This window comes from Actinoplanes siamensis (genome assembly GCF_016862395.1).
Taxonomy (GTDB): Bacteria; Actinomycetota; Actinomycetes; order Mycobacteriales; family Micromonosporaceae; genus Actinoplanes; species Actinoplanes siamensis.
The window spans coordinates 57672-114000 of record NZ_BOMW01000043.1; the positions used below are offsets into that span (position 1 = coordinate 57672).

General features: G+C 69.9%; 56 protein-coding genes (1 of these 56 running past the window's edge). 26 read left to right on the forward strand and 30 right to left on the reverse strand.

Annotation, left to right across the window (positions count from 1 at the left end):
* Positions 1–87 carry the 3' portion of a PAS domain-containing sensor histidine kinase gene (locus Asi03nite_RS22270; protein WP_203682365.1) on the forward strand. The gene continues 1836 nt to the left of window position 1, outside the view, so the window shows 87 of its 1923 coding nt (coding positions 1837–1923); its start codon lies beyond the left edge, outside the window; it ends in the stop codon at positions 85–87.
* Positions 88–145: 58 nt separating this feature from the next.
* Here Asi03nite_RS22270 and Asi03nite_RS22275 read toward each other — a convergent pair whose 3' ends face one another.
* Positions 146–565, reverse strand: coding sequence for a peptidase inhibitor family I36 protein (locus Asi03nite_RS22275; RefSeq protein WP_203682366.1), 420 nt, complete (start codon positions 563–565; stop codon positions 146–148).
* A 653-nt stretch (positions 566–1218) separates the two neighbouring features.
* Between Asi03nite_RS22275 and Asi03nite_RS22280 the strand changes: the two genes are divergently transcribed.
* Together Asi03nite_RS22280 and Asi03nite_RS38585 are read left to right on the forward strand one after the other, a co-directional pair.
* Positions 1219–2679, forward strand: a complete 1461-nt coding sequence (locus tag Asi03nite_RS22280) for an Ig-like domain-containing protein (RefSeq protein ID WP_203682367.1) — start codon at positions 1219–1221, stop codon at positions 2677–2679.
* 27 nt (positions 2680–2706) lie between these two features.
* Entirely contained in the window at positions 2707–2841 is a 135-nt protein-coding gene (locus Asi03nite_RS38585; RefSeq protein ID WP_275409492.1) for a hypothetical protein, read from the forward strand.
* 332 nt (positions 2842–3173) lie between these two features.
* Here Asi03nite_RS38585 and Asi03nite_RS22290 read toward each other — a convergent pair whose 3' ends face one another.
* The gene (locus Asi03nite_RS22290) at positions 3174–3641 is read right to left on the reverse strand and encodes a DUF4440 domain-containing protein (protein ID WP_203682368.1); all 468 of its coding nucleotides are present in this window, start codon (positions 3639–3641) and stop codon (positions 3174–3176) included.
* 150 nt (positions 3642–3791) lie between these two features.
* Complete coding sequence (locus tag Asi03nite_RS22295) at positions 3792–4256, reverse strand: DUF4262 domain-containing protein (RefSeq protein ID WP_203682369.1); 465 nt, start codon at positions 4254–4256, stop codon at positions 3792–3794.
* Positions 4257–4485: 229 nt separating this feature from the next.
* On the opposite strand from Asi03nite_RS22295, the gene Asi03nite_RS22300 reads away from it, so the two are divergent.
* The 6 genes from Asi03nite_RS22300 to Asi03nite_RS22325 all read left to right on the forward strand — a co-directional run bounded on the left by Asi03nite_RS22300 (position 4486) and on the right by Asi03nite_RS22325 (position 10303).
* On the forward strand, positions 4486–4926 hold the full coding sequence (locus Asi03nite_RS22300) for a DUF6153 family protein (RefSeq protein ID WP_203682370.1): 441 nt from the start codon (positions 4486–4488) through the stop codon (positions 4924–4926).
* An 85-nt stretch (positions 4927–5011) separates the two neighbouring features.
* Positions 5012–5686 carry a DUF305 domain-containing protein gene (locus Asi03nite_RS22305; RefSeq protein WP_203682371.1) on the forward strand — a complete coding sequence of 225 codons (675 nt, stop codon included), beginning with the start codon at positions 5012–5014 and terminating at the stop codon, positions 5684–5686.
* 209 nt (positions 5687–5895) lie between these two features.
* Positions 5896–6324, forward strand: coding sequence for a hypothetical protein (locus Asi03nite_RS22310; RefSeq protein ID WP_203682372.1), 429 nt, complete (start codon positions 5896–5898; stop codon positions 6322–6324).
* 318 nt (positions 6325–6642) lie between these two features.
* On the forward strand, positions 6643–7359 hold the full coding sequence (locus tag Asi03nite_RS22315; protein ID WP_203682373.1) for an alpha/beta fold hydrolase: 717 nt from the start codon (positions 6643–6645) through the stop codon (positions 7357–7359).
* Positions 7360–7680: 321 nt separating this feature from the next.
* Positions 7681–7887 carry a heavy-metal-associated domain-containing protein gene (locus Asi03nite_RS22320; protein WP_203682374.1) on the forward strand — a complete coding sequence of 69 codons (207 nt, stop codon included), beginning with the start codon at positions 7681–7683 and terminating at the stop codon, positions 7885–7887.
* 154 nt (positions 7888–8041) lie between these two features.
* A complete protein-coding gene (locus tag Asi03nite_RS22325; protein WP_203682375.1) occupies positions 8042–10303 on the forward strand; it encodes a heavy metal translocating P-type ATPase in 2262 nt (753 codons plus the stop codon).
* 60 nt (positions 10304–10363) lie between these two features.
* On the opposite strand, the gene Asi03nite_RS22330 is transcribed toward Asi03nite_RS22325, so the two are convergent.
* The 3 genes from Asi03nite_RS22330 to Asi03nite_RS22340 all read right to left on the reverse strand — a co-directional run bounded on the left by Asi03nite_RS22330 (position 10364) and on the right by Asi03nite_RS22340 (position 14091).
* Entirely contained in the window at positions 10364–10663 is a 300-nt protein-coding gene (locus Asi03nite_RS22330) for a metal-sensitive transcriptional regulator (protein ID WP_203682376.1), read from the reverse strand.
* Positions 10664–10798: 135 nt separating this feature from the next.
* Positions 10799–13336 carry an ABC transporter permease gene (locus Asi03nite_RS22335; RefSeq protein WP_203682377.1) on the reverse strand — a complete coding sequence of 846 codons (2538 nt, stop codon included), beginning with the start codon at positions 13334–13336 and terminating at the stop codon, positions 10799–10801.
* A complete protein-coding gene (locus Asi03nite_RS22340; protein ID WP_203682378.1) occupies positions 13336–14091 on the reverse strand; it encodes an ABC transporter ATP-binding protein in 756 nt (251 codons plus the stop codon). The genes Asi03nite_RS22335 and Asi03nite_RS22340 overlap by 1 nt, the downstream gene beginning before the upstream one ends.
* 125 nt (positions 14092–14216) lie before the next feature.
* Here Asi03nite_RS22340 and Asi03nite_RS22345 point away from each other — a divergent pair, with 125 nt between their 5' ends.
* From Asi03nite_RS22345 to Asi03nite_RS22355, 3 genes are all read left to right on the forward strand, one after another.
* The gene (locus Asi03nite_RS22345) at positions 14217–14840 is read left to right on the forward strand and encodes a TetR/AcrR family transcriptional regulator (RefSeq protein ID WP_203682379.1); all 624 of its coding nucleotides are present in this window, start codon (positions 14217–14219) and stop codon (positions 14838–14840) included.
* A gap of 867 nt (positions 14841–15707) precedes the next feature.
* Positions 15708–20390: an RHS repeat domain-containing protein gene (locus tag Asi03nite_RS22350; protein ID WP_203682380.1), complete on the forward strand. Its 4683-nt coding sequence runs from the start codon at positions 15708–15710 to the stop codon at positions 20388–20390.
* A gap of 74 nt (positions 20391–20464) precedes the next feature.
* Positions 20465–20755: a hypothetical protein gene (locus Asi03nite_RS22355; protein ID WP_203682381.1), complete on the forward strand. Its 291-nt coding sequence runs from the start codon at positions 20465–20467 to the stop codon at positions 20753–20755.
* A gap of 298 nt (positions 20756–21053) precedes the next feature.
* Here Asi03nite_RS22355 and Asi03nite_RS22360 read toward each other — a convergent pair whose 3' ends face one another.
* Positions 21054–22556, reverse strand: a complete 1503-nt coding sequence (locus Asi03nite_RS22360; RefSeq protein ID WP_203682382.1) for a GGDEF domain-containing protein — start codon at positions 22554–22556, stop codon at positions 21054–21056.
* A gap of 367 nt (positions 22557–22923) precedes the next feature.
* Here Asi03nite_RS22360 and Asi03nite_RS22365 point away from each other — a divergent pair, with 367 nt between their 5' ends.
* Complete coding sequence (locus tag Asi03nite_RS22365; protein ID WP_203682383.1) at positions 22924–23496, forward strand: DinB family protein; 573 nt, start codon at positions 22924–22926, stop codon at positions 23494–23496.
* Between the two features lie 69 nt (positions 23497–23565).
* Here Asi03nite_RS22365 and Asi03nite_RS22370 read toward each other — a convergent pair whose 3' ends face one another.
* On the reverse strand, positions 23566–24012 hold the full coding sequence (locus Asi03nite_RS22370; protein WP_239102852.1) for a DNA cytosine methyltransferase: 447 nt from the start codon (positions 24010–24012) through the stop codon (positions 23566–23568).
* Positions 23937–24464, reverse strand: a complete 528-nt coding sequence (locus Asi03nite_RS22375) for a GNAT family N-acetyltransferase (RefSeq protein ID WP_203682384.1) — start codon at positions 24462–24464, stop codon at positions 23937–23939. The genes Asi03nite_RS22370 and Asi03nite_RS22375 overlap by 76 nt, the downstream gene beginning before the upstream one ends.
* A gap of 248 nt (positions 24465–24712) precedes the next feature.
* Between Asi03nite_RS22375 and Asi03nite_RS22380 the strand changes: the two genes are divergently transcribed.
* Both Asi03nite_RS22380 and Asi03nite_RS22385 read left to right on the forward strand, forming a co-directional pair.
* On the forward strand, positions 24713–25156 hold the full coding sequence (locus Asi03nite_RS22380) for a hypothetical protein (protein WP_203682385.1): 444 nt from the start codon (positions 24713–24715) through the stop codon (positions 25154–25156).
* A 184-nt stretch (positions 25157–25340) separates the two neighbouring features.
* A complete protein-coding gene (locus Asi03nite_RS22385) occupies positions 25341–25652 on the forward strand; it encodes a hypothetical protein (protein ID WP_203682386.1) in 312 nt (103 codons plus the stop codon).
* 86 nt (positions 25653–25738) lie between these two features.
* On the opposite strand, the gene Asi03nite_RS22390 is transcribed toward Asi03nite_RS22385, so the two are convergent.
* Positions 25739–26152 carry a hypothetical protein gene (locus Asi03nite_RS22390; RefSeq protein ID WP_203682387.1) on the reverse strand — a complete coding sequence of 138 codons (414 nt, stop codon included), beginning with the start codon at positions 26150–26152 and terminating at the stop codon, positions 25739–25741.
* Between the two features lie 30 nt (positions 26153–26182).
* Here Asi03nite_RS22390 and Asi03nite_RS22395 point away from each other — a divergent pair, with 30 nt between their 5' ends.
* Both Asi03nite_RS22395 and Asi03nite_RS22400 read left to right on the forward strand, forming a co-directional pair.
* Positions 26183–26560: a transposase gene (locus Asi03nite_RS22395; RefSeq protein ID WP_203682388.1), complete on the forward strand. Its 378-nt coding sequence runs from the start codon at positions 26183–26185 to the stop codon at positions 26558–26560.
* Between the two features lie 12 nt (positions 26561–26572).
* Complete coding sequence (locus Asi03nite_RS22400) at positions 26573–27121, forward strand: SMI1/KNR4 family protein (protein WP_203682389.1); 549 nt, start codon at positions 26573–26575, stop codon at positions 27119–27121.
* A 36-nt stretch (positions 27122–27157) separates the two neighbouring features.
* On the opposite strand, the gene Asi03nite_RS22405 is transcribed toward Asi03nite_RS22400, so the two are convergent.
* The 11 genes from Asi03nite_RS22405 to Asi03nite_RS22455 form a co-directional block, all read right to left on the reverse strand.
* Positions 27158–29143, reverse strand: a complete 1986-nt coding sequence (locus tag Asi03nite_RS22405; RefSeq protein ID WP_203682390.1) for an ABC transporter ATP-binding protein — start codon at positions 29141–29143, stop codon at positions 27158–27160.
* Positions 29144–29422: 279 nt separating this feature from the next.
* Positions 29423–30061: a LysE family translocator gene (locus tag Asi03nite_RS22410; protein WP_203682391.1), complete on the reverse strand. Its 639-nt coding sequence runs from the start codon at positions 30059–30061 to the stop codon at positions 29423–29425.
* 240 nt (positions 30062–30301) lie between these two features.
* Positions 30302–31957 (reverse strand): ATP-binding protein, encoded by a 1656-nt coding sequence (locus tag Asi03nite_RS22415; protein WP_239102853.1) that lies wholly within the window; start codon positions 31955–31957, stop codon positions 30302–30304.
* A gap of 437 nt (positions 31958–32394) precedes the next feature.
* On the reverse strand, positions 32395–33366 hold the full coding sequence (locus tag Asi03nite_RS22420; RefSeq protein ID WP_203682392.1) for a zinc-dependent alcohol dehydrogenase family protein: 972 nt from the start codon (positions 33364–33366) through the stop codon (positions 32395–32397).
* A 60-nt stretch (positions 33367–33426) separates the two neighbouring features.
* The gene (locus Asi03nite_RS22425; RefSeq protein WP_203682393.1) at positions 33427–34614 is read right to left on the reverse strand and encodes a thiolase family protein; all 1188 of its coding nucleotides are present in this window, start codon (positions 34612–34614) and stop codon (positions 33427–33429) included.
* On the reverse strand, positions 34605–36131 hold the full coding sequence (locus Asi03nite_RS22430) for a class I adenylate-forming enzyme family protein (RefSeq protein WP_203682394.1): 1527 nt from the start codon (positions 36129–36131) through the stop codon (positions 34605–34607). Before Asi03nite_RS22430 ends, Asi03nite_RS22425 begins: the two co-directional genes overlap by 10 nt.
* An 8-nt stretch (positions 36132–36139) precedes the next feature.
* Positions 36140–36718 carry a biotin transporter BioY gene (locus tag Asi03nite_RS22435; RefSeq protein ID WP_203682395.1) on the reverse strand — a complete coding sequence of 193 codons (579 nt, stop codon included), beginning with the start codon at positions 36716–36718 and terminating at the stop codon, positions 36140–36142.
* Positions 36719–36740: 22 nt separating this feature from the next.
* Positions 36741–37391 (reverse strand): energy-coupling factor transporter transmembrane component T family protein, encoded by a 651-nt coding sequence (locus Asi03nite_RS22440; protein WP_203682396.1) that lies wholly within the window; start codon positions 37389–37391, stop codon positions 36741–36743.
* Positions 37388–38089, reverse strand: a complete 702-nt coding sequence (locus tag Asi03nite_RS22445; RefSeq protein ID WP_239102854.1) for an energy-coupling factor ABC transporter ATP-binding protein — start codon at positions 38087–38089, stop codon at positions 37388–37390. The genes Asi03nite_RS22440 and Asi03nite_RS22445 overlap by 4 nt, the downstream gene beginning before the upstream one ends.
* The gene (locus tag Asi03nite_RS22450) at positions 38070–38471 is read right to left on the reverse strand and encodes an acyl-CoA thioesterase (protein WP_203682397.1); all 402 of its coding nucleotides are present in this window, start codon (positions 38469–38471) and stop codon (positions 38070–38072) included. Before Asi03nite_RS22450 ends, Asi03nite_RS22445 begins: the two co-directional genes overlap by 20 nt.
* Before the next feature lie 47 nt (positions 38472–38518).
* Positions 38519–38836: a CHY zinc finger protein gene (locus tag Asi03nite_RS22455; protein WP_203682398.1), complete on the reverse strand. Its 318-nt coding sequence runs from the start codon at positions 38834–38836 to the stop codon at positions 38519–38521.
* Between the two features lie 433 nt (positions 38837–39269).
* Between Asi03nite_RS22455 and Asi03nite_RS22460 the strand changes: the two genes are divergently transcribed.
* Positions 39270–40094 carry a hypothetical protein gene (locus Asi03nite_RS22460; RefSeq protein ID WP_203682399.1) on the forward strand — a complete coding sequence of 275 codons (825 nt, stop codon included), beginning with the start codon at positions 39270–39272 and terminating at the stop codon, positions 40092–40094.
* 204 nt (positions 40095–40298) lie between these two features.
* Here Asi03nite_RS22460 and Asi03nite_RS22465 read toward each other — a convergent pair whose 3' ends face one another.
* Positions 40299–41135, reverse strand: coding sequence for an oxidoreductase (locus tag Asi03nite_RS22465; RefSeq protein WP_203682429.1), 837 nt, complete (start codon positions 41133–41135; stop codon positions 40299–40301).
* 107 nt (positions 41136–41242) lie between these two features.
* Here Asi03nite_RS22465 and Asi03nite_RS22470 point away from each other — a divergent pair, with 107 nt between their 5' ends.
* Positions 41243–42145 carry a LysR family transcriptional regulator gene (locus Asi03nite_RS22470; protein ID WP_203682400.1) on the forward strand — a complete coding sequence of 301 codons (903 nt, stop codon included), beginning with the start codon at positions 41243–41245 and terminating at the stop codon, positions 42143–42145.
* A 141-nt stretch (positions 42146–42286) separates the two neighbouring features.
* Here Asi03nite_RS22470 and Asi03nite_RS38010 read toward each other — a convergent pair whose 3' ends face one another.
* The gene (locus Asi03nite_RS38010; RefSeq protein ID WP_239102855.1) at positions 42287–42466 is read right to left on the reverse strand and encodes a hypothetical protein; all 180 of its coding nucleotides are present in this window, start codon (positions 42464–42466) and stop codon (positions 42287–42289) included.
* Between the two features lie 264 nt (positions 42467–42730).
* A complete protein-coding gene (locus Asi03nite_RS22480) occupies positions 42731–43987 on the reverse strand; it encodes a cellulose binding domain-containing protein (RefSeq protein WP_239102856.1) in 1257 nt (418 codons plus the stop codon).
* A 239-nt stretch (positions 43988–44226) separates the two neighbouring features.
* On the opposite strand from Asi03nite_RS22480, the gene Asi03nite_RS22485 reads away from it, so the two are divergent.
* From Asi03nite_RS22485 to Asi03nite_RS22505, 5 genes are all read left to right on the forward strand, one after another.
* Positions 44227–45249, forward strand: coding sequence for an SMP-30/gluconolactonase/LRE family protein (locus tag Asi03nite_RS22485; RefSeq protein WP_239102857.1), 1023 nt, complete (start codon positions 44227–44229; stop codon positions 45247–45249).
* Between the two features lie 37 nt (positions 45250–45286).
* Positions 45287–46942, forward strand: a complete 1656-nt coding sequence (locus tag Asi03nite_RS22490; protein ID WP_203682402.1) for a PQQ-dependent sugar dehydrogenase — start codon at positions 45287–45289, stop codon at positions 46940–46942.
* A gap of 128 nt (positions 46943–47070) precedes the next feature.
* Positions 47071–48903 (forward strand): GGDEF domain-containing protein, encoded by a 1833-nt coding sequence (locus tag Asi03nite_RS22495; RefSeq protein WP_203682403.1) that lies wholly within the window; start codon positions 47071–47073, stop codon positions 48901–48903.
* Positions 48904–49247: 344 nt separating this feature from the next.
* Positions 49248–49652 carry a hypothetical protein gene (locus Asi03nite_RS22500; RefSeq protein ID WP_203682404.1) on the forward strand — a complete coding sequence of 135 codons (405 nt, stop codon included), beginning with the start codon at positions 49248–49250 and terminating at the stop codon, positions 49650–49652.
* Between the two features lie 151 nt (positions 49653–49803).
* Positions 49804–49971 (forward strand): hypothetical protein, encoded by a 168-nt coding sequence (locus Asi03nite_RS22505; protein ID WP_203682405.1) that lies wholly within the window; start codon positions 49804–49806, stop codon positions 49969–49971.
* Here Asi03nite_RS22505 and Asi03nite_RS22510 read toward each other — a convergent pair.
* Both Asi03nite_RS22510 and Asi03nite_RS22515 read right to left on the reverse strand, forming a co-directional pair.
* Positions 49952–50401 (reverse strand): response regulator, encoded by a 450-nt coding sequence (locus Asi03nite_RS22510; protein ID WP_203682406.1) that lies wholly within the window; start codon positions 50399–50401, stop codon positions 49952–49954. The two genes, Asi03nite_RS22505 and Asi03nite_RS22510, sit on opposite strands and share 20 nt — an antisense overlap.
* Positions 50402–50728: 327 nt before the next feature.
* Positions 50729–52318 carry a cellulase family glycosylhydrolase gene (locus Asi03nite_RS22515; protein ID WP_203682407.1) on the reverse strand — a complete coding sequence of 530 codons (1590 nt, stop codon included), beginning with the start codon at positions 52316–52318 and terminating at the stop codon, positions 50729–50731.
* Between the two features lie 347 nt (positions 52319–52665).
* Between Asi03nite_RS22515 and Asi03nite_RS22520 the strand changes: the two genes are divergently transcribed.
* Positions 52666–52905 carry a phosphatase PAP2 family protein gene (locus tag Asi03nite_RS22520; protein WP_275409493.1) on the forward strand — a complete coding sequence of 80 codons (240 nt, stop codon included), beginning with the start codon at positions 52666–52668 and terminating at the stop codon, positions 52903–52905.
* On the opposite strand, the gene Asi03nite_RS22525 is transcribed toward Asi03nite_RS22520, so the two are convergent.
* A complete protein-coding gene (locus Asi03nite_RS22525) occupies positions 52881–53564 on the reverse strand; it encodes a response regulator transcription factor (protein ID WP_203682409.1) in 684 nt (227 codons plus the stop codon). The two genes, Asi03nite_RS22520 and Asi03nite_RS22525, sit on opposite strands and share 25 nt — an antisense overlap.
* A 117-nt stretch (positions 53565–53681) precedes the next feature.
* On the opposite strand from Asi03nite_RS22525, the gene Asi03nite_RS22530 reads away from it, so the two are divergent.
* Positions 53682–55055 (forward strand): sensor histidine kinase, encoded by a 1374-nt coding sequence (locus Asi03nite_RS22530; RefSeq protein WP_239102858.1) that lies wholly within the window; start codon positions 53682–53684, stop codon positions 55053–55055.
* Between the two features lie 242 nt (positions 55056–55297).
* Here the strand turns inward: Asi03nite_RS22530 and Asi03nite_RS22535 are convergent, their stop codons facing one another.
* Genes Asi03nite_RS22535 through Asi03nite_RS22545 form a run of 3 tightly spaced genes read right to left on the reverse strand, consistent with a single transcriptional unit; the run spans position 55298 to position 56320 of the window.
* A complete protein-coding gene (locus tag Asi03nite_RS22535) occupies positions 55298–55564 on the reverse strand; it encodes a hypothetical protein (protein WP_203682410.1) in 267 nt (88 codons plus the stop codon).
* The gene (locus Asi03nite_RS22540; protein WP_203682411.1) at positions 55548–55988 is read right to left on the reverse strand and encodes a MerR family transcriptional regulator; all 441 of its coding nucleotides are present in this window, start codon (positions 55986–55988) and stop codon (positions 55548–55550) included. Before Asi03nite_RS22540 ends, Asi03nite_RS22535 begins: the two co-directional genes overlap by 17 nt.
* Positions 55985–56320 carry a hypothetical protein gene (locus tag Asi03nite_RS22545; protein WP_203682412.1) on the reverse strand — a complete coding sequence of 112 codons (336 nt, stop codon included), beginning with the start codon at positions 56318–56320 and terminating at the stop codon, positions 55985–55987. The genes Asi03nite_RS22540 and Asi03nite_RS22545 overlap by 4 nt, the downstream gene beginning before the upstream one ends.
* Positions 56321–56329: the final 9 nt, after the last annotated feature.

Below are 56329 nucleotides of genomic sequence, written 5' to 3' on the forward strand. Positions count from 1 at the left end.
GGCGGCACCCTGACCGTCAGCGAGACCGGCGAAACCAGGACCACCTTCACCGTACGGCTCCCGGCCAGGCCACCCACGCTCCTGTGACCGGGCCCGCGGGCGACCACCGCGGCCGCGATCACCAGCGCCGGCCGGCAGGCCGAACCTATGCGACACATCCGGTCGCGCTGACGACCCAGCGATGCGAGCGCAGATACACGTTCTCGTCGTTTCGCAGGGTCCCCTGCGACACGCACCAGTAGAAGTTCTGATAGCCCGATGCGCGGTACAGCGCCACGCCGGCGTACCGGCTGCTCGTGCCGTTGTTGAAGATGGACCTGACCGGCTGGCTGCCGGACCAGGAGCACGTGATGGGGCTGGCCTGCCAGTCGTTGTCCGCGTCGCTCCACAGGCACCGCGACCCGGTGCCGTAGGGGCCGGTCCAGACACAGACGTTGCCCGACGGGCATTCCCAGGCCGCCAGCCGCCGCGCCGCGGACGCCGGAGCGGCCACCGTCGCGGTGGCCGCGACAACGCCCACGCTGAGCGCTGCGGCCAGCACCGCGCGCCTGACGAGGTACCTCATACTGACCTCCCTGTGCCGCCGGCCCCGTGACGTCGCCGGCTGATGGCTCGATCCGGTCCCGGCGCCGGCCCGCGGATTGACCAACGGCCGCTCGTCCGTGCTGCGGTTGTCGCTGATCCGCATGGTGCCCGGCACCGTCGTGATCCGGTGAAGCTATCGCCGCCGAAAGGCACTATTCATCGAGTGTCCTCGATTTGTCAGGTTTGCCGCGCGCATACCTGCCCGCGCGGTGAGGGTGCTGCCGCTGCTGCCGTGTCCGGTCGCGCCGGCGTGCTGGCGCCCTGGTGCGAGCAGCGGATGTCGCAAAGGGTGCCGAAGCTTCAGGGCGTGCGGGAACGCGGCATGGTAACCCAGCCGGCCGACCAACAGGCCGCCGGCCGGGCCCGACGGTCACAGCCGCCACAGCCGCCCGCAGGGGTGCGGCCGCCGCATTTTGGAGCGGGGCGGGATCGGGAAATCGCGCGGGTGCCGTAGGGCTGAGACTGCGCTCGGCAAGTCCTGCGGGAGCTCTGCGCGCGCTTCTGGCTCCTCTCCGGGCCGCGGTCCTAGAGCAATGAAACAAGCGGCCGAAGTCAGTCCCTTGATGTCACAGGATCGTGGGTGCTGACACGAAGATCCACTTACGCTACTTGCTGTAAGTAGATCGCTACGCCTTGCATACTTTCGGGCTGCAAGGCTTCCTCACGACAGATGGGATTGTTATGACGTCACTGCCCCGATCTCGATCCATGCTCACCTTGATGGGCTGCGCATTGACTGCGCTGCTGGCCGCGCCCGCGCCGCCGGCGACAGCCCGCCCACGCGCTGCCCAGCCACACCCGGCCGTCACGGCCGGCGCAGCCGCGGCGGCGTGTGTTAGCCACGGGCGCGACAACTATCCCGTCGACTACTACTGGAAGAACGCGCTCGGCATGCGGCTGGGCAGTGGATCGGTCGCGGTCACCACCTCCGCACCCCTGTGGGGCGGAAAGATCGCACCGGGAAGCACCTTCACCCTCGCTCTTGCCCACCGCACCGCTCAGTGGCCACTGCTGGTGCGCACCTACACCACCACCTGGGACCTGTCGTCGCTGCTGGCCCACGCTGACATCGTCGGCCAGTCCGGCACCGGCACCATCAGCGGCAACACCCTGTCGATCACCTCACCCGGCACCAAGACCGATCCAGCCGCCAAGACCATCACCTTCCAGGTTCGGCAAGGCACCGCCGGAAACAGCATGACCATCCGGCCCACCGGGATCAGCAGCGTCGTCGCCGCCCCCGGCCAACTCGGCAACAACACCGCTGCCGCTCCGATCCAGATCGGCGCCGGACAGTCCATCGCGCCCACCAGGGCCGTTGACGACGCCGCCACCAGCCAGGGCAAAGCCGTCAGCGTGCCCGTCCTGGCCAACGACACCGCCACCACACCGACGATCAGTAACGTCACCCGGCCCGCCAACGGAAACGCGACGATCTCCGGCTCCAACATCACCTACACGCCGGGCCCGGGCTTCGTCGGCACCGACGCCTTCACCTACACCGTCGACACCGCCTGCGGCACCAGCACCGCCGAGGTCACCGTCACAGTCGCCTGCACTGACGCACCCATCCGCCTGACCAACGGCAGCTTCGAGGCACCCCCCGGGACCGGCGTCCAATTCCGTCCCGACGCCTCCACCGACCCGGCCATCGGCTGGCGCACCACCGACACCAGCGGCCAGCTCGAGCTCTGGAGCAATGCAGCCAACGGGGTCCCCGCAGCCGGCGGCCAGCAGTTCGCCGAGCTCAACGCCTACCAAGCCGCCACGCTGTATCAAGACCTACCCACCGTCCCGGGAACACGCATGACCTGGTCGCTGTACCACCGAGGCCGGTCCGGCACCGACGTGATGCACGTGCTGATCGGAGCGCCCGGCGCTACCGTCGTCCAGACTCCCGCCGGGGCTTCCACCCCCGCCATCGCCGACGACAACACCGCCTGGCGCCAGTACACCGGGGTGTACGTCGTACCTGCCGGCCAGACCGTCACCCGCTTCGCGTTCCAATCGGTGACCACCGCGGGCAACGCCCCAGCAGCAGGCAATTTTCTGGACGGGGTGACCTTCGAAACACCAGCCTGCCCGCCCGCGTGAACACACTGAACACCATGGGCCACCGGAGTGTCCATCGAGGCCGTCCGCCGTCGGCTCCGGCACGCCTCCACCGAGACCACCCGGCTGTACGCCCTACTCGACGACAAGCTCGCCGACGACGAAACCCGCGCCGCACGCCGTCGCGCCCGGGCCAACAGCTAGACGACACCGGCCGGGCAAGCGCCCGCGATCAAGATCTCCTACCCTGCGGCTCGCCGTAGCTTCGGGAGTCCCGGGCCTTCACGGCCGGGCAGACCGCGGCCCGCCGTAGATCGGCGTTCGGAACATCAGAGGCCCAGCCGTAGCTTCAGCCCGGCATCAACGGCAACGCTGGTCAACCGTTTGACGGCACGGGCGGCAACCGTCCGGCACTATCGGGGCTCTGACCAGCGTTGCCGTTGATTTCATACCCCAACACCACAGTCCCCACCAGCACCAAAGAATGTCAGAACAGGGCGATGTGAATGCCTGGCCGCGACCACCGACGCGATGATTCAGCTGCCCGCAGACGCGGGCAGCGCGCCATCTGCCTGCCTGATCGGCGTGTTCTGAGCGGCGGCCAGCCACCACCGGCCTGCGCGTTCGACGAGCACGTAGAGGGCCATCTCGGAGAAGCCGTCCGCAACCAGTGCCTGTCGGCGGATGTGCGTCACAACGACGCCGGGCGCGGGCGCCAGGACCGACACGACTTCGAACCGCGAGGCCGGCGCCGCGGGCGCGGTCAGCGGCGACGACTGGCCCATCAATCGATGGTGAATCGCGTTCAACCCCTCGAAACCTGTCAGAGTCGCCCCGTACGGGCTGCCCCACAGGATGTCGGCGGCGAACCAGGCGTCGTAGACGTCGGCGTCCAAGGTGTCTCCGCCTCGTTGCAGCTGCGCGGCCAGCTCCGCGGCGACATTCTCCGCAGTCGTACGAGCCGCCGGGTCGTCCAGCACCACCCGTTGCGCGATCTCTTCCATCAGCCGCTCCTGGCTATCACTGTTGTGCATGCCAGAGACGCTAGGAACTCAACCGAGGTTGAGGTCAAGCTGTCGTCCGGGCGCCGCCGGGATCCACGGTGTACACCTCGTCAGCCCTTGTCTTGTGGGTGGCGCTGCCCGGTCGCTTGGTCAGCCCAACGAGGCGGGCCGGCCGAGTACCGGCATGTCGTCCACCCGGGTGCCGGGTTGCCACGGCCAGCGGTGGTACCGATCCGGCCAGACGATCTGCAGGGCCTGCACGGCGGCACCCGTGACGGCGTAGAACTGCGCGGCAACGGGCAGGTGGCGATCCGGCTCGGTCACCGCGACGAGCTCGACCTCGTGGCCCTCGAGAACGTCGTCGGCGCGCTGGCCGGCGGTCAATACCCGCCGACCCGCGATGACCTCACCGGCAACGGCGCGCAGAACGGGCCGGGAGATGTCGGGCGGCAACCCGAACAGAATCAGCTCAGGATGCCCGTGCCCGGTCAGGCCAATCGTGTACCAGCACGTCTCCAGGGCTGTCGGCTGCGGCACGAACTGCAGATACACACCTGTTCGCGCGATCGCCTCGCGGATCTGGCCCCGTTCGGTCTCCTGCTGTCCGGCCGCCATGGTCTGCCTTCCCGCCCCGCCCCTGTCCGGGCAGCTGACTGGATGCTCTTCCGGGCCGGCTGCATACCCGGCGACATGAACACCCACACCGGGCTGCGGCGAATCAGGCGGCTTTCCTGAGGGCACTCGTCCGCTGTCCGCTGTTCGCCGACGTGGTCGCCACGACCCGGCTGTCCGACGGGCAGGTGCTGGCCGGCTGGCCGCCGGCGGTCGCGTTATTGTGGGCGCCGTGAACGGCGCAACCGTGGCGACGATCGGGCGTGGCGCCCGGACGGCGCTGCTGCTGTGCACCGTGTTCGGGCTGGCGTTGATGCACACCCTGGGCCACGCCGGCGTACGCGCCGAGGAGCCGCGCACCGCGTCGATGATCACCATGTCGCAGGCCGCGAGCCTGGCGCCGGTGTCGTTCGTGGCCGCCGCGGTGACCGGGGAGTGCCCGGATGATCACTGCCCCGGCCACCATGATCACGGACAGATGAGCGCCTGGAGCGTGTGCCTGGCCATCCTGGGCGGACTCGCTGTGGTCCTCCTGCTGGCGATGGCGCTGCTGGCCGCCGCCCGCCCCGGTCCCCGGCCGCGCGGCTCCGGGACACCACTGCGGCATGTCACTCGGGCGCCGCCGGACCGTACGGGATTGACCCTCGCTTCGACAGCGGTGCTGCGCATATAGGAGCCCCACCCCGCGGCCACGGCTATCTGCCGGGCTGCGAGGGCGTTCCTTTGCACCCGTTTTCTGTCGAAAGGCGATAACCGCGATGTTGCGTACCTCCATGCTGTCTTCCCCCACCTGGCGCCGTGGCCTGCTGACCGGCGCCGCCGTGACCGCCACGCTCGTGCTGTCCGCCTGCGGCGGGGACGACACCTCGTCGGATTCCGGCATGAACCACGGCGGCATGACGGCGACCACTGCCGCTTCCGCGGCGGCGCCGGCGACGTTCAACGATGCCGACGTCATGTTCGCGAGCATGATGATCCCGCACCACCGGCAGGCCGTGGAGATGGCTGGCCTGGCCGGTGGCCGCGCCGCCGGCGGCGACGTCAAAGACCTCGCCGCGAAGATCGAAGCCGCCCAGCAGCCGGAGATCGACACCATGACCCGGTGGCTGACCGCCTGGGGCCACCCGATGCCGGCGATGAACGCCTCCGGCATGCCGGGCATGAACGCCTCGGCCATGCCCGGCATGGATCACGGCTCGATGCCGGGCGTCATGTCACCGGCCGATATGGACAAGCTGGCCAAGGCCACGGGTGCCGCGTTCGACAAGCAGTTCCTCACCATGATGATCAGTCACCACGAGGGTGCGGTCACCATGGCCCGGCAGGAAGTCGCGCAGGGCTCCAACCCGGACGCCAAGGCCCTCGCCCAGAAGATCATCACCGATCAGCAGGCGCAGATCACCGCGATGAGGCAAATCCGCAGCGGCCTGTGAAGCTGGGCTGTACGCCGCCGAGCGCGGCGCGCGGCCTGCCACGTCACCGGTGCCCGCCACGAGGCGGACCCGCTGAGCAGTAACGGACAACGCCGGTGGCCGGCGATACGCCTGCCACCGGCCCAGCCGAGCATGATCCGATCCGGGGGGGGTGCCCGTATGGCCGATGCCCGTACCGGGCTCACCGGCGGATGTCGTAGCCTGACCTCGTGACGCACCCCCGGCCGAACAGTCCCGCGGCGTGGCCGCTGCGCTGGCTGCTGGCGGTGCTGACCCTGGCCGGTCTCGGACTTTTTCAAGGGGCGCATTGCGCCGACACACCCGCGACCCACACGCCGCACGTCGGTGTCAGCCGCAGCGACCGGCCGCACGCCGCGACGCACGCGACCGTCGCGGCTCGCGACGCCGAGGCGCACAGCGACGGCCTCGGCAATCCTGGTCATCATGAAGCGGCCGGCGCGAGCGCCGACGACTGCGACGTCGAGACGCGAACAGCCCCGTTCACCGTTACGGCCGCCGCCGTGCACGTGCCGGTGGCGGTCACGCGTGTCGGCGTGAGCAGGGCACGCACGTCAGCACCCCGCCCTCGTCACCACAGTACGGTCACCCTCAGCCAGCTCGGCGTCAGCCGGATCTAGGACACCGGCCGAGCCGTCCCTCGTACCCGGGCGGCGCCTCATCCGGTCATCACGGCACAGCCCTTTCCTGCGAGCGGTGCTGTCCTGAACATTCGCGTCGAAAGCCGACCTCACCATGACTTCGTCCAGCAGCATGCCCGCCGGTGGTCCGTCTCGCGCCACAGCGCGGGGCGACCGGCCCGGTCACCTCGCGCCCCGTCCACCCCGCCGCCCCGACGATACGAACGCGGCCGTCGCGGAACGCCATGACACCGGTCACGGCGGCAGAACCGCTACCCACCCGGCGGGTAGGGCGCGTGCCGGTGCGGCGGTGCAGCGGTGAAGGAACAGATCCTGCCGCCGGTACGCACCAGCCATGTCTGGCAGGGGGCACGGGGCCGGTGGTGCTACGACATGTGGGGCCGCAACGGCCGGCCGGTCGTGCTGCTGCCCGCCGTGCTGTTCGACCGGACGATCTGGTGGCCGCTGGCCGCCGAGCTTCGCCCGTACGCAGCGGTGATCGCCGTCGACCTGCCCGGCCACGGCGGCAACGGCGGTCCGCGGCCGCGGCACACCACGCCCGGGGATCTGATCGACGATCTCGCCGGCCTGATCTACCACCTGGGCATCCGGCGTGCCCCGGTCATCGTCGGGCACGCCTCGACAGCCGGCGTGGCCACCCTTTTCACCACCCGGTACGCCACCCACGCGGTGATCATCGTCGACGCCGACGGCTTGAGCGCACCGGTGGCCACCTGCCCCGAGCAGTATCTGGCGGCCTTGCGCCTGGACGACATCCCCGCCGACTTCCGGCCGCTGGCGCAGCCCAACGATGATCCCGAACTGTTCACGGCGTACCAGTCATGCCTGAGCCTGCCGGCGGCACCGGCCCCGGGCGCCGTCACGGCGGCGCTGGCCGTGCACAGCGGCCCAGCACCGGTGTGCTCCGGCGCCGCGGGGCGCTGCTGGCAGCACCGGGCCTACGACCGGCCCGGCCGGTTCGCGCAGCTGTCCGAGGTGCACCGTTTGGCCTCGGACATCCGGGCGCTGCTGTAACGGGCGATGGTGTCCCGGCCGGGCGTGATCACGCGGGTACGCGCCGGCCGGTTCACCGCGGTTCGGTCGCCTCCCGCAGCCGCTCGGCGTCGCCGGCCACCAGGGCTCCACCGTCATCGTCGGGCTCAACGGCCTGCGCCTGCTGCGCAACGCCGCCTGGCGTCCCGCCCGTCACGGCTGACCCGCGTCGTCCTCCGCCGGCCGCTGCGTGGGTGTCACCAAATCACCCCTCGAGTTCGTTGATACCCGTGGGGGGTAGGGGTATGGTGGTTGGTGGAAGGCGGCGCCGTGCCGCCTGTCTTCGAGGCAAGGAAGAACGTGATGGCGACCCAGACCTACACCGTGACCGGCATGACCTGCTCGCACTGCGTCAACTCGGTCAGCGCCGAGGTGGGGCGGCTGCCCGGCGTGACCGACGTCCAGGTCGACCTCGCCTCCGGCGCGGTCACCGTCACCAGCGACCAGCCGCTCGAGCGGACCGCGGTCGCCGCGGCCGTCGACGAGGCCGGCTACGAACTCGCGAGCTGAGCCATGAACACCGCTGTGAGACCCGGCGGCTTCGGGATCGGGCTGGCGTCCGTGTTCACGGCCGCCCCCGGCACACCGCCGATGGTGGCGTCCGCCTCGCCGAGCCCGGCCGGGCACGCCGCCGACGGCCACACCCATGACCAGGAGGACCTCGATGGCATCGCTCGCCGGGCCGCTGCCGGTGGCCCCGAACCGGATCGAACTGTCGATCGGCGGCATGACCTGCGCCTCCTGCGCCGCCCGGATCGAGAAGAAACTCAACCGCCTCGACGGGGTCACCGCCACCGTCAACTACGCCACGGAAAAAGCGTCGGTCAGCTACGCCGGTGACATCACCGCCGACGACCTGATCGCCACCGTGGAGAAGACCGGCTACACCGCCACGCTCCCGCCGCCACCCGCACCGGCCGGCACGGACCCGGCCGAGCAGGCGCAGCCCGCCGACGAGCTGCACGACGCCCGTACCCGGCTGTGGATCTCCGCGGTCCTGAGCGTTCCGGTGGTGCTGCTGGCGATGGTGCCGGCCTGGCAGTTCACCTACTGGCAGTGGCTGTCGCTGACCCTGGCCGCGCCGGTCGTCGTCTACGGCGGCTGGCCGTTCCACCGGGCGGCCTGGACGAACCTGCGGCACGGCGCGGCCACCATGGACACCCTGATCTCGCTGGGCACGCTGGCGGCGTTCGGCTGGTCGCTGTGGGCGCTCTTCCTCGGTACGGCCGGCACACCGGGCATGACGCATCCGTTCGAGCTCGCGATCGGCCGTAGCGACGGCACCGGCGCCATCTATCTGGAGGCCGCCGCCGGGGTCACCACGTTCATCCTGGCCGGTCGCTACTTCGAGGCCCGCTCCAAGCGCCGGGCCGGCGCCGCCCTGCGGGCGTTGCTCGAACTCGGCGCCAAGGACGTCACCGTGCTGCGCGACGGCGCCGAACACCGCATTCCGATCACCGACCTGGCGGTGGGGGACCGGTTCGTGGTCCGGCCCGGCGAGAAGATCGCCACCGACGGCGTCATCGAGGACGGCACCTCGGCTGTCGACGCGAGTATGCTCACCGGTGAATCCGTCCCGGTCGAGGTCACGCCCGGCGACAGCGTGGTCGGCGCGACAGTCACCGCCGGCGGCCGGCTGATCGTGCGCGCCACCCGGGTCGGCGCCGACACCCAGCTCGCGCAGATGGCCCAGCTGGTCGAACAGGCCCAGACCGGCAAAGCGCCGGTGCAGCGGCTTGCCGACCGCATCTCCGGGATCTTCGTGCCGATCGTCATCGCTCTCGCGGCGGCGACGCTCGGCTGGTGGGTCGGCACCGGCGCCGGCTGGACGGCCGCGTTCACCGCCGCCGTGGCCGTACTGATCATCGCCTGCCCCTGCGCGCTCGGCCTGGCCACCCCGACCGCGCTGCTGGTCGGCACCGGCCGCGGCGCCCAACTCGGCATCCTGATCAAAGGCCCGCAGGTTCTGGAGTCGACCCGGGCCGTGGACACGGTGGTGCTGGACAAGACCGGCACCGTCACCACCGGCCGGATGACCCTGATCGACGTGACCGCGGCCGACGGCCAGGACCGCGACGAGCTGCTGCGACTGGCCGGCGCGCTCGAGGCGGCCTCCGAACATCCGATCGCGCAGGCGATCGCCCGGGCCGCCGACAGCACCGCTCTCGTGCCGGTCACCGGATTCAGCAATCTGGAAGGCCTCGGCGTCACCGGCACGGTCGACGGCCGGGAAGTGCTGATCGGCCGGCTGCGCCTGCTGCGCGAGCACGGCTACACCGTGCCCGCCGACATCGAACAGGCTGTCGCCGCGGCGCAGCAGGCCGGACGGACCGCGGTGGTCGCCGGCTGGGAGGGTGCGGCCCGCGGTGTTCTCGCGGTCGCCGACGTGGTCAAGCCGACCAGCCGGGCGGCGATCGCCGCGCTGCGCCGGCTCGGGCTGACCCCGGTGTTGCTGACCGGCGACAACGAGACGGTCGCCCGAGCGGTGGCCGTCGAGGTGGGCATCGAAGAGGTGATCGCCGAGGTGCTCCCGGCCGACAAGGTCGACGTCGTCAAACGGCTGCAGGACCAGGGCAAGGTCGTGGCGATGGCCGGCGACGGCGTCAACGACGCGGCCGCCCTGGCCCAGGCCGATCTGGGCCTGGCCATGGGCACCGGCACCGATGTGGCGATCGAGGCGTCGGACCTGACCCTGGTCCGCGGTGACCTGACCGCCGCCGCGGATGCGATCCGGCTGTCGCGGCGCACCCTGCGGATCATCAAGAGCAACCTGTTCTGGGCGTTCGCCTACAACGTGGCAGCCCTGCCCCTGGCCGCGGCGGGGCTGTTGAACCCGATGATCGCCGGCGCGGCGATGGCCTTCTCCTCGGTGTTCGTCGTCGCCAACAGCCTGCGGCTGCGCCGCTTCACCACCATCAGCCGGTAGACGAACAATGCGGTGCCGCCCGGTCCGGTCTCCGGCCCGGGCAGCACCGCACGCAGTGCGTCAGGACTTGACGAGGCGGGCGATCGCGGCGCTGGCTTCCTTGATCTTCGGTTCGACGTCGCCTTCGGTGGCAGCGTGCACCACGCAGTGCCGCAGGTGGTCCTCCAGAAGGCCGACCGCTACCGCGTGCAGGGCGCTCTTGGCCGCCGAGATCTGGGTCAGGATGTCGATGCAGTAGGTGTCCTCGTCGACCATCCGCTGCAGCCCGCGGATCTGTCCCTCGACGCGCCTCAACCGGGCCATCAGGGCCTGCTTGTCTGCCGAATAGCCGTGCGGTCCGGCCGGACTTGGCTCACTCATGCCCTGCAAGATACCCGGCACCGGTATGATCAGGCCGGATGTGAAGATCGTCCGGCTGGGTCATCAGCCTCTTCGGCCTTGTCGATGGCAGCCGACCCGGGAAGTGCTTCCATCCCGGGTCGGCTGGACGGCCCGCTATTCGGCGACAACCGCCCGCAGGATGTCGACTTTCGCGGCCCGGCGTGCCGGGGCGATGGCGGCGACGACGCCGGCGAGGGCCGCGATGACCGCGCAGAGGAGGGGCTGGGCGATCGGCACGTCGACGGTGACGATGCCGAGCGACGCCAGTGCCCGCGAGAAGGCCGCGCCGAACGCCAGGCCCAGGATCAGGCCGAGGACGGCGCCGACCGCCGCGATGAGTACTGCCTCCCAGCGGACCGCGGAGCGCACCTGCCGGCGCGTCATTCCGACCGCGCGCAGAAGTCCCAGCTCGCGGGTGCGTTCCAGCACCGACAGCGCCAGCGTGTTGACCACGCCCAGCAGCGCGATCACCACGGCCAGCAGCAGCATCACGTAGACCATGCCGAGGAGTTGGTCGACACTCTTGCGCTGGGTGTCCTTCAGGTCGTTGGCATCCGAGATCGCGACGTTCGGGTACTCGGCCAGCGCCGTCGCGGCGAGCCGCTTGATGTGTGCGGTGCTGACACCCGGCTTCGCCTTCACGAGCACGGCGATGTCGAGCCGGTCGCTGAAGTTGGCGTCGTAGGTGCCGAGGCTGACCACGTACGGCGTGCCGATGAGGGTGGTGTCGGTGAACGTGCCGATCACGTGGAGTTGATGGTCACCGGTTTGAGCGAACCTCACGGTCAGCGGCGAGCCGACGGTCAGGCCCTTCGCCTTGGCCACGTCGGCCGACAGCAGGATCCCGTCGGTACCGAGCGCGCCCACCGATCCGGAGGCGATGCCGAGGTTGGCGACCTGGTCGACGGTGGCGGGGTCGAGGGCGGCGACCGGTGTGGTCGCCGCGCCGATCTGCGCCATTCCCCAGCGCATCTCGGACACTGTGCCAGCTTCGGGCAGCGTGCGCAGCTTGTCGGCGACGCCCGCCGGGACACCGGCCGCGAACTGGCTGTCCGCCTTGAGGATCAGGTCGGCTCTGCTGGCCCGGTCGAGCACGTCCCCGACCGACGCCTTGATCGACGACGCCACGACCGTTACGGCGACCACGAGGGCGAGCCCGATCACCAGCGCCGTGGCGGTCGAGGCGGTCCGGCGCGGGGAACGGGCGGCATTGAGCCGGCCCAGGCCGCCGGTGACGCTGCGGGAGATCGGCGCTCCGAGAACGCGGACCAGGGGCCGGACGGCGACCGGAGCCAGCATGAGCACGCCCACGAAGGTTGCCAGCGTGCCGAGGGCCGCCGCGGCGGTCTGGGAGTCGGCGCTGATCGCCCGGGTCAGGCCCGCCACGCCACAGGCGAGCAGCAGGCCACCGATGATCAGCCGCCAGGTGGCGGCGTCCCTGACCGGGGCGGCCGCCTCGCGCAGGGCCGCGATCGGCGGGATCCGGGTCGCCCGCCAGGCCGGCGCCAGGGCGGCGACCAGGGTGACGAGCACGCCGACGGCGAAGGCGGCGAGCACCGTACGGGCGTGCAGCTGCAGCGCGGTACTGGGCAGCTCCATGCCGACCGCGCCCAGCAGCCCGCGCAGCCCCGCGGCAACCCCGAGGCCGAGCGCGAGCCCGAGCACGGAGGCGACCAGACCGACCACGACCGCCTCGGTCAGGACGCTGCCGAGGATCTGTCGGCGCCCGGCGCCGATCGCCCGCAGCAGGGCGTGCTCCCGGCCGCGCTGCGCTACCAGGATCGAGAACGTGTTCCAGATGATGAACGAGCCGACTAGCAGCGAGACCGCCGCGAACCCGAGGAAGATCTTGGTGAACATCGACAGCGCGCTCTGGATCGACTTGCTGGCCTCGTTCGCTACCGCCGCGCTGGTCACCGCCTCGAGACCGGCCGGCAGCACGTGGGCGATCCGGGACCGCAACTCGGCCGGTGTGACGTCGGCCTTCCCGCGTACGTCGATCTGGCGGTACTGCCCCGTCATGTTCAGCAGTTGCTGCGCCGTGGTCATCTCGAACGTCGCGAGGGTGGCACCGGCCAGGTTGTCGGCCTTGCCGAAGCCGGCGATGCCGACGACGGTGAACCGCCGCTGTCCGCCTGACTCGAAGATGATGTTGATGGTGTCGCCGGGCTGGTAGGAGTATTTGCGTGCGGTCGCCGCGTCCACCACGACCTCGCCGGGCGCCTGCGGGGCCCGGCCGCTGCGCAGGGTGAAGCCGCCGGCCAGTTCCGGGTCGGTGGTGTGGCCGGCGCCGAGGGTGGGCGCGCCGCCGGGCTGGATCGGCTTGCCCGACTTGTCGAGCATCAGCGCGTACCCGGTGAGAGATCCCTCCGCGGCCGCGACCCCGTCGACCTGGCGGACGGTGTCGACCAGGGACGCCGGCAGGGGCTTGCCCGCCTGCAGCGTGCTGGTGGCGGAGAAGGCCGAGGTGGCTCGCACGGTCACGTCGGTGCCCTGGGTCAGCCCGGCGTAGAGCTGGTCGAACGCCGCCTTGACGGTGTCGGTGAGCACTAGCGTGCCGCTGACGAACGCGACGCCCAGAAGGATGGAGATCGCGGTGAGGAACAGCCGGACCTTACGGGCACGCAGGCCCTTGAGGGTGAGCGTGAACATCACTCGCCGAGGCCCTTCATGGCGTCGAGAATCCGGTCGGCGGTCGGCTCGGTCATCTGCGAGACGACCCGGCCGTCGCGCAGGAACAGCACCCGGTCGGCATAGCTTGCGGCGACCGGGTCGTGGGTGACCATCACGATCGTCTGGCCGTACTCGTCGACCGCGTGACGCAGGAAGCGCAGCAGTTCCCCGCTGGAGCGCGAGTCGAGCGCGCCGGTCGGCTCGTCGGCGAAGACGATCTCCGGCCGGGTTACCAATGCTCGGGCGGCGGCCACCCGCTGCTGCTGGCCGCCGGAGAGCTCGGCCGGCCTGTGCCCCAGCCGGTCGGCCAGCCCGACGGCGGCGACGACCTGGGCCAGCCACTCGGGGTCGGCGTTGCGGCCGCCGAGCCGCAGGGGAAGCACGATGTTCTCCTGCGCGGTCAGCGTCGGCACCAGGTTGTACGTCTGGAAGATGAAGCCCAGCCGGTTGCGGCGCAGCAGGGTCAGCTCGCCGTCGGAGAGCTTCGCGACGTCGGTGTCGCCGATGCAGACCTGACCCGAGGTCAGCGTGTCCAAGCCCGCCAGGCAGTGCAGCAGGGTGGATTTGCCGGACCCGGACGGCCCCATGATCGCCGTGAATGCCCCGGCGGGGAACTCGAAGCTCACGTCGTCGAGTGCCCGGACTGCGGAATCCCCTCGACCGTAGAGCTTCGTGGCCCCGACCACCCGAGCCGCCACCGTGCGGGCCTCGGAGGGGGACTGGAGAACGGACATGCGCGCGGTAACCTCTCAACTGACGTACATCGTTACATTGAAACCGTACAACGTACAAAAATAGGTGTGCCAAAGTCAGGTGTCCTCATCCGAACGGAGCGTGAGCGGTGCCCAGAACGGCACGGTTGAACGAACGGACGATCGCCGAGGCCGCTTTGGTCGTGGTCGACACCGAAGGCATCGGCGCACTCACCATGCGCCGCCTCGCCGAGCAGCTGTCCACCTCGCCGATGGCCCTCTACCACCACCTGCCCGACAAGGAGGCCGTCCTGGAGGCGGTCGCGCAACTGCTGCTGGCCGAGGTTGAGGCGCCGCCACCCGGCCTCGGGTGGCAGGAGACGCTACGCCGGATCATGCGCTCGGCCCGCGCCGTCGCCCTGCGCCATCCGCACGCCGCATCGCTGATCGCCCGGTTCCCCCCGCGCACCCCGGACGCGCTCGCTTTCGTAGAGGCGGGGTTCCGGTCCTTCCGCGCCGCCGGGTTCTCCCCGTCCAGTACCGCCACGGCGTACCGGATTTTGGTCGGCTACTCGCTTGGCACGCAGGACGTCGAACTCGGCGGATACTTCGCAACGCATCCCGCCACGCGTTCACCCAACGGCTCGCTGGATCAGCCGTCCACGGACCGGATCCTGCCTACCGTCGCCGAGATCGGGCCGCTCCTGGCCGCCGGCGACCCCGACCAGGAGTTCGAGCACGGACTGGACATCGTTCTGACCGGCATCGAAGCGATCTTGCCCCGAGAATGACGCAGCCGGGTCCCGCGTCGGCCGAAGCACCGGTAGTAAGCGATCTCGCCGGTGCTGATCGACCGGCCGGTCGCTTCACCGGCGGCCGGCGAGGCGGACCGGATCGGGTCCCGGGTCCCGGCGCGTTGCCAGCGGCGGAAGGGCCGTAGACCATCTGCCAGGGCTCGTACTTCACCGGGACGTCGCGTCACGGGGAGCCGGCCCGGATGCGTCGATATTCGTACCGGCGAAGCGGTTGCGGCGGTAGGTAAAAGGCGGGATTCCTGTCCGCCGCGGCCGGCTCGGGGAGGGCGAGGTGAGCATCGGGAGAAACTTTGGATTTGAAAAGTCCGCCGATCCGAGCGCGGCCGGAACGCGGCCAACGGCGAACATACTGAAAACGAAGAAGCCGTACGATATCAATCTTCGGAGTCCGCCGCGACCCCGTACAACGCTCGTGCGAATTTATTGGTCAAGCTCGCTTCCTGGTGACAGCGGCCACTGAAGGACGCCATCGAGGAGCCCGGCACGCGCCCGCAAAATAGTGCAGTCATTTTTAGGTGATGTGGATCACTTTTATTTGCAGCGCAATGGGGTTTGGTTCACCGCGGTACGTGCGACCTGGTGATCGACAAAGTCGAATGCGCCGACTGTCTCACTCTCAGTCACCGGAAAGGCATTCTCCTGCATTTTGTCCGTATTGAGGTAGCGCTCCGTGAATTGTTGACCATTCACTGATGCTCGCCTTACGGTCCAGACATCAATTCCCGTAATTCTGGACTGGGAGGTCCGTAGATGAGTCGTGCCCTTTTTAGAGCCGGCCAACCGCCGATAAGGCGGGTGGCCGTCGTCGCGGCGGCCGCATTGGTGGCCGGCACGTTGTCCGCGGTGACTGTCTCGTCGCCCGCGGTCGCTGCACCGCCGGCGGCACCGGCGGCGCCCGTCGCGCCGACGAACTGCGCCGAGCAGCCGACCGAGGCCAGCGCCGTGGCCGCCGCCCGGGCCTGCGGCAAGGCGGTGGAGAACGCCGGCGCCCGCACGGAGACTCAAGACGTCTTCGCCAATCCCGACGGCTCCTGGGTGGCGAAGGTGTACACAAGCCCGGTGCGGATGCGCGACGCCGCCGGAGCGTGGACCCCGATCGACCTGACCATGCGAGCGGGGGCGGATGGTCAGGTCGCGCCGGTAGCGCACCCGGGCAACCTGCGTCTGTCCGGAGCCGCCGGTAAGGGCGAGCACGAACTGCTCAGCGTCGACGCCGGCTCGGGCCGTATCTCCATGGGATGGAACGGCGTCCTGCCCGCTCCGGTTCTGTCCGGCAACAAGGCCACCTACCCGGAGGTCCGTCCCGGCGTGGACCTGGTGGTCACCGCGACCCGCCGGGGCGCGGAGCAGTTCCTGCTGGTGAAGGACCGTGCGGCGGCGGCTCGGGTGAGCACCGTCGACCTGCCGTTGCGGGCCAAGGGCCTGCAGATGGCCGACGACGGTAGCGGCGGGACGGTCTTCCGCGACGCCAAGAACAAGGTGGTCGCCACCTCGCCGACACCGGAGATGTGGGACTCCAGCGTGCCGCCGGACAGCGGTCAGCCCAGGCGGGCGCACCCGATCCCGGCCAAGCGGCAGAACGGCACCTCGAGCTCGGCGAAGCTGCGGCTGTCGCCCAGCACATCGTTCCTCGACGACCCGGCCACCGTGTACCCGGTGACGATCGACCCGTCGATCAACCCGCTGAATGACTCGTTCGACACGTACGTCAAGCAGAACGACACCGTCGACCGCTCCGACTCGGACACCCTGGCGTTGGGCTGGGACACCGAGTACCAGGGCATCGCCCGGTCGTTCCTGAACTGGAACGTGTCCGCGCTCAAGGGCAAGAAGGTCACCAGCTCCACCGTGTACTTCTACAACTGGTACTCGGCGACCTGCTCGGCCCGCGGCTGGGACCTGTGGTCGACCGGCGCGGCCAGCTCGGCCACGCGGTGGACGAACCAGCCCTCGTGGCTGACCAAGGAGGCCAGCTCGACCCAGACCAAGGGCTTCAGCTCCTCCTGCAACGACGGCTGGGTGACGATCAGCGGCACGAGCTTCTTCGACCGGGCCGCGGCCGCCCAGCAGAGCACGGCATACATGGGTCTGCGGGCGTCGTCCGAGGCGCAGGACGTCACGTACTGGAAGAACTTCCGCTCCGCCCGGACGGACAACGCCGACCACATCCCGTACGCGGTGGTGAACTACAACAGCTACCCGAACGCGCTCGACCCGCTGAAGCTGCAGCCCGGTGATGCGGCCGAGACGGGCACCCGGACGCCGACCATGAAGGGCGTGTTCAGCGACCCGGACGGCGGCACCGGACGGGTCGACTACGAGGTCTACGACCGCACCGGCGCCACGCTGAAGACGTCCGGTTCGGGCGGCACGGTGTCCAACGGCAGCGAGTCGAACTGGGACGTGCCGTCGGGCAAGCTGGATGCGAACACCACGTACAAGTGGCGGGCCCGCGGCTACGACGGCAGCCTCTACGGGCCGTGGTCGCAGTGGCGGTTCATGACCACCTCCGACGGCTCGCCGACCGGTGAGCAGGGCCGGTTCTCGTTCCAGGACCAGGACCTCAGCGACAAGCTGAAGCTGAAGGTCAACGTCGCCAACGGCAACCTGCTGCTGGAAACGACGGACCTGCAGATTCGCGGCACCGGCATCGACCTGGAACTGGGCCGGTACTACAACTCCCGGTCCACCGTGGTGTCGAGCCTGGGCAAGGGCTGGAGCCTGGGTTCGGCCCAGGACGTCAAGCTGTCGTTCTCCAAGAGCGACCACGCCACCGCCGACGTCACCTACTACGCGCCGACCGGCTTCACCGCCAAGTTCGTCAACGACGGCAGCAACTCCTGGCGCACCCCGCCGAGCCTGGACGCGAAACTGACCCGTGACACCGACACCGGTGAGCTGCGGCTCAAGTTCGACAAGAGCGAGGGCAGCTTCTACTTCGCCGACTCGACCGGGCGCCTGCTGCGCAACCAGGACAAGAACAAGAACAAGATCACGTACGCGTACAACAGCGCCGGGCAGGTCAGCAAGATTACTGACACCCAGGCCCGGGAGGTGTCGCTGGCGTACGTCGGCGACCGGCTCGACTCGGTCACCGATTCCACCGGTCGCAGCATCCGCTACACCTACAACGCGGCCAAGGACTTGGAGGCCGTCACCGACCCGGAGAACGGCGTCAGCCGATTCGAGTACACCAACGACCGGCTCAGCCGGATCACCACGCCGGGCGGCCGGGTCACCAATCTCGGCTACGAGCCCGAAACCTCCCGCATGCTCGACTATTTCGAGCAGGTCAACCCGGCCGGTACGCCGGCGCAGGCCAAGTACTCGTTCGACTACTCGGCCGGCCAGACCAAGGTGACCGACCCGAACGGCAACGTCACCGCGGACACGTCCGACGGGATCACCACCCACAAGTACGAGTCCCGGGACAGGGTCAACGAAGTCACCGACGCGCTCGACCACAAGCGTTCGAAGAAGTACAACGCGAACGACAACGTCGAGTCGTCGACCGATGCCCTGACCAACACGACGACGTTCGGCTACGACCCGAACACCAACAACATGACGTCGGCCGGCATCGCCACCGGCGCCAAGTCGAAGCTGGACTACGGCAACTCGTCGCACCCGCACTCGGTCAGCGGCGAGACCGACCCGCAGGGCAACACCCTGAGCTACTCGTACGACTCGGCCGGCAACAAGACCGGCACCGAGAGCTCGCAGTACCCGGGTCAGAAGATCGACGACGCCGACTACAACGACGACGGCACGGTCAACTGGCGCGAGGACGGCAAGGACGTTCGCACCAATTACGAGTACGACAGCAAGGGCAACCTCACCAAGGTCAACAACCCCTCGCCGCTCGGTGACATCACCATCACCCCGGACCCGCTGTCGCGCATGGGTGACCGCACCGACGGCAAGAACCAGAAGACCGTGTACGAGTACGACAAGCTCGACCGGGTCAAGAAGATCACCTACGCCGACTACAAGACGGTGCAGTACACGTACGACCCGGACGGCAACCTCACGCGAATCGTCGACCCGAGCGGCACCACCGTGCTGACCTACGACGGGTTCGGGCGGCCGTCGGGTAAGACCGCGCCGAACACCGCCCCGATCAGCTACGGCTACGACAACAACGGTAACCTGACCGCCTTCACCGACGGCGGCGGCACCGTGACCTACACGTACGACCAGGTGAATCTGCTCAAGACCCTGCAGGAGCCGGGCGCGCCCAAGCCGGTCAGGTTCTCCTACGACGAGAACAACCGGCGGCGGTTCGTGTACCTGCCGACGAACCCGCAGGTCACGGTCGAGATGAAGTATGACAAGTCGGGCCGGCAGACCTCGATCGTCGCCACCAACGACTCGAAGGCGGCGAAGCTGACCTCGTACGTGTACGACTACTCCAAGGACGGCGGAGACACCGCGCTGCGGCAAAGCGTCGCCGACCTGTCCGGCACCACGTCCTACTCGTACGACAAGCTCAACCGCCTCACCAAGGCGTCCGGGCCGGGATCGTTCTCCCGCAGCTACAACTACGACGCCAACTACAACCGCACGTCGAAGACGGAGAACGGCACCGACACCGACTACACCTACGACGACGCACACGAACTGACCAAGGCCGGCTCGACGACCTACTCCTACGACGGCAACGGTAACGCCACCAGTTCGTCGTCCGGTTGGGACTTCGACTACAACACCCTCGACCAGACCACGTCGATCACCAAGCCGGGCGGCACCGCGTTGACCCCGCTCACCTACGGCGGCGCTGACCAGACCGAGCGGCGCTCGGCCGGCACCACCACCTACGGCACCTCGGCGCTCGGGGTCTCGTCCGCCAGCGCGGCTGGCGGGCCGGGTGGCCCGGTCGGCGACAACACCGTCGATCCCGCCCCAGGTACGTCGCAGCAGTACACCCGGGACAACACCGGCGGGCTGATCAGTTTGCGCAGCAACGGCGCGCGGTACTACTACCTCGTGGACGGGCTCGGATCAGTGGTCGGCCTGGTGAACGACAGCGCCACCAAGGTCAACAGCTACAGCTACGACCCGTACGGCGTCCAGTTGTCGGCCGGGCAGCAGATCGCCAACCCGTGGCGCTTCGCCTCGGGCTACTTCGACGGCAGCACCGGGCTCACCAAGTTCGGCGCTCGCTACTACAGCGCCGACCTGGGCCGATTCAACCAGCGCGACCCGAGTGGCAAGGACCTGCCGTACACCTACGCCGGATGCGACCCGGTGAATCACACCGACCCCACCGGTCTGAGCTGGAAGTGCAAGACGGCCGAATACGGCGCTCGGGTCCTGGGTACCGCCATCGGCGGTGCGTTCGGGTTCGGTGTGGGAACTCTGGTCGGCGGCCCCGCCGGCGCGGGCGTGGGCGCAGCTGTGGGCGGTATCGGCCTCGGTGGGCTCGCGGGAGGCTATGTCGACACGGCGTGTTCGGCCCAGGAGGACAACAAGCCGTTCACGTTCGGTGATTTCTCGGCCAACGTCTTCTTCGGATGGATTCCTTAGCCGTACCGCGCGCGTACCGGAGCAACTGAACCGTTTCTGGACACGCTCCGATCCTCAGGAGGTGCATCATCCCGGTGTTGGTGATTCGTCGCGAAGGGTCCGGTGAGGGAGGGCGACTCCGTAAAATCAAGGTCCTCGCCGGTGACCGGGTCATTGCAAAGCTCCGCCCAGGAGCTGTCGCCACCGTCGATCTGCCGTCCGGAAAGTACGACCTGACGGCGAAGATGGACTGGTTCAGGTCTCGGAGACTGACGGTCGATCTGCAGGCAGACTCGAAGGTGTATACGGCGATGCCCTTCGGGCAGGCCCTGGCAGGGTTCGGTAGCCCGGCCACGGCGATCACGTTGAGGCTCGATACCGAGTAGCTGAACCGGCGCCGGCAGACAATCCCGAAAAGGGTCGTCTGCCGGCGCCGCGCCCTATCCATCACGGTGCTGACCGGCGAACGCCTCGCCCCCGGCGTGGTCGCCGGCGGTCAGCTGCTGCGCGGCTCCCGCGGCGGTGCCGGCGAGCTGGTCCGGCTGGACCACTTCGAGGGCGTCGGCTCGGCTGACGGCATCGCGGCGCGTTACGTCACGGCCAGTAAGGGTCAGCCCCATTCGAGGCTGGCCCTGCCTCATTCCGGCGCGCGGCAGCTTGAGAAGCGCAATGGCGGGCGGCGGGTCACCGACGGATCGCCCGGCCGGCGTTCTTCACCGCGTACATCGCCATGTCCGCCTCGTGCAGCAGCGTGCCCGGACCATGCCGGTCGGGCCGGCCGGTGGCCATGCCGACGCTTGCCCGCAGCGGCACTGTCACACCGTCCAGCTCGACCGTGCCGGACAACGCGGCGCGCAGCTCCGCCGCCATCGCCTCCCGGCGCCGCGGATCGAGGCCGTCGACCAACACGGCAAACTCGTCGCCGCCGAGCCGGGCCACCGTGTCACCGGAGCCCACGCAACCGCGCAGCCGCCGACCAACCTCGACCAGCAACCGGTCGCCGGTGGCATGCCCGAAGCGGTCGTTGACCGGCTTGAAGTCGTCGAGGTCGATGAGGAACACGGTCACCGGCGCCCGCGACAGGGAACCGCTGAGGTTGCGCAGGAAGAGCGCACGGTTTGCCAGGCCGGTCAGCGCGTCGTGAAACGCCTGCTCGGTAAGGCGCGCGGCGAGTTCGTCGCGCTCCCGCAGCAGCTCACCGATCCGTCGGAACGCGGCCGCCTGCCGGGCCGCCACGAGTCCGGTGGTGACGATGATGCCGGCGATGACCAGCCAGGAGCGCCAGGTGAGCCCGGACACCGCGAGCACGATCACGCCGGTCGCCCAGCTCACGGCAAGAGACACGTACGGCAGAAAGCTGTACGGCCGCGTCGCCCGCTCGGCCGGCCGGACCGGCCGGCCGCGATCCTGGAGGCGGGTGGCGACCACCATCAGCGCGCTGCTGAGCACGTTGCCGCAGTTCAGCCACGCGCCGAGGCGGGAAGCGCCGTACGATTCCGTCGGCACGGCCTGGAGCGCCGCCTGCAGAATCGCCGCCGCACCGTAGACCCCGGCCGCTCGCGGACGGAACGGCGAGCGCCCGCCGAGGACGAGCTTGGCCACCGCGAAAATGGCGACCAGGAACACCCCCGGCTGGCTCAGCACCGCCACGGCCAGCAGCGCGGCCCACTCCGGACCCGGCCGGCCGGCCGGCGGTTCGATCAGCAACACACCCGCGCTGATCGCGCCGGCCATCACGGTGGCCACATCCATCCGCAGCCCGGCGCGGTTGCCGCTCGGATAGAGCAGCAGCCCGGCGACCACCAGGACCACGCCGGCCAGTGGCGCACACATCGCCAGACCGTCGCGGACGTAGATCGGGTGGGCGGAAGGCCCGGCGAACATCTGAACGATCTGCCACGCATCACCCAGCGCATAGAGCACCCCGGCCGCGGTGACACACCACCAGAGCCGGCGAGCGCCTCGGGCGAACGGATCGTCCCCGGCCGCCCGGCGCGCCAGCCGCCGTGCGAGCACCGCCCAGCCGACGCTGCACCCGGTCAGCACCACCCAGTAAGCCGTCTGCGCCACCAGCGGACCGGCTCCCACCCCGAACAGCCCGAACAACGGCGGCACGAGCACGGCGAAAAGGCTCAGCCCAACGAGCCGCGGATCGGTGCGCGACCCTGCCGCCCGAGGCAACGTCATGCCACTCCCATCCCTCGTCCGCCGGCGTGGTCGGCCGGTGCTCGGCCGAACCCATCGGCGACGACGCCCGCCGCTTGAGCGGTCTTCGATCTCCAGAATCTTCGTCATCGAGCCGGTTCGGGTCACCGGTTTCGGCCAGGCCCGCTGCCGCGCCGACCGCCGAAAGGCCGGGTGACGAGCTCGGCATATCCACCGCAACCTCGCCGACAAGCTGGCCGCGGCACGCGACAACAACCGGCTCGCCGACCGCCGAATCGCAGACCTCGCAGCCCGCATCGCGGATCCACGGTCGTGACAACGCACCCACATCGGTCGCGGTGCAGACAAGGGTTGAGTCAGCCGCCTGCGGCTGGCAGGCTCGTGCCCCGTGATCGATGAATTCGCGAAAGAGTACCTGCACGACGAACTGCAGTCGATACGCGAGGCGCTGGTCTGGAAGCTCGATGGTCTGTCCGAATATGACATCCGCCGCCCGCTAGCCGCGACTGGGACGAACCTCCTCGGCCTCGTCAAGCACATGGCGACTTGGGAGGCCAGGTACTTCGGCGAGATCTTCAACCGCCCATTTCCAGAACCGCTGCCCCGGTGGCAGGACTTTGATGGCAGCGACTCGTGGGTGACAGAGGACGAGACCCGCGGACAGATCATCGGCTTCTACCAGCGCGCTTGGCAGCACGCCGACGCGACGATAAAGGAGCTTCCCATCGACGCCCCCGGCCATGTTCCATGGTGGCCGCGCCCGGACGTGAAGCTGTTCAACATCATGGTGCACGTCCTGAACGACACAACCCGGCACGCCGGGCACGCCGACATCCTGCGTGAAGGGCTCGACGGCCGGACCGGGGTCGCAGCCTGGGCCGAGCAGCAGATCGACACGGCAGCCCGCGAGGCCCACTTCGCGCAGATCGAACAGGCCGCGCGGGGCAGCCGACGCAGCTAGACCCTGAACGTGACGACACGGTCGCGAAGAACGAACCAATGCTGAAGTTAGCTGTCGCGGACCTGTGCGCTATGCAAAATCGCAGGTCAGAGGCGATATGAACACTGAGCCGCCCGGACAACGCGACGAACGTGAGCTTCGGTTGTAGCGCGCGAACGGCGTCGGCGACGGCGCTCCAGAGGCTGGAGTTCTTCCGATCATCCCGGCCCTCTTCCCGGCGTTGGAGATGTCCTGGCAGGGGAAGCCGGCGGTGAGGACGTCGACCGGTGCGACGGTGCTGCAGTCGACGTCCCGGATGTCGCCGAGGTCGACGACCTCCGGCCACCGCTGGGCGAGGACGGCTTGCGCGTGCCGGTCGGTTTCGCAGTGAGCGATCGAGCCTGGGCGCGCCCCGGCGATTTCACGCCGGATTCTCGAAGATCCCCTCGGGGTGATAGCGACTAAGGAATGATCCAGTATCGCCGGGCGGGATGCCCGAACTTGGTGTCTCCGATTCCGTCGAAGACGCCGCCGCATCGTTCGATGGTCTTGATTGAGGCGGTATTGTCGAGCGCGCAGACTGCGAGCACCCGCCGCAGGTCAATCCGCCGTGCCTCGTTGAGCAGCTGGATCATCGCCCAGGTGGCCAGACCGCGTCGACGCGCCGATGGCCGGATGCCGTAGCCGATGTGGCCAGCCCATTGGACGTACTCGTCGTCTTCGCCGTGCCGCAGGGCGGCCCCGCCGACTACGCGCTCGTTCTCGACGATCCAACGGTATGTGCACCGGTGTGTGCCGGCGGGAGGCATCCTCGTGGAGTCCGACTGGTCGCCGAGCCGGGCGATCCATGCCGCGAAGCCGGCCGGGGTGTCCACCTGGTCGGTCGGGAGCAGGCCGAAGCCGTCCTCATGCTGTCCGGGTCCCCACTCTGCGTGAGCATCGAGCCAGGCGGTATGCAGCCGAACGGTCGGAACGATCAACTCGGGCATGGTGATGACCTTATCCGTGGAGCCGCCATATCGGCATCGATGCAACGTTCTCAGTCTCGTCCTGGCGGGCGGCTGCGTCTCGCGGAGGTGGGTGATCCGGATCGACCAGGCCGTGCACAATAGGCCCGTACGGCGGCGTGGTCATCAACAGGGCGACCTGCCCGGTAACGCGACGGTGTCGAAGCCGTACCACTGCCCGAGGAAGCTATGCGGTCGCGGGTGGCAGGAACAGATGAAAGGGAACCCTCGTGCCTCAACTTCTACTGGATGATTATGTTGATGTTGGAGTTGATCATCGGCTGGTTCAGCTGACGGACCAGTTCGCGCAAGAAGCCCTACCCGTTCCCCGCGCCATTGGTCACCCCTGGCTGAGTGTCGGGACGTCGGCGGTCCTTCTGGAATCGGCAGAGGATATATGGCGCGCCCAGTTCAATTTCGAGTTGTGGGATGAGCGGCCTTCGTCGATCGAGCTGGAGTGGCCAGGTAGCGAGATTGTCCGGCTCTACCTGCCGTCTGGCGTCCTTGATGTGGATCAGCTAACGGGAGGAATGTTAATGAACGCGTTCGATCTCGGTGCGGATGGTCACTACCAGGTTCGCATTGCGTGGCGGCCTCTCGACCGCAAGCCTGAAGACGATGTGCTGGAACCCCAGGCATCCGTCCTTTTCCAGTTCTGGCGTGCTGCTCAGTGATTGCAACGGCAAGCGCTCCGAGCGCGCGACTGGAGGTCACGTTCTCGGAGCTCCTGTCATCCGCTTTCAGGCACTGAGATCTATTTCTCCCGGTGTTTCCTGTTGGACCTGAAGGAAAAACCTATCGCCATCAAGGATCCGATCGTTGTTGTACCAATTGAGAAGGCGCCGACCGTCTTCCTGGTTGCTGTCGCTGTCTTTCAATTTGTTCGGCGTCCTCAAGGCCCAGCGCCTGGTCTTCGTCAATCCGCTCACACGGATTCACGTCGGCAGCGCCAACCCAAGCACACCTGCAGCGTTGACCGGCGATGCACTGAACGCCATCGGCAACGCGGTCGAGAACGACCCAGCCCCGCAGACCGTGGCGCTCATCGCCGTCCACGCCTTACGCCTTCATCAGGTCCGCAGCCTTCGCTCGATCAGATCGATCCACCTGACCAGCGCATCGACCTGGGCGCCGCCCCGGTCCGGTCCGCTAAACCCGTCGCGGCAGTGAGCCCCGTTCTGGTGATCTGGCGGAACGGCGGAACGGCGGAACGGCGGTGCGCCGGCGCGGCATCACGGAGCGGGCGGGGCGTTTGGCTAGCGGGCGAAGCCAGCTTCTCGGTCAGCGGCGGTGATCTGGCTGTGAAAACGTTTGTGAACCCAGCAGCGCTCACCGAGGAGGTTCATCTGCCCCCATCGGCCTGACACGGGGCCGAGTTCGGTGTGGCGTGGCAGGGTGCCGATCAGGCGCTGCGGGTTCCGGCCGCCCGAGAGCCTGTGGCTCTCCAAGATGTAGATGGCGTCCTGGGTCACGGCCACACAGCGGTACTTGATCCAGTAAAGGGCTGGGCCGGTCAGGTAATTGACCACGAAGACGGAGAAGTGCGGCGCAGTCTGGTAGATGAATACCTGCCTGATCTCACCACCTGCGGGCAGGAATGGCGCCGAGCGCCGAGCGAGATCAGCCCGCGTCGACGGCGTAGGGGAGGCACAGGGGTTCCGGCCAGTCATCCTCACGTTCTATCACCCCCGTTCAATAGCATGACCCCGTCGGAGCGGGTCAACTCCCGTAACGGCCACCGGCGCCGCGAGCTCGACACCCGCGGCACCATCGACGTGGCCATCCCGAACTGCGGTCCGGCAGCTACTCCTCCGAGTGGCTGCTCAAACGCCGCAAACGAGGCCGCGGCCGCGCTGGTCAGCGTGGTCGCGACCTGCTACCTGCTCGGCATCTCCACCCGGCGGATGGACAAACTCGTGCAATCGTTTGGGATCACCAACCGTTACACCACTTCCAGGGACCTGACCGAACCAGGGGAGCGCAATCGTGGAGGAACGGCACGCAGGGTAGGTCGAGTGCGTATCTTCACTTGCGTAGGTGCCGACCGCGATGATCTGGGCCTTCGCGGACAGGTGTGAGGGAGGTGGGCGGTGTCTGTAGTGGCGGTACTTTCCGAGATCGAGGGTTGGCTTGCGCGCCATGCTCCGAGAACGCACACGATGCTGAATCCGCCGGCGACCCCGGACCAGCTCGGTGCGCTCGAAGCAGCCCTGGGATTTCCGCTGTTGCCCGAGGTCGTCGCCGCGCTGCGTTGGCACAACGGTACGTCGGAAGACTCCGGAGGCTTCGAACTGGTGCCGACCTATTGGATGGTCGGGGCCGAGGACATCGCAAATGATGCTCGCCGCCTCAACTCGAGCGCCGCGGAATACGATCGCGACGACTGGAGCGAGCGGTGGGTTCCCGTCGGAGCCGACCGATGTGGCGCCTACGTGCTGGTCGACCACAACGTCGGTGAGGAACGTGGCAGGGTCTTCACCTGGGATCCGGAGAGCGGCGAGCGAGATTCGTGGTCGAGTCTCGAGGAGTTGTATTCCGACCTGCGTGCGGCGTTGGCGGACCGTACGCCGTTGGCAGGTTGCACCTACGATCTCGTCGATGGTGGTGTGGCGTGGGAAGACGCCGACCTAGAGGCTTAAGGGCACGGGTCCGAATCCCATGGTCGCCGGGTGTGCTCATGAGTCGCCGATTCCCGGCCGCTCGGCCACCGTCGTGACGTCGGTCCTTGTCCGGTATCCGGCTGCCTGCAGGGTGAACAGACTTTCGTAGACGCCTCGGGCGTTCATCAGCTCGTGATGGGTGCCCGCCTCGATCAGCGCTCCACGTTCCAGGACGAGGATCTGGTCGGCGTGGGTGATGTTGGCCAATCGGTGTGTGATGAGGATCGTGGTCCCGACGCCCTGCCGGTCGCGCAGCGCCTGGAACAGGGCGTGTTCCGCGCGGGGGTCGAGCGCTGACGACGGCTCGTCCATGATCAGAACATCGGCGTTCCGCAGGAATGCCCGTGCCGCGGCCACTCGCTGCCACTGTCCTCCGGACAGGTCGGAGCCGTCCTTGAACGTCTTGTCCAGCAGCGTGTCGTAGCCGTTGGGCAGGTCCAGGATCATGTCGTGGGCGGCGGCCTTACGCGCGGCCGCCTCGATTCGCGCCGGATCGGCGTCGGCGTCGACATCGCCCATCGCGATGTTCGTTGTCGCGCTGAACGGCCAGTGGTGATGGTCCTGCATCGCCACGGCGATCCGGTGCCGCAACGTGTCGATGTCGTAGTCGGCGTACGGGCGGCCGTTCCACCTCAGTGTGCCGGCGGTCGGGGTGCGCAGTCCGGCGATCATCGCCGCCAGGGTGGATTTGCCGGACCCGTTCTCGCCGACGAGGGCGATCGTCTGGCCGGGTCGGATGGTCACCGTCACCTGATCGACCGCCGGCCGGTCCCGGTCGGGGTATTGCAGGCTCACCTCCGCGACGGCCAGCTCCGCCAGCGGTGCCGCCACCACCTTGTGTGCGTCGATGGGGCGGTCGGGTAGATGTTTGGCCGCGGTCGCGAGGAATTGCACGTACTCGTTGAAGAACTGGCCGCTGGTGTAGACCCGGTCGACCTGGAAGGTGACCGTGGACAGGGAACTGCGCGCGGCCTGCACCGCGATCACGCAGGTGGTCGCGGCGGCGAGCGGGATCTGGCCGTTGAGCAGCAGCACCCCGAGCAGCAGGTACACGCCGGCCAGGGCGATACCGCCGATGGCTGCTCCGATGCTCGTGGTGGTGGTGACCCGCCGCGCCACCCGCAGCTCCTCGGCGATCTGCGCGCCCATCACTTTCTCGTAGAGGCCGAGCAGGAACGGTCGCAGGCCGTACGAGCGCAGCTCCGCCGCCGAGTCGCGTTCGGCCATCAGCCGCTGCAGTACCCACTGTCGGCGCCGCCGGGTCGAACTGGCCAGATAGCTGGCGAACTTGACGTGCCCGGCACGCAACGCGGCGTACCCGGTCGGCACCGTCGCCACCAGCAACGCCACCAGCAGCAGCGGATGGATCGCCACCACCGCGACGACGACGGCCACCAGACTCACCAGACCCGCGAACAGGTTCATCACGGTCTGCACCAGCTCGATCGCGGCCTCGGTGCCCCGGGTGGCGCGCTCCATGCCCTCGCTGAACTGGTCGTCGTCGAACGCCTTGAGCTCGACCGCGGTGGTGTCGGCGAACAGCTCCCGCTCCACGTCGAGCAACACCCGCGGTGTCAGCCCGTTGAGCGCGTAGCCGACCACCGTGCCCAGAGCGCCGCGGATCGCGGTGACCGTGGCCAGCCACACCAGCGCCGGCAGCGCGGCGCGGACCCGCTCCGGGGTCGGCCCGGCAGCGAACAGCTCGATCAGGATCCGCTGGGTCGCCAGCAGGCCGAAGGCCGACATCGACCCGGCGCCCACCGTCGCGACGGCTACCAGCAGCGTGCGCACCCGGTCAGCGCGCCACGCCACCCGCACCGCCTTGCCGGTCAGGCCCGGCAACTCGGCGAAGACGCCCAAGACCCCGGCATCCGCCCGTGCCCGCAGACCGGTCTCCCACCATGTGCGCCGGAACTCGGGAAGCACGGCCTGCGCGGTGCTTCCGGAACTTTGCGACGGGACGCTCCTCCCGGTGCCGGCCTTGTCCACGATGGCACTCATCTGCTCATCTCCTTCTGCCGGAAGGTCTGCGTTGTCGGAGCCGGTGGGGAGCGGAAAGTTGTGGAGTCACCCCCATATGGGTACTCGCCCTCCCTGCCGGTGGGCTGTCTTGGACACGACGAAGTCCGCCGATCCGGGCAAGACAGTCGTACGAGATGAACGAGTGCTGCGTGTCGGGCTGCCTGATCTCCTCGCAATGGCCTGTCGTCTTGTCCGGGTGAACGACAGCCTCTCCCGGCGCGGTGGTCGCGCGGTGGTGCGCCGGTGTGGTGGCGGCGGTCAGGACACCACGAGGCGTACGGCCAGCCCGACCAGCAGCATTCCGGTCAGCGCGTCGAGGCCGCGACGCACCGCGGGCCGTTGCAGGATCCGGCGCATCGCCGACACGGCGAGCGCCACCAGCACGAACCAGCCGAGCACCACCGCGGTGGTGACCACGCCGACGACGACCCGGTCCAGCACCGCCGGGCTGGCCGGCATGAACTGGGGCATCAGCGCGACGAGGAAGACGATGGCCTTGGGATTGAGGATGTTGGTGATCAGCCCCTGGCGGAAGGCTCGCCATGCCTGCCCGCGCGCGGATCCGGCCGCTTCGGCGTGTTCCCCCGGCCCGCTCGCCCCGGCGCGCCGGCGCAGCGACCACAGCGCCATGACGCCGAGGTACAGCAGGTAGGCGGCGCCGAGGTAGCGGATGGTGTCGTAGAGCCAGGGCGCGGCGGCCACGACGGCGCCGACGCCGAGCAGGGCGGCGAAGGTGTTCACCGCCATGCCGCCGCCGATCCCCACGCCGGCGGCGATCCCGGCCCGGCGGCCGTACAGCGCGGCGAACCGGGTGACCAGCGCGAAGTCCGGGCCGGGCGAGAGAGCGCCGATCAGGACGACGAAGGCGTACGGAAGGATGTGGAGTTCGCTGCTCAAGCACGCTCCTCGGTAGTCCGTCGGGCCGTCCTCGCGAACACTACCGAGCGGGCGGCCGCTGGCCCGGTACGTTCGCGTGGACCGGCCCGGCGGGTCAGGACCAGACCGGCGGCGGTCCGGGAGAAGGGGAGGGAAGTAACAACGTCGGTTCCTCCCACCATCTGGCAGTGCTGGCACGCCCGGCTTGGTCAGGCCCGGTTCCTCCTGCGGTAACGAGGGTTGCGGCCGTTACCGGCCGGGTTAGGTGCCGGCGGGCAGGTCGCGGGGCAGTTCGACATGCATGGTCGTGCCGGGATGCCCGCCCGGAGGGCTGATCGTGATGGTCCCGTGGTGGCGTTCGGCGATCAGTCTGGCGATGGACAGGCCCAGACCGGTGCCGGGGATGGCCAGTTCGGTGGCGATGGCGCCGCGGTAGAAGCGGTCGAATACGTGTGGGCGTTCGTGCTCGGGGATCCCGAGTCCGGTGTCGGTGACCTCGACGACGGCGGTGGTGTCGTTGCCGGAGACGGTCACGGTGACGGCGCCGCCCTGCGGGGTGTAGGCGATCGCGTTGTCCAGCAGCGCGGTCACCATCTGGGCGAGCCGGTGCGAATCGCCCCGCAGACGCATGCGGGCCGGGGTGGTCTGGGTGAGCGCGATGTTCCTGGCCTGCGCCTGTTCCTCGGCGGCACAGGTGGCGCTGGTGACGACGGCGGCCAGGTCGATGTCGGCGATGTCCAGCGGGGCGCGGCCGGCGTCGAGGGCGGACAGCTCCAGCAGCGCTTCGACCAGGTGGTGCAGCCGTTCGCTGCCGCGCCGGGCCGCGTCGATCATGGGGAGCAGGTCGGCGGCCGGGGCGTCCGGTTCGGTGACGCTCATCAGTTCGAGGCAGCCGACGATGACCGTGACCGGGGTACGCAGTTCGTGGCCGACGAGGTTGAGGTATTCGTCCTTGGCCTGGCTGAGCATCTGTTGCAGGTGTTCGGCGTGGCGAGCCTCGGTGATGTCGTGGAACACCGCGACGGCGCCGAGGCGGTTGCCCCGGTGATCGGTGATCGGGTGGGCGTTGACGCGCATCAGGCGGCGGCCGTCGCGGGTGCGCAGCGCGAATTCGGTGCCGCGCACCTCGGTGCCGTGCAGCGCCCGCCGCAGGGGCATGCGTGCCCGGTCGACCGGATCGCCGTCCGGGGTGGTGATCGGCAGCCACGCGGCCCAGGCATCGAGATCGGTGACGTCGGCCGGCATGTCGAGGCGCTCGCGCAGGGAGCGGTTGACCAGGACGAGCCGGCCGTCGGCGGCGCAGGCCACGACGCCGGTGTCCAGGCTGTCCAGCAGGGTGTCCAGATATTGCCGCTGCCGGTGTTCGGCCTCGTGGGCGCGATGTTCGGCCTCGTGGGCGCGTTGTTCGGCGACGAAGGCGGTGCACGCCTGGGCGCCGTTGTCGACGGCGCTCAGTTCGTCGGGCTGCCACTGCCGGGGCCGGTAGTCCATGACGGCGCAGACCCCGACGACGGCGCCCGCCGGATCGCGGACGGGGAATCCGGCGTAGGAGCGGAGGCCCACGGCCCGTACCGGCGCGTCGGCCGGGATCCGGTTGTCGGTCTCCACGTCGTCGACCACCAGGGGGAAGCCGGTTCGCAGGAGCATTCCCGCCAGGGTGGCCGACATCGGCACCCGCTGCATCGGCTCGAAGCCCTGCGGCAGGTCGTACCTACCGATCAGCCGCATGCCGCGGCCATCCGCCAGATGGATCATCGCGGAGGCGGCTCGTGCCCCACCCGCGGTCAACGCGGCCAGCCGGTCCGCGGCGGCCCGCGACATGCCGCCGGGGGCCATCTCCACGACCGGCGCGGTGGTCTCCGCCGGCGGTGGCTTGTCGATCAGGACGCCGCGTTCAGCTGCTGGACGGAAGACCATCCCTTCAGTGTCGGGTCCGGTGGCGCGCTGTGCGGCCGAACGTGCAAATCGAGGGTGATCCGGAATGAGGGTGAGATGTCGAAGCGCCGCCAGGACCCCCAGCCGCCTTCAGCACGCGGCGTGCGAAGCGGCTCGCATCCGCCTACGGGCTGCTGGCCACCCGGGCCACCGCCGACGACGTCGCCGCGCTCGACCTCGCCGCCTGGCGCGTCGCGGGGTGCGGCGCGGAGCCGGTACAGCCCTACACGCTGCGAGCCTTCGCCGAGCGGTTCGCCCCGGCCGGCTTCGCCGAGCACGCGTTCCTGCCCAGTTACGGACTGGTTCCTGCCGGTGCTCAACCGGGTCGGCGGGTCCCGCCGGGAACCCGGCCGGGCCGCCGCCACGGACAGGGCGGCCGACCAGCGCACCGAATCCCTGCCGCGGTAGCCGTCGCCCGGCTACCGACCGATCTGGATCAGGATCTTGCCCGGTTGCGTCTCGGCGCGGCGCAGCGCGCTGCCCAGGTCGTCCAGGGAGTAATCGGCAGCGATCGGCGTGCCGAGCCGGCCGGCCCGCAGGTGGGCGAAGACGCGGTCGAAGGCGTCCTGGATCGCCGAGCGGTCCATCTCGTACACCCGATCGCGCAGTCGGAACAGGTGCACCGATCGCCCGGCGGGCACGTCCGGCCCCGCGGTCGTGAGCGGCACACCCGACAACAGGCCGAAGTGCACCAGTTGCCCGCCGGGGCGCAGCAGCGACAACAGCCGTGGCCCGTCCGCGCCGCCGACGCAGTCGAAGACCACGTCTGCCGGGCCGCCCGCCGCCGCGGTCAGCGCGTCCGGCCAGTCCGGGTCGCGGCGGTCGACGATCGCCGTGAAACGCCCGGCATCGGCGGCCGGCCGGAGCGCCCGTCCGGTGGTCAGGCCGATGGCGGCGACGCCTCGCGCGCGCAGCAGGTCGGCCAGCTGACCGCCGATCGCCGACCCCGCGGCGGTGATCACCGCGGTCCGGGTCCCGGCCGGCACGTGCCCGTCGACCATGAGCAGGGCGGTGACCGGATTGATGTAGGCGAACGTCGCCACCGTGTCCGGGATGTCGGACGGGATCGGGAAGCACCAGGACGCGGGCACCGTCCGGTACTGCTGCCAGTTCCCGGCGCCGCCGATCGGTATCACCCGCTGCCCGACGAGGCCGTTGTCCACTTGCGGCCCGGCGGCCACGATCTCGCCCGCGCCCTCGAACCCGGGAACGAAGGGGAAGGTGGTCCGCGACGCGTACGCTCCCGAGATCGTGATGAGGTCGGACGGGTTGACCGTCGTGGTCAGCATCCGCACCGTCACGTCGCCCGGCGTCACCGGCTCCGGCTGCGCGTCCACGAGCTCGACGACCGCGGAGGCCGGGCCGGGTCTTGTCGCCAGCGCTCTGCGCACGCCTGTCCTCCGGGTATGGCTGCCGGGAGCGGGACGGTCCCACTGCCACGGATTGTCGCATCAGCCGGAGGCGGCCAGCCGGACCGTCCGGTAGAGGGTGGCCGCACCGACCCCGCCCGCGGCGGCCATGAGCGCGAGCCCGGTCCGCCCGGCACGCGGGTTCGCGGTCCGCAGGAGCTGGGAGAAGATGCGCGTGGTCAGGATCGCCCCGCTCGCGCCGTACGGATGACCGAGCGCGATCGCGCCGCCGTCCCGGTTGACCCGCGCGGGGTCGATGCCGAGCTGGTCGAGGCAGGCGAGGGTCTGCGCCGCGAACGCCTCGTTGAACTCGATCACCTCGATGTCCGCGAGGCTCAGCTCAGGGTGGCGCGCCAGCAGGTTGGCGCAGGCCGGGACGGCAGCCAGCCCGAGCTCCACCGGGTCGACGGCGCCGACGCCGCTGTCGGCGAAGGCGAGGGCGTACTCGTGGCCGAGGCCGCGGGCGACCTGCGCCGAGACGACGACGACAGTGCTCGCGCCGTCGTTGAGCGGGCAGCAGTTGCCGGCCGTGACGGTGCCGCCGGGCACGAACGCGGGTTTGAGCCGGGCGAGCCGTTCGACAGTCAGTCCCGGGCGGGGGCATTCGTCGGTGGCGACCTGGGTCTCCGCGCCGGTCAGCGGCACGATCTCCGCGGCGAAGGTGCCGGTCTGCCGGGCCCGGACCGCGCGGCGGTGGCTCTCGGCGGCGAACTCGTCCTGCCGCTCGCGGCTCACCTGGTACCGCTGGGCCAGCGTCTCGGCCGCGACACCCATCTCCGGGTCCGCCATGCCCTCGGGCGTGAACCGGGCCCGGGTGTAGAGACGCGGCGTCTCGAGCCGGTTGCGGGGACGGGTCTGCCGCCAGGGTGCCGTGCTGACGCTCTCCACCCCGCCCGCGACGACGACCCGCGCGGCGCCGGTCTGGACCAGGCGGGCCGCGAAGTTGACGGCCTCCAGCGCGGACGAGCACTGCTGGTCGATGGAGGTCGCCGGAACCGTGACGGGCAGGCCGGCGGCCAGCGCGCCGACCCGGGCGATGTTGCCGCCGGGCCCGGCCGCGTTGCCGATGACGACCTGCTCGACCTGGTGCGGTTCGATCCGCGCGTCGCGCAGGCACGCGCGGATGACAGGGGCGAGCAACCGATCCGCCGAAATGCCGTCGAAGGTCCCGCCGGCCCGCCCGACGGGGGTGCGGCGGGCCGCGATCAGGACGGCTTCGGTCAGTTCCACGGCAGCACCTGGATGTCGGGCCCGGCGGCGAGGTACGCGACCCGCAGCGCCTCCTTGCTCACCTTGCCACTGTTGGTCATCGGCCAGCGCGAGACCGCCGCCAGCGCACGCGGCAGCTTGTACCGCGGGAGCCGGGCGGCGAGGTGTGCGCGCAGCCGCGCGATGTCGAGCCGGTCCGCGTCGGCCGCCGACACGATCGCGACGAGCTTCGCGCCGCGCAGCGGGTCGTCGACCGCGACCACGTACGCGTCCTCGATCGCGCCGAACGACCGCAGCGCCGCCTCGACCTCGGACGGGTAGATGTTGTTGCCGCCGACGATCACCATGTCGCCCTCGCGGCCCAGGATGTGCAGGCGTCCCGCGTCCAGGTGACCGTAGTCGCCGACGGTGCACCATTGCCCGTCGCGCCGGAAACCGGAGCGTTCCTCGGTGAGGTATCCGTCGCTGACCAACGGGCTTCGCACGTACACCAGTCCCGGGCGCCGGTCCGGCAGGACGTCGCCGGACGGGCCGCGCACCTGGATCTCGACGCCGGGGAAGGCGCCGCCGACGTCGGTGACGTCCGCGGCGGGCGCGCCGCCGGCGGTCGCCGCTGTCGCCCTGCCCACCGAGACGAAGCTCAGCTCGGAGGCGCCGTAGTACTCCAGGAAGGTGCTGCCGGGCGCGGCCGCGAACAGGCGGCTCAGGACCGCCGGCGGCATCTTCGAACCGCTGGAGATGAACGTGCTGACGGCCCCCAGCGCGCCCGCCGTCGCGGGCGTTTCCAGCAGTCGCTGGTACATGGTCGGCACGCCGACGAACCGGGTGGCGGCCAGACGTTCGGCGGCCGCCGCCACTTCGGCTTCGCCGAACCGGGGGAGCGAGACGAACGTACCCCCGCTGAAGAGCGATTCGGCGAGCGCATAGAGGCTGAGCCCGTGGGCGAGCGGACCGGGGGCGAGCGTCACCGACCACTCGTGCGCCGCGAACACCGCCTCGCTGTGGCGCAGGCTTTCCAGCCAGGAACGGTGGGTCCGGACGAACGCCTTGGGCCGGCTGGTCGTGCCCGAGGTGAACCCGATGAGGAACCGGCTCGCCGGGTCCGGCGGCGCCCAGTCGGGCGTGGCTGCCCGCGCGGCGCCGCCCGGCACCAGCCAGGCCGTGCGCTCGCTGCCGGCCGGACCGTGCCGGGCGACGTCCGGATCCTCGGTGATCAGCGAGTCGGGGCGCAGCAGACCGATCGCGGCCTGCGTTTGCGCGAGCGGCCATGCCGGATCCAGCACGGCGACGACCGCGCCGGCGATGTCCGCGGCGGCGAACGCGCACGCGAACGACGCCGAGTTGGGCAGGCTGATGGCCACGAGCGGCTCGGGCCACCGCTGCCCGAACCGGACGGCGTCCGTGCGATGCTCCCGGATGCCGCGCGCGAGACCGGTCGCCGCGGACAGCAACTGCCCGTACGTCATCCGGTCGTCGCCCAGGGCGAAGGCGAGATGATCCGGCCGGGTCGCCGCCCACCGCGCGAGGCGGTCGCGCACGGGCATGATCAGGCGTCCAGCAGCCGGCTGTAGCCGCTGTGCACCCGTACGGCGATCAGGGTGGCCACGACCGCTTTGAGAAGGTCTCCCGGCACGAACACCAGCGACCCGGTGAACGACGTGCCGAGCGACAACCCCGTCGAGACGCTGGTCCACGGGATGCCGAAGGCGTAGACGACCCCGATGCCACCGATGATCGCGGCGGCGCCGACGCAGAGGTGGCGCACGACGACGTTGTCCTGCCTGATCGCCCAGCGCTGCACGAGCAGCCCGACCACGAACGCGCCGAAGATCCAGCCGAGGAGGTAGCCGCCGGTGGGGCCGAGGAACACCCCGAATCCGCCCCGGCCACCCGCGAGGATCGGCAGGCCGGCCAGCGCGAGAACCACGACGATCAGCGCGGACAGCATGCCGCGCCACGCGCCGAGCAGGGCGCCGGCCAGCATCACCCCGAGGGTCTGCAGCGTGATCGGCACGGGTGTGACGCCGACCGTGATCGGTGGCACGATGCCGAGCGCCGCGATGACCGCGGCGAAGACGGCGACGAGAACGGTGTTCTGCGTGGTGGCGGACCGGGTCTGGACCATGGGCCTCCTTCGGTACGGCGGATCATCGGACAGCGCGCCGGTCGGTCGGCGGCTCGGAGTCGTAGCAGCGTGCGTCGATGGCCGCGGAAATTTCCTGCGCCGCCTCGAGGGTGCGCACGATGAGTGGCACGATCACGGCCACCGGACTGTTCTGCAGTCCCCGGGCGAACTGCGCCTCGCGGATCTCGAGGTACCTGTTCCGGATCTCCGGGATGAACCGCACGGTCATCGCGAGCGCGAGGCTCATCTGCTCCGGGTTCAGGCCGAGGCGCCGGGTCGGCCGCAGCGCGGCCTCGAACAGGGCGAGCATCTCGCTGAAGCGGGTGGTGAGACTGATCGCGTACGCGAACAGGCACAGCGTCAGCAGCCGCAGGCAGGCGGTGGTGGCCGCGGCCCACGAGGTCTTGAGGCCGGTGGTGACGAAGACGACGCCGACGATGATCAGCAGCCCGGTCGTCATCCTCAGCAGGGAGATCACCGGAACGCGGGTGAGCAGCACGGCGAGCACCGCGACGGCGAAGACGACGATCTGCGCGACGAGGTCGGACAACAGGTAGACGCCGATCCCCGCCACGAAGAGGAAGCCGAACTTGTAGCCGGCCGGGATGGCGGCGAGAGGCCCGCTCGGCGAGCCGGCGCCGGCGGCGGGCACCAGGCCGGGCGTGCCGGTCACCCGCACAGCTCCTGGTAGAAGTCGAGCGCGTCGGCGGGGGCGCCGTCGAACGCGACGGCGCCGTCGTCGACGACGATCGTGCGTTCGTAATCCGCGATCATGTCGAGGTCGTGGGTGACCAGGACGGCTCGTTGGTCGAGCCGGTCGATCTGCTGCTGCAACCGGCGCCGGTTGCGCAGGTCGAGCATGGTCGTCGGCTCGTCGAACACGATCGTCGACGGATTCATGACCAGCACCGAGGCGAGGGCGATCATCTGCTTCTCGCCGCCGCTGAGCGTGTGCGACTCGCGGTCGCGCAGGTGAGCCACGCCGAGCCGGGCCAGGATCTCATCGACCCGATCGCTGAGCTGGGCGCCGCGCAACCCGAGGTTCTTGAGGCCGAACGCGATGTCGTCGCCGACGATCGGCATGACGATCTGGTTGTCCGGATTCTGGAAGACGAAGCCGACCTGCCTGCGGATCTGCTTCGCGTCGCGGGCGGTGACCAGGTCGCCGACGCGCACCTCGCCGGTCGTCGGCAACACCAACGCGTTCAGCAGCCGGACGAGCGTGCTCTTGCCGGAACCGTTCAAGCCGATGATCGCGATGCGTCGTTCGTTCAGCTGGAGCGTGATGTCGCGCAGCACGTCGTTGCCGGCACGGTTGACCGTGACGTGATCGAGGCTGATGGTTCGGGTGTCAATCGTTCGGGGTGGCAACGGCGTCCTTCAGTTCCTCGGCGAGCTGCGACGGGATGCGGACCGGCGATCGCGACGTGAGGTTCACCCGTACCCACATGACGGTGGCCGACGCGGCCGGCTCCGGGCGCGGCCGGACCCGGTGGACGTCGACCGTGAACGTGATGCTCGCGGCGCCGACGTCCACCGAGCGCAGGGCGCAGGCGTAGTGGTCGCGATACCGCAGCGGCGCGAGATACTCGACGGAGGTCCGTTTCACGAGAAATGCCGCTTCGGCAGTGGCCGGGTCGTAGGTAAGGTCTATCCCCGCGTCGAGCAGTGCTTCGTCGATCGCCGCCTCCGCGAGCGCCAGCAGGCGGGCGTTGTGCAGGTTGCCGTGCATGTCCACATCGGCGAACTGCACCCGGCGGGCCGGGTGCGTCGGTCCGGGGGCGTCCTGGTGGCCGGCGTTCACCGCGTCTCGAAGTACAGGTCGTGGTGCAGGCGGCAACGCTCGTTGAACGGTGCGTCGCAGGCCGGGCATCGGACCACAGCCACATACTCGGCGATGGTCAGCTCGGATCCGCAGGCGCCACAGAGAATGGCGTGCCTGTCGTGTTCGGCGACGGGCCAGCGCACGGTGTCGTGGCCCGCGTGGGAGTCATGACACAGATGACACGGGTAATAGGCGTCGCAGCACTTGAACTTGATCGCCACGATGTCGAGCGGTGTCCGGTAGTGCACGCACCTCGTCTGCCGATCGACGACGTCTCCCAGTACTTCAGGCAACTAGACTCCCTCCCGGCTCCACGACGGGCGGGCGCTGCTGGGCCCGCGGACACGCGCCCACGATATCCACCTCATCGAGGCGGCCGGAAGAGTGAATCGTCACCAGCTGAGGAAGGGCGAACACGAGGCGTGACAGAATAGCTGCCACGTCGGGTGCGCGCTCACGGGTCCGCGGTCTGGTAGCAGCCGGCCCGCCCGCCGGGGTGACGAGCCCCCGCCCACGGCGCGGTTCCGGGATCGGTCAGCCGGCGACGGCGTCTGATCGATGACTGGTGGTCACCCGTCCGCGGGGGACCGCGCTGCCGCCGTCCACGTCTCCGACATCCCGCGCGAGCTCGGCGTCTCCTCCCGCGCCGAAGTCGCCGACCTGGTCACCGGCCACTAGGGACGACTCCCGCTCCCCAGCATTGAGCCGGGTTGATAACCTGCGGTGATGGAGGCATCCATTCCCCGTGATCTTCAGGAGTTCGTGACGGCCGGTCCGCACGGGTGGCGGGTGGTCCTCATTCCCCGCTTCGCGGCTCATCTCCTGACCTCGGCGGGTGCCGGCCTGCTGATTCCCGCGGTGGTGGCGACCCCGCTGACGTTGGTCGCGTTGGCGGTCGCCGTGGCCCTCGGCGGGTTGCCAGCCCTGTGGCAGACCGCCGTGGTCCTGTTCGTGGTGTTCGCGGTGGCCGGCGTCGTGGTCGCGGGCATCTCGGCGCGCGTCGCCGCGACCGAGGTGCGATGGCTGGACCTGCGCTCCGACCGCACGCCGGCCACGCTCACCGTGCGGCAGGGGCTGCGTTCGCGCGAGATCGCGCTGAGCGACCTGCGCGAGGTCACGGTGGCGGAGCGGCACAAGCTGGATGCGTTTCTCGGCGTGCGGGTCACGCTACACACCGGCCTGGAGACGATCAGCGGTGACTTCGAGCCGGCCCGGCGGGCGGTCGAGCTCGTCGACGCCGCCGGGCTCGCCCACTGGATGGCCGACCGTCTCGCCGTCTCCGAGGTGCCGGTGCGGCACCAGGTGGTGCGGGTGCCGGCCCGCCTGACCGTGGAGTCGTGGTGGCCCGCCGAGGAGGTCGCCGCGATCTGGGAGGTGCCGGTCGAGCAGGTTCCGGACATCGCCGAGGAGCACGAGGTGCGCGTCAAGGATCTGGCACCGCGCGTCGGAGCGATGCACATGCCCGGCCGGACGGTGACGCTCTACAACCCCGACGACGTTCACCGCCTGGGTCTTGCCAGACGGGGAGTGCCGCTCGGGGACGCCGCGTAGTGCTGCAACCCGATGTCGTCGCTTACGGCGGTTCCAGTCGTTTGCGGTAGTGACAGGCTCGGAGCCTGCGAGTGCGCCCGCCGGGCATCCGCTAGTCGGCACGAGCGCGAGTCCGGCAACGACGCAGGCGTGACTGTGTGTAGCTCCCGCGAATCGCGGCGTGAGCGTGTATTCGACCGGTGGGGTGCCGGGGTGTCGGCGCCTTCAGTCCAGGTCTGTCGAACGGCTGAGCTTTTCCCATCTCGCCAAGTCGGTTCTCAACAGTTCGTGGTGGGCGATGATGTGGTCGACCGCGTCGTTGCCGAGGGCCAGCCGTAGCGGTGGCTCAGCGCTGTCGAGCACCTCCAGAATGGCCTGTGCCGCCTTGGCGGGGTCGCCCGGCTGGGTGCCGTCCATGGCGTCGACTGCGGCGCGGGTGGACCCCGTCGACACGGCGTATTCCTCGATGGTCCGTGATCGGTGCATCCGGTGGCCGCCGAACTCGGTCCGGAACGCTCCTGGTTCCACGATCAATACGCGGATGCCGAACGGTGCGACCTCCGCCGCCAGTGCCTCGGACAAGCCCTCAAGTGCGAACTTCGCCGAGCAGTACGCTCCGAATCCCGGCATGCTCAGCTGCCCGCCCATCGAGCTGAGCTGGATGATTGCTCCGCTGCGCCGGGCACGCATGTGCGGCAGGGCGGCTTTGGTCACCGCGACAGCACCGAAGAACATCACGTCCATCAAGGCTCGCAGGTCGGCAAGGCTGAGCTCCTCGACGGCGCCGACGCTGCCGTGGCCGGCGTTGTTCACCAGCACGTCGATCCGGCCGAACTCGGCGATCGTCCGCTCGACGGCGGCAACTACTTGCGCGTCGTCGGTGACATCCAGCGGCGCCGTTCGCACTCGACCTCGTCCGGCCGTGATGAGATCGTCCAGCTGGTGCGGTTGCCGCGCGGTGGCCATCACCCGGTCTCCGGCGGCGAGGGCCGCCAACACCAGCTCTCGACCGAATCCGGCCGAAGCACCCGTGATGAGCCACACCCGGCCCGTCTCCATCATTTCCACCGTCGCTCCCGTATGCGTTGTCCACGTCTCGGAACCACCTTGCCGAACCGTCCCGATACGCCGCCAACACAGCCTTCCTGCAGTGGTTACAGTCTTAGCCTGTGAGCGTCGAGTTGCGGCAACTGCGATACTTCGTCGCCGTGGCCGAGCACCTGAGCTTCAGCCGCGCCGCGGAATACCTGAACCTGGCTCAACAGTCGCTGTCGCAGCAGATCCAAGCCCTCGAACGCGGCCTGGGTGTACGCCTGTTCGACCGGGATACCCGCGGCACCCGGCTGACCGCCGCCGGACAGGTGTTCCTGCCCGAAGCACGCGCCGTCCTCACCCGGTTCGACACCGCCGTCGTCGTGGTGCAGCGCGCTGACCGCGGCGAGATGGGCCGCCTCAACCTGGCATTTCTCACCTCGACCGCCAACTACATGCTGCCGCCGGTCGTGCGAGCCATGCGGGAACGATTCCCCGACCTCGAACTGACGACCTATAACGTGCCGATCGATGAACTCGTCGCCGGCGTGCGTGCCGGGCGTTTCGACGCCGCGTTCACCCGCCCGCCACTGGTCGCCGACCTGGTGACCCGGGTACTGGCTGTGGAGCCGGTCTGCGCGGTGCTACCCGCGGGGCACCCCCTCGCCAACCGCGACGTACTGAGCTTGTCCGACCTTGCCGCCGAGAACTGGGTTCTCACGCCGCGGGAGTCGTGGCCGCCCTGGCACGCGAGGTACGACCGGGACTTCGCCGCCGCCGGGTTCACCCCCAGGGTCGTCCAGCGCGCCGCTGGCGTGCCGAATCTGCTCGGCCTCGTCGCCGCAGGCGTCGGAGTGACCCGCCTCGCCCGCTCCGCCCGCAGCATCCGACGCACCGGGGTCGTGTTCGTGCCCCTGGCCGATGACCACGCCGAGACCGTCGTCGCGTGGATGCCGGCCCGCGAAGGACCGGCACTGCGGAACCTCCTCGACGTCACCGCTACCTTGACCGGAACCGCTGACCTCACATCCGCGGGCTGAGCAGGTGAGCGGCGACTTCAATGTCCGCTCGTCGGCAGAAGCGGATACTTGATCGTGCGGCTTCGATGAGCAACCCCGGTGAACCGCCGGGCGGGAATGTCCCCCCGAGGATCTTGCGTGGCCGATCGTCGAGTTCGGCGGCTACCGCGACAGGTCCTCGGCGGTGTGCGGGCTGAGCACGCCGTCCGGGTGGGGCCACTCATGGGCGCCGGCGGCCGTGAGCAGCTCGGCGTCGAGTTCGCCGGTGCGGCGGTCGAGCAGCCCGGTCCAGACCATCGTGGACGTCCCGGCGAGCGGCTGCCCGGCGAGCCGGGCCCACACGTACTCGCCCCCATCGCGACGCCGGCGATGCGGGTGCCCAGCCGCGGGTCGCTCGTCACCGCGTCGAGGATCTGTTCGACCTCGATGGTCACCTGGCCGGGGTCGATGACGGAGGTGCCGTCGGGCGCGACGGTGAACGCGTGCGGCACCCGGGTACCACCCACTACTGGGCCGGGCCACCACGGCGTCCGAGCGCGCCCTGACCGGCGTATGACGCCGTGCCCGGCGACGCGCCGGATGTGGCGGTTGCCGTTTGGGGGCCGGTCAGCTTCCGGTGCAGCTGACCGCGGCCCCGCTGCCGTTGCCGGTGCCCTGGAAACCGAAGGTCACGCTCTGGCCGGCGGCCAGCCGTCCGTTGTAGCTCTGGTTCGTGACGGTGACGTTGCCGCTGGAACCGCTGGAGACGGCGTTCCACACCGAGGTCATGGACGTTCCGGCCGGGAGGCTGAGCGCGACGAGCCAGCCGTTGAGCGCGGTGGATCCGGCGGTCACGCTGACGTTGGCGACGAAGCCACCGTTCCACTGGTCCTGCACCGTGTAGACCGCTGAGCAGGCGGGACCGCCACCGCTGGACGGTGAGCCGGACGGTGTGACCGGTGGCGTGCCGGGCGTACCGTCGCCGAGCGTCAGGTTCTTCTGCTGGACCTGCCATTGGCTGTGGCACAGGCCGCAGTCGGCGCCGACGAAGTTGGCGCCGGCGGTGGTGTCGCCCTTCAGGCGCCACTTGAGGTAGAGCACCGCCACACGGCCGAATTCGCCGCCGTTGGTCTGGTCGTAGGTGCCGCCGTGCCCGACGTTCAGATTGCCCATGAACGCGGGTAGCCCGGCCGGCAGCTTGCCCCAGTCGTCGATGGCGTTCGGGTAGGCGATGTCGCTGGGGCCGCCGATGAAGTAGGCGATCGGCTTGGTCAGTCTCCTGAGCTGGTAATCGTCGCCGTCGTTCAACAACCCGCTGCTGAAGATGGCGGTCGTGGTGACGCGCGTGTCGGCGGAGACGGCGTAGGCCTCGAGTCCTCCGCACGACCACCCGGCCACCGCGATCTTGGTGGTGTCCAGCCTGCCGAAGTACTTGCTGCCCTGCCGGGAGTTCTCCGCGACGGCCCAGTCGATGGACTGGGTGAGCATCTGAGAGGTGGTGGAGCCGGAACCGTTCGGAGCTCCGCTGGCGATCGCCAGGAAACCGTGGGAGGAGATCTCCCGGAGGAAGTTGACCTGGCCGGTGCCGTTGGCCGCGCAGCCGCCGTTGCCCCACACGAAGATGGGAAGACGCTCGGACGGGAGCGTCTGGGGCCGGTAGATGGTGTGGTTCGGCAGGGTCGCCGAGGTCTCGTAGTCGGCGGGATACGGGCCGGACCCGCCGACGGCGGCGTCGGCCGGGGCCGCGCCGAACGCGATGAGTCCGGCGGCGACCGACACGGCGACGACGGCCACCCCCGCGCTGATTCTCGCCCTTCTCGCCGCCGGTGCCGGCACGTCGCCGGCCAGTACCGGGACGACCTCGGCCGAACGGGAACTGGTCACAGGCTCTCCCCTGGCGGCGATGACGGTCCAGCAATTCGCGGAGATCATTGTCTGGTTACCGCTAACAGTATTTAGCGGCATGCTACGGGAGCGCTCCCAAAAGTTCAAACGAGCGAGCGGGATTCGCGCCTCGGCGCACCGGAAGTGGGGTTTCTGGCGACAATCGAGCAGGTCATCGGCGGTTCATGATCCTCCGCTGCCAGGTTGCGAGGTCATCCGGAGGTGTTACGTTAACAATCATGTACGTCTATATGTCGCGATCATTTCGACTCTGCGCGACGGCCATCGCCGGGGCCGCGTCCCTGCTGGCCGCCTCGGTGCCGGCCGCTGCCGGCCCGGACAACCCATCGGGAGCGCCGCCCGGGGTGTGCGAGGCCGGCGCACCCGCGGAATCTCCCCTTCCCGCTACCGCGCTGTCCGCGACCCGGGTCCAGGGCGGATTCTCGTTCCTGGAAGGTCCCGTCTGGATCGCTGACCCCGGCTACCTCCTGGTGTCGGATCTGGGCGCGGCCACCGGCGCTCAACAGGTCCAGCCGTCGACGATCCGCCGGCTGGCCCCACCGGCGCCGGCCGAGACGTTCGTCGCCGCCTCCGGCAGCAACGGCCTGGCGCTGAGCCCGGACGGACAGCAGATCGTCGCCGCCACCCACGACAACCGCGCCGTCTCCGCCTTCCGCCTGTCCGACACCGGCCGTACCGTCCTCGCGGCGGGCTTCCAAGGCCGGGCGTTCAATTCGCCGAACGACGTCACGGTCCGCGCGGACGGCGTCGTCTACTTCACCGACCCCAGCTTCCAGCGGGGCCGCCGGACCGACGAGATGCGCGGCCGGACCGGGGTGTTCCGGGTCGTGAACGGACAGGTCACTCTCGTCGACGACACCGTGCGCCAGCCCAACGGCATCGCGCTGTCCCCTGACGGCCGGACCCTGTACGTCGGCGCGTACGAGGAGAACCGCATCTACGCGTACGCCGTCAACCCGGACGGCAGCACCGGCGCGCGCGCCGTCTTCGCCACCATCGGCAGCCCGGACGGGGTCACCGTGGACTGCGCGGGCAACGTCTACTGGGTCTCGCACAACGAGGGCCGGGTGCACGTGTTCTCGCCGGCCGGTGCCGAGCTCGGCACGATCTCGTCCGGTCCGGAGGCCACCAACGCGGCGTTCGGCGGCCCCGATCGGCGCACCCTGTTCATCACCGCCGGCCGGACCGGAGACTACGGGATCTTCACCGTCCGGCTCGGCGTTCCCGGTTACCCGTACTGATGCTCGCGTTCCGGACCCGGTCAGAAAGGTTGCTCCCATGCGCGCTCTCGCGCTGCCCCTGCTCCTTCCGGTGCTGATCGCCGCCGGCGGATCCCTGCCGCCGGCCGCACCGGCCGACACCGTGCCACCGAGCGCCCCGGCCAGGCTGCGTGCCGGCGCGCTCACATGTGAGGCGGTCACCCTCCGGTGGTCGGCCGCCACCGACGACGTCGGCGTCGCGGCCTACGACATCTACCACGACGGCCAGCTCGTGCGGTCCGTGCCGGGAATCACCAGGTCGGCAACCCTGCCGGTGGTCGGTGGCGCCACCTGGGGCTGGTATGTGAACGCCCGGGACCAGGCCGGGAACGTCTCGCAGGCCAGTCCGACGGTGTCCGTCACGCCGCCCTACTGCGAGGTGGACGACCAGGCGCCGACCGCCCCCGCCGGGCTGACCGGCACCGCGACCGGCACCTCGGTCGTCCTGTCCTGGACCGCCGCCTCCGACAACGTGGCAGTGGTCGGATATGTCGTGTATCGCGACGGGGCCGTGGTGGGCAGCGTCACCGGGTCGGACGGCAACCCGCCCGCGACCTCGTTCACCGACAGCGGCCTGCGCCCGGACACCGCTTACCGGTACGCCGTGCTGGCGCGGGACGCCCAGGGCAACCTGTCGGCCCAGAGTGCCGCGGTGACCGTGTCCACCGGGCCGAGTTGCACCAACCCGGTGTGCGGCACCACCCAGGTGACCACCGAGTCGGATCTGCCCTGGGGCCTGGTCCAGACGCCCGACGGCACGGTCCTCTACGGCCGTCGGGACGTCTTCGACGTCGTGGCGATGAACGCCACCGGCGGTGACAAGCACAGCATCGGCACCGTGCCCGGCGTGCAGGGCACCAACGGTGAAGGCGGTGTGCTGGGGCTGGCGGTCGGGCCGGACTTCACGACCGACCGGTGGCTGTACGTCTACCACACCAGTGCCACGGACAACCGGATCGTCCGGATCCGGTACGACGGGACCCTGCGCACCGACACGCTCCAGGTGCTGCTCACCGGGATCCCGCGCAACAAGTACCACAACGGCGGGCGGCTGCGGTTCGGCCCGGACGGCATGCTCTACGCCGCGGCCGGTGACGGCCAGGACCCGGACCAGGCCCAGGATCTCGCCAGCCTCGGCGGCAAGGTGCTGCGGCTGCGGCCGGACGGCGGCGTACCGGCCGACAACCCCTTCGCCGGCAGCTACGTGTGGAGCTACGGGCATCGCAACCCGCAGGGGCTCGCCTTCGACTCGCAGGGCAGGCTCTGGGAGCAGGAGTTCGGCAACAACGTGATGGACGAGACCAACATCGTGGTGAAGGGCGGCAACTACGGGTGGCCGGCGTGCGAGGGCACCACCGGCGACTGCGCCGCCTCCGGCCTGATCGCGCCGGTACGCACCTACCCGGTCGCGGCGGCCTCCTGCAGCGGCATCGCGATCGTCCGTGACGTGCTCTACATCGCCTGCCTGCGGGGGGCTCGGCTCTATCGTGCGGTGATCAGCGGCAGCACGCTCACCGACGTCCAGCAGTATTTCGTCGGCACCTACGGCCGGTTGCGGACCGTCGAGCCGTCGATCGACGGCAACCTGTGGCTGACCACCAGCACCGGCGGCGACAAGGACAGCGTGCCCGGCAACAGCAACGAACGTGTCCTGAAGGTGACCGTGGGAAGCTGACCGAGCCTCGAACCCGGCGTTCACGTCGCGGCCCGGCCCGGACCGCTCGGCGGTGGCCGGCCACCGGGCAACCATCCGGCAACCGCCGAAGACCTCGGTCGACAATGCGAGGGTGGTGGGATGGTGCGGTGACATCTTCGAGCAGCGGCCCGCAGACCGCCACGGCGCTGGCGGCCTCGCGCACGCCCCGGTCGCTGGCCTGGGTCGTATGGTGCTTGACGGCGGCGGTGCCGGCCGTCGGCCACTTCCTCGTACCGGCGTCGCACGCCGTCGCCCAGGTGGCGTCCTACTGCCTGGTGAGCGCCGGCACGGCGGCCGCGATGGCGGTGGGCATCCGGATGCACCGGCCGGCAGCCAGGCCCGTCTGGTGGTTGCTCGCAGCCGGCCAGGTGATGTACGCCAGCGCCGACGTCGCCTACTTCGTGGCCACCACCGCGGGCGAGACCAACTACCCCGTACTGGCCAACATCCTCTACCTCTCCCAGTACGTGCTCGTCGCCGCCGCGTTGGTGCTGCTGGGCCGCAGGCGCTCGCCTCAGCGCAACACGGCCGCGCTGGTGGACACCGCGATCTTCGCGGTGGCGGCCGCGGTGCTCTGGTGGGTGTTCCTCATCCACCCCGCGGTCGCCGGGCCGGGCTTCTCCGCGCTGGACCGCGTGGCGGCCACCATCTATCCGGTCATGGATCTGTGCGTGCTCACCGTGGCGATCCGACTGCTGCTCGGCGGCGGCGCCCGGCAGGCCTCCTACCAACTGGTGCTGACGTTCCTCGCCTTGACGCTGTTCGCCGACACCGCGTACGGCCTGCTGGCGCTGCACGGAGCGTATGAGACCGGCGGCTGGTCGGACGCGTTGTATCTGACCAGCTATCTCGCGCTCGGTGCAGCCGCGTTGCACCCGTCGATGCGGCAGGTCGCCGAGCCGGTGGAGGGCCGGTCCGGCGCGACGCTGTACCGCGTGGTGCTGCTGGCGATCGCCACCCTGGTGGCTCCGGTGGTGCTGGTCGTGCAGAACCTGCGTCACGCGGCCGGCTCGGACCTCGTCGTGGTGACCGCCTCGGCCGTACTGTTCCTGCTGATGCTCACGCGCATGGCCGGCCTGATAGCGGCGCAGCGCCGGATCGCCATGACCGACGGCCTCACCGGCGTCTACACCCGCCGCTACCTTTCCGATGCGCTGAGCGTGGCGAGTGAGCGGGCGGCGCGGCGCGGCGGCTTGTTCGCGATGCTGCTGGTGGACGTGGATCATTTCAAGCACATCAACGACACGTACGGCCACCCGGCCGGCGATCAGGTGTTGAAGGAGGTGGCGCGCCGGCTGCAGGAGGCGTGCGGCGACACGGACGTGGTCGCCCGGTTCGGCGGCGAGGAGTTCGCGGTGCTGGTGACCGGGGTGGTACCCGACCGCCTGGCAGCGCTGGCGGAGCTGCTGCGGGAGCGGATCGCCGCCGCTCCGGTGCTCGTCGACGGCCGTACGACGATCACCGTGACCGTCTCGGTCGGCGCCGCGGCGCTGCCCGGCACGGCGTCCACCGAGGAGCTGCTCATCGCGGCCGACGGCGCGCTGTACGCGGCGAAGCGCGGCGGTCGCAACCGGGTCGCCGTGGGGGATGTGGAGCGGGTCACCGCTGTCACGCCGGTCGGCGGCGACCCGGCCGACATCGACCGGCAGATCCAGTGCTGGACCGCGGTGGTGCGCGAGGCCGTACGCCGCTGCGGAAAGGACCCGGATCTGCCGGTCAGCATGGTGGCCGGCGTCTGCGCCGCGTGGGCGCACATGCGAACCGGGCGCCCCGGGCATCCCGCACTCTCCGTGGAGCAAGCCCGAGCCGAGCTGCGGCGCTGCCGCGGGGTGCAGTTCCACCCGCACGCGGTCGACGAGTTCCTCGCTCTGGAGGCCGCCGAGGTGGTCGGCACGCCGGAGGCCTCCGCGGCTGCGCGGCTCGCGTCGATGCCCGGATAGCCCAGGCTCCGCTCTGCTTCCGCGCCTCTGGAGCGGCACCCACGTGCCGAGCGGATCTCAGGCCTGTGCGTGGTGACGCCGGTGCCTGCGGTGGACGCCGGAGACGGGATACGCGCACACCGGTGAACGCGGCCGCGGCGACCAGGCAGCCGTACTCCTGTGATCAGGTCGTCGGCGCCGGGTTGCGCGGCCACCGGCACAGCCGAGCGCGATCCGCAGTGGCGGTTCCAACCCCGGGGGCCATGGCCGAGGAACCGTCCCGCCCGGCGTCACCGTTCGCACCTTCAGAGCGGACCGCCGGTCCGGGCGCGATAATCGACGACGACCACCAAGGAGGACTTTCCATGCCGGTGAAACGCAGCCCGCTGTTCCAGGTCATCGCCGCCGTGTCCGTCGCGGTGCTGTCCGCAGGAGTGTGGCTGGGGTGGCTGGGCTGGGACGACGAGTATCAGACCGATCCGGTCACCGGCGCCGAGAGCGGCCCCTACCAGACGTGGCAGGTTGCCGGCTGCGCGCTCACCCTGCTGATCCTGCTGACCGCAGCGGTGCTCGGCGGCGTCCGGCCGCTGTACGCGTCGGCGGCCCTGACCCTTGGTTTCACCACGGCCTGGACTGTCCAGGCGGCGCTCAGCGACGACAGTGGCCTGTTCGCGGCCGGGGCCCTGATGCTGTTGGTCGGCCTCAGCGTGGCCTGCGCCATCGTCTGCGCCCTGCTGACCGGCCTGCAGGACCGCCGGGCGCGGTCCTGACCTGCCGACCCGCCGGTCGGCTTCCCCCGGCCCTCGGTGAAGCCGCTGAGCAGGAGGCGTAGGCGGCCAGGTATGCGCGCGGTCTTCCCGGCCCACCCTGATGCGGCGATCGGAAACCGGCCGGGGGACCTCGGCTGACGTGCCGCGGCCGGTGGCGAGTCACGCCGGCCGCGGGCAGGCGCTCGACGAGGGCGGGGGAGCAGTGGGCGAGGAAGACCGCGACCTGGTGATCGTCGCCGAGGTGGCGTTCGAGGCGTTCATTTACGCGGCGTCCTGGCAAGCGGGCGCCGATCGCGTCGTCACGGCTCCGCGAGCGTGAAGACTCCTCCCGGACCGGGACGGTGGTCGCCGGGTGACGGCGCGGGCGATCGCTGATGGGAACCGGCGAGGACTTCCTCGAGTTCGGCGACGATCTGACGAGGCCGTAGCGGCTTGGGCAGATAGCGGTCGGCGCCGGCGTTGAGCCCTGCCTCGATGTCGTGCCGGTGACTGCTGGCGGAGAACATCAGGATGGCGATGTCGCGGGTGGCGTGCTCCCGCCGAGCCAGCCGGCACAGTTCCATGCCGTTCATGTCGGGCATGCGCACGTCCGTGATGAGACCGGACGGGCGAGTGGTGGTCAGCAGCCGGGCGGCGGCGCTGCCGGTCCCCGCGCCGACCACCCGGTAGCCGGCTTTCTCGAGAGCGAGAGTCAGCAGTTCGCGAATGTCGCCGTCGTCCTCGGCAACGATGATCAGCGGCCGGTCCATCGAAGGTTCCTCTAACATCTCTCACTGCGTCCGGTCAGTATTCTAGAAAGATCGCGTGGACCGAGTGCGAGAACGCGATGTCTGACATCTCGGGTTCGCCGACCTTCACCCGTGAGACAAGTCGGCGACATGGGCGGTGACGCTTAACGCCGTACCGGAGCAAGTCGGTTGCGAGCCGCTCGGCGGGTCCGCGCTCCTGCTCCGGAGGACCCCAGGAGGGCGGCTTTCCGCCGGCCGGCTTGCCTTCGCCGGACCACGCTCCCGGCCCGTGGACCGGTTCTGCCGACGGGTCGGTGCCGCTGTGCGGCACCGGCCCGCCGTGGTGGCTCAGTTGCAGGTGGCGCCGTTGAGCCGGAACCCGGTGGGGGCGGCGGCGTTGCCGGTGTGGGTGGCCTGGTACCCGATGGTGGTCGAGGCTCCCGGCGCGAGGGTGCCGTTGTAGCTGGCGTTCGTCGCGGTGACGCTGCCGCTGGTGGGGGAGTAGGTGGCGCTCCAGCCGGAGGTGATGGCCTGGCCGGCGGCCAGGGCGAAGGTCAGGGTCCAGCCGTTGACGGCGCTGGCGCCGGTGTTGGTGACGGTGATGCTGTTGGTCAGCCCGGTGCTCCACGCGCTGACCGCGCTGGTGACCCGGCAGGCGCCGGCGGGGCTCGACGTCGGCGGCGTGGCGGACGGGGTGGCCGACGGGCTGCTGGGCGGCGGCGTGGAGGGCGAACCGCCGCCGGCGGCGCTGATGATGGCGTCGATGATGCCCTGCTGGGTCACCGTGGCGGAGCTGCGGTTGAACAGCCCGAACCCGTACGCCCCGTTGTAGCCGTTGTCCCAGTAGGCGGTGGCCGCGCCGTACTTCTTGGCGGCGGACACCAGGGTGCGCGCGTAGTCGGCACGGTACCTGTTGTTCGCCGGGTCGGCGGCTGTCTTGTCGATCGACCCGTACTCGCCGACGAGCACCGGGTAGCCGCGCGCCACGAAGGTGTCGTGCACCTTCTTCAGCTGCCCGTCGAGATAGTCCGCCTGTCCCCAGGTCGACGTTTTCAACGGGTTTGTCGCGTTCGGCCCCCACTGCGTGATGGTGCCGTCCTCCTGGCCGGTGAAGTCCCACGGGTCGTAGTAGTGGACCGAGATCATGATCCGCTGTTCGGTGCCGGGGATCGACGACGACCGGTACTGGTCGGTCGGCAGGGCGAACCCGTAGTTGCCGACGGTGTAGTCGATGTTGGTGTTCCAGCCGGGGACGAGCAGCCAGCGCGAGGCGTTCGTCCCGCCGGTCCTGCGGACCGTGTCGACGAAAGCCTGGTTGTAGGCGTTGATGTTGGAGTAGCACGGCTGGGTGGGGTTGCCGTACTGGCCGTCGAACTCCTCGTTCATCGACTCGAAGATGAGGTGTTCGTTGTAGCTCGCGAACCGGGTGGCGACCTGCTGCCACACCTTCTGGTACTTGGCCTTGACAGTGGTCTGGTCGGCCGCGTCGCAGATCAGCCAGGAGCCGGTGACGGACTTGTAGCCGTCGCCGTGCATGTTGATCACGACGTACAGGCCCTGGTTGTAGGCGTAGTTGACGACCTCCTGGATCCTGGTGAGCCAGGCGGCGTCGATCGTGTAGTTCGGGCCGGCCCCGATCTTTCCCAGGTAGGAGATCGGGATGCGGATGGTCTTGAAGCCGGACGCCTTCACCCGGTTGATGAGGGCCTGCGTGACGACCGGGTTGCCCCACGCCGTCTCGCTCGGGATGCCGTTGTTGCCGGCTTCCAGCTGGTTGCCCAGGTTCCATCCGGCACCCATGTCGGCGACCAGTTGAGGAGCGGTCAACTGGGCTGTGACGTCGGCCGAGGCGGGCCTCGTCACGCCGTACCCGGCTGCGGTGAGGGCCAGGGCGGTGGCGGCGATCCCGAGCCCGGCCCTCCTTGCCATCGAACTCATGGGGGGTTCCTCTCGTGCGGTCCGCGGCGCGGGAACTGGCGGTGACTCCGGTCCGCGCTCGGCGGAAGATTGACATGGAAACGCTCCCAGATCAATCGAACCGCTTCGATAATTTTCCGGACGTACGCACTGACAAGGCGTTGAACTGCGTCTTCGGCTCGGAAGCAAGTTTTCGCGATATGTTCGGACACCTTCGCTGCCCGGGAGTTCGGGCGGAGCCCAGCCGAACGGGCTCGCGGCGGGTGTCGTCGGCCCGCGGGTTCCGCGTCGCCGGACATCGCCTGACGGCCAGGCCGATGTGACGTAGCCGACCGCCACCGCTCTTCAGCGGTTCCGCGGCGTTCACCATCGCGTTCGCGGTGTTCGCCTTCCTGAGCCGCCGCTGGGGCGTGGTGCTGACCCTCGCGGCGGCCGCCGTCGGCGTGGCCCGGGTCTGGGCCGGCGTGCACTATCCCGCAGACATCGCGGCCGGCGCGGCGATCGGCCTGCTCGCGGTGGGCGCTGTCGCGGCGTACCGCCGGTCGAGGATCTCCGCGATCGAGCTGATCCGCGCCCGGTGGGCTCAGCCCTCCTCGGCCAGGCGGTAGCCCGCTCCGCGGACCGTCTCGATGGCATTGCGGCCGAACGGATGGTCGATCTTCTTGCGCAGGTAGCCGATGTACACCTCGACGATGTTCGGGTCGCCGTCGAAGTGCGCGTCCCAGACGTTCTCGATGATCGCGGTCTTGGTCATCGCCTGCCCGCGGTGGCGCATCAGGAACTCCAGCAGCGCGAACTCGCGCGGCGTCACCGGTACCTGGGTGTCGCCGCGCAGCACCCGACGCTCCGCGGGATCAAGGGTCAGATCCCCGGCCCGCAGCACCGCCGGCCGCTCCGGCGCTCCACGGCGTACCAGCGCCCGGAGCCGGGCGATCAGCACCACGAACGAGAACGGCTTGGTCAGGTAGTCGTCGGCGCCCAGATCGAGGGCGTCGGCCTGGTCGTACTCGCCGTCCTTGGCGGTCAGCATCAGGATCGGCGTCCACACCTGCCCCGCGCGCAACTGCCGGCAGACCTCGTAGCCGCTCAAGCCGGGCAGCATGATGTCGAGCACGATCACGTCGTAGGCGCCGTACGGTTTCTCGGTGGCGGTCCACAGCCCCTCGGGGCCGTCGTGGACCAGGTCGACAGTGAACCCCTCGTGGCGGAGACCGTCGCGGACGGTCTCCGCCATGGCGACCTCGTCCTCCACCACGAGCACCCTCATGGGGGTTCCACCTTCCGTCGTGCCGCCGGGTCCGGCAGGCTGCCCGGTCACCGCTGAGAAGTTCCTCAAGAGCCCTTTTCAGTACGACCTCAGGAAGGCCTGGTTAGCGTGACCGGCATGCTCCCATTGTTGCGGAGACGACTCGGCGTGCGGATGCGCTCCGCCCTGGCGGCCGGGGTCGTGGTCGTCTTGGCGTCGGTCTTCGCCGGCGCGATCCTGCTGTTCACCGCCCGCGGCATCCTGCTCGACAACGTCAACAGCGCCGCCAAGGACCGGACCGCCCAGGTCATCACCGCGCTCACCGCCCAGGACCCGGGCGCACTCGTGGTCGCGTTACGCGCGTCGGTCCCCGGCCGCAGCCTCGCGCAGGTGGTGACCCCGCAGGGCGAGGTGGTCGGCGCGTCCGGCGCCATCGCCGGGATGCCCGCGCTGTCGGCGCTGCGCCCGGCGGCCGGGCGGCGCCTGCAGGAGACGAAGAACCTGCGCTTCACCGAGGGGGAGCCGTGGCGGATCGTGGCGTCCGGCGTCTCCACCCCGGACGGCGAACGGATCGTGCTGGTCGCCGAGTCGCTGGACGCCGTCACCGACAGCACCGAGGCGATCCTGACCGCGCTGCTGCTGGGGCTGCCGGTGCTCGCCCTCGTGGTCGGGGTCGCCACCTTCCTGTTCGTCGGCCGCACCCTGCGCCCGGTCGAGGCGATGCGCCGGCAGGCCGCGACGATCACCGCGACGAACCTGCACGCCCGGCTGCCCCTGCCGGAGGCCGACGACGAGATCGCGGCCCTGGCCACGACGATGAACACGATGCTGGACCGGATCGAGGCGTCGGCCGCGGCCCAGCGCCGGTTCGTCGCCGACGCCAGTCACGAGCTGCGCAGCCCGCTGACCACCATCCGGGCCAACGCCGACCTGCTGGGGGCCGCGAACCTCGACGAGAAAGCGGGACGCTCGGTCCGGCGCATCCGCGGGGAGAGCGCCCGGATGTCCCGCCTCGTCGAGGACCTGTTGCTGCTGGCCCGCGTCGACGACCAGCAGAAGCCGGTTCGCCGCGAGGACGTCGACCTCGACGATCTGGTCTTCGCCGAACGCGAGCGGGTCGCCACCGAACACCCCGCCCTGCGGATCGAGGGCGGCGTCACGCCGGTCCGGGTGATCGGCGATCCGGACCAGCTCACCCGGGTGCTGCGCAACCTGGTCGACAACACGGTCCGGCACGCCCGCGACAGGGTCACCATCAGCCTGGCCGCTCGCGACGGGCAGGGCGAGATCGTGGTCGGCAACGACGGTCCGCCGGTCCCGGACGCCGACCGCGACCGCATCTTCGATCGGTTTGTCCGCCTCGACGACAGTCGTTCCCGTGACGCCGGCGGCACCGGCCTGGGCCTGGCGATCGCCCGCGACATCATCACCGCCCACCAGGGCACCCTCACCGTCGACGAGCTCAGCGAGGGCGCCGCCATGCGGATCCGCCTCCCGCCATCGCAGCAGTGATCGCCGTGGTGATCACTGCGGTGACCGTGGTCGCCGGCCGGCGTTGTGGACGCAGACGAACAGGACACCGGGTGTGGTGGTCGCTGCTGACCGACCTGGATACTTCAGCTTCGTGTCCGGGCCGCGTGTTCGGCCCGGGCACGGGTCTGCGCGAGACGGTAGGAGCCGGTGCCGGTCTCGATGAGGTTGCCGCCGAACGTGAGCCCGTCCACCTCAGTGATCGTCGCCCGCGGTCTCCGAGGTCACCGCGCCGCGCAGGCGCAGCCGCCTCCGGCGCATCCGGTGTGGTGGCGGCGCCGTGACGCCCACCACCAGGCGCCGCCCGCGGCCCCGGCGAGGGCGACCGCCGCGCCGGGCATCCAGGAGACAGCGGCGGCCCAGCCCGCGCCGGACACAACGCCGGCCGCGAGCAGCATCGGGATGACGCAGCAAGCGGCACAGGCGAGCCCGGCCGCACCGGTCAACCCCGACGGCAGCAGTCGGCGAGCGCGGTCAACGAGAGTCGGCATCAGGAGCTCCTGGCGCGATAGTGGCGAACGGGATCGGGCAGCACGGTCGGCCGGCGCAGGCCACCAGGTCGTCGCAGCCGGCCTCGACGGCGGCCCGCAGCGTCGAGGCGATCACCTGCAAGTCGGCGATCTTCGCCTCCACCTCGGCGAGCTTGGCTTTCGATCGTTCCTGGAGGCCGGCGTCCCGGCGGCCATGCCGATGCCCCGCGGTGTCCAGCAGCTCGGCGACCTCGTCGAGGGTGAACCCGAGCCGCTGCGCCGCCTTGATCACCTTCAGCACGGTGACCGCCTCGGCCGGGTAGAGTCGGTGCCCGCCGAGGCTGCGCTCCGGTTCGGCCAACAGCCCACGACGTTCGTAGTAACGCAAGGTTTGCAGGTTCACCCCGGCCGCGTCGGCGACCTGGCTGCTGCGCAGACCGGTCACGACCGCATCCGGCCGGCGGCCCGATGCTGCAACGCGTCCAGGAGGTCGACCTGTGCGCCCGGGACCGCGATCAGCATTCGCAGCACTCCATCGCCCGGATCGAAGGTGAAAGTGAAGAGCGAGCAGCAGCTGCTCTCCCGGCCAGCCAGGTCACGAGCCGTCGCCTCGGCAGCGGGATCGAGCTCCCAGCACAGTGCCGTGGACGAAGGGCGCTGCTGATCGAGCAGCGCGGTGGCGGACAACTCGTCGAACGCAGCCAGCCGCAACGGCCGATCGGCGGCAGGCAGAGTGCACGCCTGGGGCGTCCACGCCCGGTCCTTGGTAATGGTCATGCCCCTGAC

Bases quoted from the DNA above. Each gene is read 5' to 3' on its own strand.
- Asi03nite_RS22415 (WP_239102853.1), bottom strand. From the start codon at position 31,957: ATGGTCTTCCGTCCAGCAGCTGAACGCGGCGTCCTGATCGACAAGCCA.
- Asi03nite_RS22305 (WP_203682371.1), top strand. From the start codon at position 5,012: ATGTTGCGTACCTCCATGCTGTCTTCCCCCACCTGGCGCCGTGGCCTG.
- Asi03nite_RS22295 (WP_203682369.1), bottom strand. From the start codon at position 4,256: ATGGCGGCCGGACAGCAGGAGACCGAACGGGGCCAGATCCGCGAGGCG.
- Asi03nite_RS22290 (WP_203682368.1), bottom strand. From the start codon at position 3,641: ATGGAAGAGATCGCGCAACGGGTGGTGCTGGACGACCCGGCGGCTCGT.
- Asi03nite_RS22500 (WP_203682404.1), top strand. From the start codon at position 49,248: ATGCCGGTGAAACGCAGCCCGCTGTTCCAGGTCATCGCCGCCGTGTCC.
- Asi03nite_RS22390 (WP_203682387.1), bottom strand. From the start codon at position 26,152: ATGACTGGCCGGAACCCCTGTGCCTCCCCTACGCCGTCGACGCGGGCT.
- Asi03nite_RS22340 (WP_203682378.1), bottom strand. From the start codon at position 14,091: ATGTCCGTTCTCCAGTCCCCCTCCGAGGCCCGCACGGTGGCGGCTCGG.
- Asi03nite_RS22535 (WP_203682410.1), bottom strand. From the start codon at position 55,564: ATGCCGACTCTCGTTGACCGCGCTCGCCGACTGCTGCCGTCGGGGTTG.
- Asi03nite_RS22370 (WP_239102852.1), bottom strand. From the start codon at position 24,012: ATGCGGCGGCGTCTTCGACGGAATCGGAGACACCAAGTTCGGGCATCC.
- Asi03nite_RS22490 (WP_203682402.1), top strand. From the start codon at position 45,287: ATGCGCGCTCTCGCGCTGCCCCTGCTCCTTCCGGTGCTGATCGCCGCC.
- Asi03nite_RS22545 (WP_203682412.1), bottom strand. From the start codon at position 56,320: ATGACCATTACCAAGGACCGGGCGTGGACGCCCCAGGCGTGCACTCTG.
- Asi03nite_RS22460 (WP_203682399.1), top strand. From the start codon at position 39,270: ATGGAGGCATCCATTCCCCGTGATCTTCAGGAGTTCGTGACGGCCGGT.
- Asi03nite_RS22395 (WP_203682388.1), top strand. From the start codon at position 26,183: ATGACCCCGTCGGAGCGGGTCAACTCCCGTAACGGCCACCGGCGCCGC.
- Asi03nite_RS22465 (WP_203682429.1), bottom strand. From the start codon at position 41,135: ATGATGGAGACGGGCCGGGTGTGGCTCATCACGGGTGCTTCGGCCGGA.
- Asi03nite_RS22330 (WP_203682376.1), bottom strand. From the start codon at position 10,663: ATGAGTGAGCCAAGTCCGGCCGGACCGCACGGCTATTCGGCAGACAAG.
- Asi03nite_RS22435 (WP_203682395.1), bottom strand. From the start codon at position 36,718: ATGGTCCAGACCCGGTCCGCCACCACGCAGAACACCGTTCTCGTCGCC.
- Asi03nite_RS22375 (WP_203682384.1), bottom strand. From the start codon at position 24,464: ATGCCCGAGTTGATCGTTCCGACCGTTCGGCTGCATACCGCCTGGCTC.
- Asi03nite_RS22485 (WP_239102857.1), top strand. From the start codon at position 44,227: ATGTACGTCTATATGTCGCGATCATTTCGACTCTGCGCGACGGCCATC.
- Asi03nite_RS22525 (WP_203682409.1), bottom strand. From the start codon at position 53,564: ATGAGGGTGCTCGTGGTGGAGGACGAGGTCGCCATGGCGGAGACCGTC.
- Asi03nite_RS22275 (WP_203682366.1), bottom strand. From the start codon at position 565: ATGAGGTACCTCGTCAGGCGCGCGGTGCTGGCCGCAGCGCTCAGCGTG.
- Asi03nite_RS22320 (WP_203682374.1), top strand. From the start codon at position 7,681: ATGGCGACCCAGACCTACACCGTGACCGGCATGACCTGCTCGCACTGC.
- Asi03nite_RS22510 (WP_203682406.1), bottom strand. From the start codon at position 50,401: ATGGACCGGCCGCTGATCATCGTTGCCGAGGACGACGGCGACATTCGC.
- Asi03nite_RS22335 (WP_203682377.1), bottom strand. From the start codon at position 13,336: ATGTTCACGCTCACCCTCAAGGGCCTGCGTGCCCGTAAGGTCCGGCTG.
- Asi03nite_RS22325 (WP_203682375.1), top strand. From the start codon at position 8,042: ATGGCATCGCTCGCCGGGCCGCTGCCGGTGGCCCCGAACCGGATCGAA.
- Asi03nite_RS22515 (WP_203682407.1), bottom strand. From the start codon at position 52,318: ATGAGTTCGATGGCAAGGAGGGCCGGGCTCGGGATCGCCGCCACCGCC.
- Asi03nite_RS22360 (WP_203682382.1), bottom strand. From the start codon at position 22,556: ATGACGTTGCCTCGGGCGGCAGGGTCGCGCACCGATCCGCGGCTCGTT.
- Asi03nite_RS22405 (WP_203682390.1), bottom strand. From the start codon at position 29,143: ATGAGTGCCATCGTGGACAAGGCCGGCACCGGGAGGAGCGTCCCGTCG.
- Asi03nite_RS22530 (WP_239102858.1), top strand. From the start codon at position 53,682: ATGCTCCCATTGTTGCGGAGACGACTCGGCGTGCGGATGCGCTCCGCC.